The organism is Streptomyces hoynatensis (assembly GCF_003626535.1).
In the GTDB taxonomy this organism is placed as follows: Bacteria; Actinomycetota; Actinomycetes; order Streptomycetales; family Streptomycetaceae; genus Streptomyces; species Streptomyces hoynatensis.
Genome location: NZ_RBAL01000003.1, coordinates 111003 through 167737, shown reverse-complemented (window position 1 = coordinate 167737; position 56735 = coordinate 111003). Strand labels below are relative to the sequence as shown.

The 56735-nt window shown below is 76.5% G+C and carries 49 protein-coding genes (2 of these 49 cut by a window edge); 22 read left to right on the top strand and 27 right to left on the bottom strand.

Going from position 1 to position 56735, the window contains the following annotated elements; all coding sequences use genetic code 11:
- From D7294_RS06600 to D7294_RS06580, 5 genes are all read right to left on the bottom strand, one after another.
- Positions 1 to 2486 carry the 5' portion of a hydantoinase B/oxoprolinase family protein gene (locus D7294_RS06600; protein ID WP_120676533.1) on the bottom strand. 1171 nt of this gene lie to the left of the window's left edge, so only the first 2486 of its 3657 coding nucleotides appear in the window; it begins with the start codon at positions 2484 to 2486; the stop codon falls past the left edge of the window.
- Positions 2422 to 3396 (bottom strand): SGNH/GDSL hydrolase family protein, encoded by a 975-nt coding sequence (locus D7294_RS06595; RefSeq protein ID WP_174248285.1) that lies wholly within the window; start codon positions 3394 to 3396, stop codon positions 2422 to 2424. The genes D7294_RS06600 and D7294_RS06595 overlap by 65 nt, the downstream gene beginning before the upstream one ends.
- On the bottom strand, positions 3393 to 4715 hold the full coding sequence (locus D7294_RS06590; protein WP_120676531.1) for a glycosyltransferase: 1323 nt from the start codon (positions 4713 to 4715) through the stop codon (positions 3393 to 3395). Before D7294_RS06590 ends, D7294_RS06595 begins: the two co-directional genes overlap by 4 nt.
- On the bottom strand, positions 4712 to 5836 hold the full coding sequence (locus D7294_RS06585; RefSeq protein ID WP_120677088.1) for a glycosyltransferase family 4 protein: 1125 nt from the start codon (positions 5834 to 5836) through the stop codon (positions 4712 to 4714). The genes D7294_RS06590 and D7294_RS06585 overlap by 4 nt, the downstream gene beginning before the upstream one ends.
- Positions 5837 to 5968: 132 nt before the next feature.
- Positions 5969 to 7405, bottom strand: coding sequence for a HEAT repeat domain-containing protein (locus tag D7294_RS06580; RefSeq protein WP_120676529.1), 1437 nt, complete (start codon positions 7403 to 7405; stop codon positions 5969 to 5971).
- 257 nt (positions 7406 to 7662) lie between these two features.
- On the opposite strand from D7294_RS06580, the gene D7294_RS06575 reads away from it, so the two are divergent.
- Positions 7663 to 9090 carry a SpoIIE family protein phosphatase gene (locus tag D7294_RS06575; protein ID WP_120676527.1) on the top strand — a complete coding sequence of 476 codons (1428 nt, stop codon included), beginning with the start codon at positions 7663 to 7665 and terminating at the stop codon, positions 9088 to 9090.
- A gap of 174 nt (positions 9091 to 9264) precedes the next feature.
- Here D7294_RS06575 and D7294_RS06570 read toward each other — a convergent pair whose 3' ends face one another.
- Positions 9265 to 10746, bottom strand: coding sequence for a DNA-binding protein NsdB (locus D7294_RS06570; protein WP_120676524.1), 1482 nt, complete (start codon positions 10744 to 10746; stop codon positions 9265 to 9267).
- A gap of 239 nt (positions 10747 to 10985) precedes the next feature.
- On the opposite strand from D7294_RS06570, the gene D7294_RS06565 reads away from it, so the two are divergent.
- On the top strand, positions 10986 to 12074 hold the full coding sequence (locus tag D7294_RS06565) for a phosphotransferase (RefSeq protein ID WP_120676522.1): 1089 nt from the start codon (positions 10986 to 10988) through the stop codon (positions 12072 to 12074).
- Positions 12075 to 12185: 111 nt separating this feature from the next.
- On the opposite strand, the gene D7294_RS06560 is transcribed toward D7294_RS06565, so the two are convergent.
- Both D7294_RS06560 and D7294_RS06555 read right to left on the bottom strand, forming a co-directional pair.
- Positions 12186 to 12683 (bottom strand): hypothetical protein, encoded by a 498-nt coding sequence (locus D7294_RS06560; RefSeq protein ID WP_120676520.1) that lies wholly within the window; start codon positions 12681 to 12683, stop codon positions 12186 to 12188.
- Between the two features lie 25 nt (positions 12684 to 12708).
- Positions 12709 to 14544, bottom strand: coding sequence for a serine/threonine-protein kinase (locus D7294_RS06555; RefSeq protein WP_120676518.1), 1836 nt, complete (start codon positions 14542 to 14544; stop codon positions 12709 to 12711).
- Between the two features lie 231 nt (positions 14545 to 14775).
- Here D7294_RS06555 and D7294_RS06550 point away from each other — a divergent pair, with 231 nt between their 5' ends.
- The gene (locus D7294_RS06550; protein ID WP_206619470.1) at positions 14776 to 15810 is read left to right on the top strand and encodes a LacI family DNA-binding transcriptional regulator; all 1035 of its coding nucleotides are present in this window, start codon (positions 14776 to 14778) and stop codon (positions 15808 to 15810) included.
- A gap of 133 nt (positions 15811 to 15943) precedes the next feature.
- On the opposite strand, the gene dmpI is transcribed toward D7294_RS06550, so the two are convergent.
- The 3 genes from dmpI to D7294_RS06535 form a co-directional block, all read right to left on the bottom strand.
- On the bottom strand, positions 15944 to 16126 hold the full coding sequence (gene dmpI, locus D7294_RS06545) for a 4-oxalocrotonate tautomerase DmpI (protein WP_120676514.1): 183 nt from the start codon (positions 16124 to 16126) through the stop codon (positions 15944 to 15946).
- A 135-nt stretch (positions 16127 to 16261) separates the two neighbouring features.
- Positions 16262 to 17155 carry a LysR family transcriptional regulator gene (locus tag D7294_RS06540; protein WP_120676512.1) on the bottom strand — a complete coding sequence of 298 codons (894 nt, stop codon included), beginning with the start codon at positions 17153 to 17155 and terminating at the stop codon, positions 16262 to 16264.
- Positions 17156 to 17270: 115 nt separating this feature from the next.
- A complete protein-coding gene (locus D7294_RS06535) occupies positions 17271 to 18026 on the bottom strand; it encodes a ThuA domain-containing protein (RefSeq protein ID WP_120676510.1) in 756 nt (251 codons plus the stop codon).
- A gap of 199 nt (positions 18027 to 18225) precedes the next feature.
- On the opposite strand from D7294_RS06535, the gene D7294_RS06530 reads away from it, so the two are divergent.
- On the top strand, positions 18226 to 19107 hold the full coding sequence (locus tag D7294_RS06530) for a hypothetical protein (protein WP_241562157.1): 882 nt from the start codon (positions 18226 to 18228) through the stop codon (positions 19105 to 19107).
- Between the two features lie 154 nt (positions 19108 to 19261).
- Here D7294_RS06530 and D7294_RS06525 read toward each other — a convergent pair whose 3' ends face one another.
- A complete protein-coding gene (locus tag D7294_RS06525; protein ID WP_147450780.1) occupies positions 19262 to 19519 on the bottom strand; it encodes a hypothetical protein in 258 nt (85 codons plus the stop codon).
- Positions 19520 to 19966: 447 nt separating this feature from the next.
- Here D7294_RS06525 and D7294_RS33915 point away from each other — a divergent pair, with 447 nt between their 5' ends.
- From D7294_RS33915 to D7294_RS06475, 11 genes are all read left to right on the top strand, one after another.
- Positions 19967 to 20041 (top strand): putative leader peptide, encoded by a 75-nt coding sequence (locus D7294_RS33915; RefSeq protein WP_422070666.1) that lies wholly within the window; start codon positions 19967 to 19969, stop codon positions 20039 to 20041.
- Positions 20042 to 20408: 367 nt separating this feature from the next.
- On the top strand, positions 20409 to 21275 hold the full coding sequence (locus D7294_RS06520) for an ABC transporter permease (protein WP_120676506.1): 867 nt from the start codon (positions 20409 to 20411) through the stop codon (positions 21273 to 21275).
- A 72-nt stretch (positions 21276 to 21347) separates the two neighbouring features.
- Positions 21348 to 22139: an ABC transporter ATP-binding protein gene (locus D7294_RS06515; RefSeq protein ID WP_120676504.1), complete on the top strand. Its 792-nt coding sequence runs from the start codon at positions 21348 to 21350 to the stop codon at positions 22137 to 22139.
- Positions 22136 to 23764, top strand: a complete 1629-nt coding sequence (locus tag D7294_RS06510; RefSeq protein WP_120676502.1) for an FAD-dependent oxidoreductase — start codon at positions 22136 to 22138, stop codon at positions 23762 to 23764. Before D7294_RS06515 ends, D7294_RS06510 begins: the two co-directional genes overlap by 4 nt.
- The gene (locus D7294_RS06505; RefSeq protein ID WP_120676500.1) at positions 23761 to 24153 is read left to right on the top strand and encodes a 4Fe-4S dicluster domain-containing protein; all 393 of its coding nucleotides are present in this window, start codon (positions 23761 to 23763) and stop codon (positions 24151 to 24153) included. Before D7294_RS06510 ends, D7294_RS06505 begins: the two co-directional genes overlap by 4 nt.
- Positions 24154 to 24429: 276 nt before the next feature.
- Positions 24430 to 25431, top strand: a complete 1002-nt coding sequence (locus D7294_RS06500; protein WP_120676498.1) for an ABC transporter substrate-binding protein — start codon at positions 24430 to 24432, stop codon at positions 25429 to 25431.
- The gene (locus tag D7294_RS06495; protein ID WP_120676496.1) at positions 25428 to 27029 is read left to right on the top strand and encodes an FAD-dependent oxidoreductase; all 1602 of its coding nucleotides are present in this window, start codon (positions 25428 to 25430) and stop codon (positions 27027 to 27029) included. Before D7294_RS06500 ends, D7294_RS06495 begins: the two co-directional genes overlap by 4 nt.
- Entirely contained in the window at positions 27026 to 27529 is a 504-nt protein-coding gene (locus tag D7294_RS06490) for a 4Fe-4S dicluster domain-containing protein (protein ID WP_120676494.1), read from the top strand. Before D7294_RS06495 ends, D7294_RS06490 begins: the two co-directional genes overlap by 4 nt.
- Positions 27530 to 27599: 70 nt before the next feature.
- Positions 27600 to 28586 carry a dihydroxyacetone kinase subunit DhaK gene (gene dhaK / locus D7294_RS06485; RefSeq protein ID WP_174248291.1) on the top strand — a complete coding sequence of 329 codons (987 nt, stop codon included), beginning with the start codon at positions 27600 to 27602 and terminating at the stop codon, positions 28584 to 28586.
- 31 nt (positions 28587 to 28617) lie between these two features.
- Complete coding sequence (gene dhaL, locus D7294_RS06480) at positions 28618 to 29223, top strand: dihydroxyacetone kinase subunit DhaL (RefSeq protein ID WP_241562156.1); 606 nt, start codon at positions 28618 to 28620, stop codon at positions 29221 to 29223.
- Positions 29216 to 29680 carry a PTS-dependent dihydroxyacetone kinase phosphotransferase subunit DhaM gene (locus tag D7294_RS06475; RefSeq protein WP_120676488.1) on the top strand — a complete coding sequence of 155 codons (465 nt, stop codon included), beginning with the start codon at positions 29216 to 29218 and terminating at the stop codon, positions 29678 to 29680. The genes dhaL and D7294_RS06475 overlap by 8 nt, the downstream gene beginning before the upstream one ends.
- A gap of 31 nt (positions 29681 to 29711) precedes the next feature.
- Here the strand turns inward: D7294_RS06475 and D7294_RS06470 are convergent, their stop codons facing one another.
- From D7294_RS06470 to D7294_RS06460, 3 genes are all read right to left on the bottom strand, one after another.
- The gene (locus D7294_RS06470; RefSeq protein WP_120676486.1) at positions 29712 to 30212 is read right to left on the bottom strand and encodes an NUDIX hydrolase; all 501 of its coding nucleotides are present in this window, start codon (positions 30210 to 30212) and stop codon (positions 29712 to 29714) included.
- 98 nt (positions 30213 to 30310) lie between these two features.
- Positions 30311 to 31132 carry an aspartate/glutamate racemase family protein gene (locus D7294_RS06465; protein WP_120676484.1) on the bottom strand — a complete coding sequence of 274 codons (822 nt, stop codon included), beginning with the start codon at positions 31130 to 31132 and terminating at the stop codon, positions 30311 to 30313.
- Between the two features lie 10 nt (positions 31133 to 31142).
- Positions 31143 to 32528: a TerD family protein gene (locus tag D7294_RS06460; RefSeq protein WP_120676482.1), complete on the bottom strand. Its 1386-nt coding sequence runs from the start codon at positions 32526 to 32528 to the stop codon at positions 31143 to 31145.
- Positions 32529 to 32855: 327 nt separating this feature from the next.
- On the opposite strand from D7294_RS06460, the gene D7294_RS06455 reads away from it, so the two are divergent.
- Positions 32856 to 33401 carry a DUF6643 family protein gene (locus tag D7294_RS06455; protein WP_241562155.1) on the top strand — a complete coding sequence of 182 codons (546 nt, stop codon included), beginning with the start codon at positions 32856 to 32858 and terminating at the stop codon, positions 33399 to 33401.
- Positions 33402 to 33429: 28 nt separating this feature from the next.
- Here D7294_RS06455 and D7294_RS06450 read toward each other — a convergent pair whose 3' ends face one another.
- Positions 33430 to 34809, bottom strand: a complete 1380-nt coding sequence (locus D7294_RS06450; protein ID WP_241562154.1) for a family 2B encapsulin nanocompartment shell protein — start codon at positions 34807 to 34809, stop codon at positions 33430 to 33432.
- 373 nt (positions 34810 to 35182) lie between these two features.
- Positions 35183 to 36604, bottom strand: coding sequence for a family 2B encapsulin nanocompartment shell protein (locus tag D7294_RS06445; RefSeq protein WP_120676480.1), 1422 nt, complete (start codon positions 36602 to 36604; stop codon positions 35183 to 35185).
- Positions 36605 to 37026: 422 nt separating this feature from the next.
- Here D7294_RS06445 and D7294_RS06440 point away from each other — a divergent pair, with 422 nt between their 5' ends.
- Positions 37027 to 39444, top strand: a complete 2418-nt coding sequence (locus tag D7294_RS06440) for a right-handed parallel beta-helix repeat-containing protein (protein WP_120676478.1) — start codon at positions 37027 to 37029, stop codon at positions 39442 to 39444.
- Positions 39445 to 39499: 55 nt separating this feature from the next.
- Here the strand turns inward: D7294_RS06440 and D7294_RS31825 are convergent, their stop codons facing one another.
- On the bottom strand, positions 39500 to 41860 hold the full coding sequence (locus D7294_RS31825) for a hypothetical protein (RefSeq protein ID WP_158674575.1): 2361 nt from the start codon (positions 41858 to 41860) through the stop codon (positions 39500 to 39502).
- A 161-nt stretch (positions 41861 to 42021) separates the two neighbouring features.
- On the opposite strand from D7294_RS31825, the gene D7294_RS06430 reads away from it, so the two are divergent.
- Positions 42022 to 42858, top strand: a complete 837-nt coding sequence (locus tag D7294_RS06430; protein ID WP_120676476.1) for a DeoR/GlpR family DNA-binding transcription regulator — start codon at positions 42022 to 42024, stop codon at positions 42856 to 42858.
- Positions 42859 to 43001: 143 nt separating this feature from the next.
- Here D7294_RS06430 and D7294_RS06425 read toward each other — a convergent pair whose 3' ends face one another.
- The gene (locus D7294_RS06425; RefSeq protein ID WP_120677083.1) at positions 43002 to 43259 is read right to left on the bottom strand and encodes an SHOCT domain-containing protein; all 258 of its coding nucleotides are present in this window, start codon (positions 43257 to 43259) and stop codon (positions 43002 to 43004) included.
- Positions 43260 to 43526: 267 nt separating this feature from the next.
- On the opposite strand from D7294_RS06425, the gene D7294_RS06420 reads away from it, so the two are divergent.
- Entirely contained in the window at positions 43527 to 45251 is a 1725-nt protein-coding gene (locus D7294_RS06420) for a bifunctional 3'-5' exonuclease/DNA polymerase (protein WP_120676474.1), read from the top strand.
- Positions 45252 to 45292: 41 nt separating this feature from the next.
- On the opposite strand, the gene D7294_RS06415 is transcribed toward D7294_RS06420, so the two are convergent.
- Entirely contained in the window at positions 45293 to 46087 is a 795-nt protein-coding gene (locus tag D7294_RS06415) for an SDR family NAD(P)-dependent oxidoreductase (RefSeq protein ID WP_120676472.1), read from the bottom strand.
- Positions 46088 to 46257: 170 nt separating this feature from the next.
- Positions 46258 to 47760, bottom strand: coding sequence for a MocR-like transcription factor YczR (yczR, locus tag D7294_RS06410; protein WP_120676469.1), 1503 nt, complete (start codon positions 47758 to 47760; stop codon positions 46258 to 46260).
- Positions 47761 to 47862: 102 nt separating this feature from the next.
- Between yczR and yczE the strand changes: the two genes are divergently transcribed.
- Both yczE and D7294_RS06400 read left to right on the top strand, forming a co-directional pair.
- On the top strand, positions 47863 to 48702 hold the full coding sequence (gene yczE / locus D7294_RS06405) for a membrane protein YczE (RefSeq protein ID WP_241562153.1): 840 nt from the start codon (positions 47863 to 47865) through the stop codon (positions 48700 to 48702).
- A gap of 168 nt (positions 48703 to 48870) precedes the next feature.
- A complete protein-coding gene (locus D7294_RS06400) occupies positions 48871 to 49245 on the top strand; it encodes an RNA polymerase-binding protein RbpA (RefSeq protein WP_120676467.1) in 375 nt (124 codons plus the stop codon).
- Positions 49246 to 49374: 129 nt separating this feature from the next.
- Here the strand turns inward: D7294_RS06400 and fxsA are convergent, their stop codons facing one another.
- The 5 genes from fxsA to D7294_RS06375 form a co-directional block, all read right to left on the bottom strand.
- Positions 49375 to 50019: an FxsA family membrane protein gene (gene fxsA / locus D7294_RS06395; RefSeq protein ID WP_120676465.1), complete on the bottom strand. Its 645-nt coding sequence runs from the start codon at positions 50017 to 50019 to the stop codon at positions 49375 to 49377.
- Between the two features lie 3 nt (positions 50020 to 50022).
- Positions 50023 to 50793, bottom strand: coding sequence for a polyprenol monophosphomannose synthase (locus D7294_RS06390; protein WP_120676463.1), 771 nt, complete (start codon positions 50791 to 50793; stop codon positions 50023 to 50025).
- The gene (gene lnt, locus D7294_RS06385; protein WP_120676461.1) at positions 50786 to 52597 is read right to left on the bottom strand and encodes an apolipoprotein N-acyltransferase; all 1812 of its coding nucleotides are present in this window, start codon (positions 52595 to 52597) and stop codon (positions 50786 to 50788) included. Before lnt ends, D7294_RS06390 begins: the two co-directional genes overlap by 8 nt.
- Before the next feature lie 473 nt (positions 52598 to 53070).
- Positions 53071 to 54720 carry an amidohydrolase gene (locus D7294_RS06380; protein ID WP_120676459.1) on the bottom strand — a complete coding sequence of 550 codons (1650 nt, stop codon included), beginning with the start codon at positions 54718 to 54720 and terminating at the stop codon, positions 53071 to 53073.
- A 66-nt stretch (positions 54721 to 54786) separates the two neighbouring features.
- A complete protein-coding gene (locus D7294_RS06375) occupies positions 54787 to 55227 on the bottom strand; it encodes an Lrp/AsnC family transcriptional regulator (protein WP_174248284.1) in 441 nt (146 codons plus the stop codon).
- 250 nt (positions 55228 to 55477) lie between these two features.
- Between D7294_RS06375 and D7294_RS06370 the strand changes: the two genes are divergently transcribed.
- A complete protein-coding gene (locus D7294_RS06370; protein ID WP_120676457.1) occupies positions 55478 to 55897 on the top strand; it encodes a hypothetical protein in 420 nt (139 codons plus the stop codon).
- Positions 55898 to 55928: 31 nt separating this feature from the next.
- Here the strand turns inward: D7294_RS06370 and D7294_RS06365 are convergent, their stop codons facing one another.
- Positions 55929 to 56735, bottom strand: partial view of an acyl-CoA dehydrogenase family protein gene (locus D7294_RS06365; protein WP_120676455.1) — the 3' portion only. Its footprint extends 441 nt past the window's final position; the window shows 807 of its 1248 coding nt (coding positions 442–1248); its start codon lies beyond the right edge, outside the window; its stop codon occupies positions 55929 to 55931.

The window sequence follows — 56735 nt, the reverse complement described above, 5'->3', positions numbered from 1 at the left end:
CCGCGGGAGGCCACCAGGAAGAGCAGCTCGGGCGGCTCGCCCGCGGGCTCCGGCCGCTCGGCGAAGACGGGGGTGACCACCGTGACGTCGGGCAGGTGGGTGCCGCCGTGGTAGGGGTCGTTGACGGCGTAGACGTCGCCCGGGCGCATGGTGCCGGGGTTGCGGCGCAGCACCTCCTTGATGGTCTCCCCCATCGAGCCCAGGTGCACGGGGATGTGCGGGGCGTTCGCGATGAGGTTGCCCTCGGGGTCGAACAGCGCGCAGGAGAAGTCGAGCCGCTCCTTGATGTTGACGGAGTGGGCGGTGTTCTCCAGGCGGACGCCCATCTGCTCGGCGATGGCCATGAAGAGGTTGTTGAAGACCTCGAGCTTGACCGGGTCGGCGTCGGTGCCCAGGGCGGTGGCGGCCGGGCGGGGCGCGACGCGGGTGAGCAGCAGGTGGCCGCGTTCGCCCACGGCGGCCTGCCAGCCGGGGTCGACCACGGTGGTCGCGTCCGCCTCGGCGACGAGGGCGGGCCCGGCGACCGCGTCGCCGGGGCGCAGGCCCTCGCGCGCGTAGAGGGGGGTGTCGCGCCAGCGGCCCCCGGTGTACGTCCTGACCCGGGCGAGGGGCCGCAACGCGCCCTCGCGGGGCGGCAGTTGCGAGGCGTGGTCCCGGTGGGGGCCGGCCGCGCCGGTGGACTCGGCCACCACGGTGGCGGCCACCAGCGGCTTGTTCATGGTGAAGCCGTAGCGGGCGCGGTGCAGGGCGTGGAACTCGGCGGACATCTCCGCGGCTCCGGCCAGCGCCACGGGCAGCACGGCGTCGGTGCCCGCGTAGCGCAGGTGGACGCGGGCGCGGGTGCGGATGGCCGCGTCGGCGAGGCCGTCGGCGCGCAGCTCGGCGCGGGTGCGCTCGCCGAGTTCCGCGGCCAGGGCGCGCAGTCCCGGCAGGCTTTCCGCGGTGAGCTCCCTCTCGGCGGACTGCTCGCGCAGGGCCGTCGCCTCGGCCACGCCGATGCCGTACGCGGAGAGCACCCCGGCCAGCGGCGGCACGACGACGGTGCCGATGCCGAGGGCGTCGGCCACGGCGCAGGCGTGCTGGCCGCCCGCGCCGCCGAAGCTGGCCAGGGCGTAGCGGGTGACGTCGTGGCCGCGCTGGACGGAGATCTTCTTGACGGCGTTCGCCATGTTCAGCACGGCGATCTCCAGGAATCCGGCGGCCACCTCCTCGGGTCCGCGCGCGTCCCCCGTGGCCCGCGTGATCTCCTCCGCGAGGCGGGTGAAGCCCTCCCGGACCACGTCCGCGTCCAGCATCAGGTCGCCGCCGGGGCCGAACACGCGGGGGAAGTGGGCGGGTTGCACCCGGCCGAGCATCACGTTGGCGTCGGTGACGGTGAGCGGCCCGCCGCGGCGGTAGCAGGCAGGTCCCGGCACGGCCCCGGCCGAGTCGGGGCCGACGCGGTAGCGGGCTCCGTCGAAGCGGAGGATCGAGCCGCCGCCGGCGGCGACGGTGTGGATGTCCATCATGGGGGCGCGCATTCTGACGCCCGCGACCTCGGTGCCGAAGACCCGCTCGAACTCGCCCGCGTAGTGCGAGACATCGGTCGAGGTGCCGCCCATGTCGAAGCCGATGACGCGGTGGTGGCCGGCCTCGGCGCAGGCCCTGGCCATGCCGACGACCCCGCCCGCGGGGCCGGAGAGCACCGCGTCCTTGCCGCGGAAGTGGCCCGCCTCCCGCAGCCCGCCGTTGGACTGCATGAACATCAGCCGCACGCCGCGCAGTTCCCCGGCGACCTGGTCGACGTAGCGGCGCAGCACCGGGGAGAGGTAGGCGTCGACGACGGTGGTGTCGCCGCGGGAGACCAGCCTGATCAGCGGGCTGACCTCGTGGGAGCAGCTGACCTGGGTGAAGCCTGCCTCGCGGGCGAGGGCGGCGATCTCGCGTTCGTGGGCGGGGTGGCGGTAGCCGTGCATCAGGACGACGGCCGCGCTGCGGAAGCCGTCGCGGTGCGCCCGGCGCAAGGCGGCGGCGACGGGCCCGCGTTCCGGCGGGCGCACGACGGCGCCGTCGGCCCCGACGCGCTCCGGTACCTCGACGACGCGCTCGTACAGCGCCTCGGGCAGCAGGATGCGCCGGTCGAACAGGCGGGGGCGGTTCTGGTAGGCGATGCGCAGCGCGTCCCTGAACCCCTCGGTGATCACCAGGACGGTGGGCTCGCCGCGCCGTTCGAGCAGCGCGTTGGTGGCGACCGTGGTGCCCATCTTGACGATGGCGATCCGGTCGGCGGGCACCGGCTCGTCCGGGGCGGTGCCCAGCATGCGGCGGATGCCGGCGACGGCCGCGTCGCGGTAGCGCCCGGGGTCGTGGGAGAGCAGCTTCGCGGTCTGCAGGCGGCCGTCCGGCCTGCGGCCGATCACGTCGGTGAAGGTGCCGCCGCGGTCAATCCAGAACTCCCAGCGTCCGTTCGCCTCGCCGTGGCCCCTCGTGCCCTCGCTGCCGCTCATCCGGCCATCGTGCCAGCTCCCCGCGCACGGGGGCAGCCCCCGGCAGCCCGCGCAGCGCCGCCCGGGCGGCCTCGTGCGCGGCCCGTTCCAGGGCCTCCTCCCGGCCGAGCAGCCGGTGCCCGGCCTCGGTGAGGGCAAGCCGCAGCAGCCCGGGCAGCAGGTCGGTCGACCTGGCGAGCACCCAGCGGGTGCCGCGGGTCGCCAGCCATCCGGCGCGGGCGAGCCTGGTGGGCGGCGGCCGGTCGGCGCGGGCCGCGGGCGGGGGCCCGGCGGCCAGGCCGGCGCGGGCCAGCCGGGCGTGGAACTCGCGGGCGAGCAGGCGGTGCCCGAGTTCGCTGGGGTGCAGCCGGTCCACGCTCCAGGCGGCGGGCTCGGCCGCCATCGGGTGCCGGGCCAGGTGCACGTGAACGGTGCCGGCGCCGTGGCGGCGCGAGACGTGGTGCACGACCTCGTTGAGCGCGTGCATGCGCCGGGCCAGCGGGGCGGTGAGGAGGCGCGGCAGGCGCAGCAGGCCGCCGGGGTCCGGCAGGCAGGCGGTGAGCACGAGGGCGCCCTCGGCGGCCAGGGTGCCGACGGCCGCGTCCAGGTCGCGGGCGGCGCGGCCGAGGTCGAAGGCGGAGCGCAGGGTGTCGTTGCCGCCGACGATCACGGCCGCCAGGTGGGGCCGCAGCCGCCGGGCGGCGGCCAGCTGACCGCCCGCGGCGTCGGCCGTTCTGGCCCCGCTGCGGGCCAGGTTGGTGACCAGGACCGCGCCGCCCGGGGCGGGCAGCGAGGCGGCGAGCAGCGGCACCCAGCCGCGCCAGCCGCCGCCGGGAAGCGGGTCGCCGAGGCCCTCGGTGAGCGAGTCGCCCAGGGCGACGAAGCGCAGCGGCGCCCCGTCGCCCCGCGGCGCCGCCTGCGCGGCGGTCACCGCCCGCCGCCCTGGCGCGGCACGCGCGCGGGCGCGCCCTCGCCCCGCGGGGCGCTCGCGCCGCGGGGAGCGCTCGCGCCGCGGGTCACGCCCTCGTCGTGGGGCGAAACCTCGTCGTGGGGAGCGACCTCGTCGTGGGGAGCAGCCGCGCCGTGCGGAACGTTTCCGCCGCGTGGGGTGCCCTCGCCGCGGGCGGTGCGCGGCACCTGGAGGGCGTCGAGGAAGGCGTCCACCGCCGTCTGCCAGGGGAACCGCTCGGCGCGCGCCCTGGCCGCGGCGCGGCGGGCGGCCTCCGGCCTGGCCAGGAGGCGCCGCACCCCCGCGGCGAAGGAGGCGCCGTCCCCCGCGGCGCTGGTGCCCGCCCGGCCCAGCAGGGCGGGGACGGCGGAGGCGGCGCTGGCCACCACGGGGGTGCCGCAGGCCAGGGCCTCCATGGCGGCCAGGCCGAAGGTCTCGGCGGGGCCCGGGGCGAGGACGACGTCCGCGGTGGCCTGGAGCACGGCGAGGTCGGCGGGGTCGCCGATGTGCCCGGTGAAGACCACGGGCAGCCGTTGGCTCGCGGCCCGCTCCCCGAGGCGGGCGCGCAGCGGCCCGTCCCCGGCGACCACGAGCCTGGCGTCGAGGCCCTGGCGGCGCAGTTCGGCCAGGGCGTCGAGGGCGAGTCCCGGGCGCTTCTCCGGCGAGAGCCGGGAACACAGGGCGAGCAGCACGGCGGCGCCCCCCGCCAGGCTCTCGCGCAGCGCCGGGTCGCGCAGGGCCGGGCGGCAGCGTTCCAGGTCCACGCCGAGCGGGGCGCGCACGACGTTGCGCGCCCCGACCCGGCGGAACTCGCGCTCCGCCCACTCCGTGGTGCACACGATCCGCGTATAGGCGTGCGCCGTACGGCGGTTGAGCCGGTCGGCGGCGCCGCGGCACCACGAGCCCGGCAGGCCCCAGGTGGCGAGCACCCCGTCGACGCTCTCGTGGGAGACCATGACGGCCGGGACGCGGTGCCGCCTGGCCCACTCGCCGGTCCAGCGCAGCGTGGTGCGGTCGGAGACCTCCAGCCGGTCGGGGGCCAGCGCGGCGAGCAGCCGGGCCAGGCGCCGCCGGTCGGTGAGCACCCGGTAGCCCCCCGTGCCGGGCAGCAGCCGCCCGGGCAGGGTGATCACGCGCCCCTGCGCCGTGGTGGCCTCGGCGGCCTCGGGGCCCGGCACGATCAGCACCGGCTCGTGGCCCGCCGCCAGGTAGCCGGCGCCGAGCTCGCGCAGCGCGGTGCGCAGGCCGCCCGAGGCGGGGGCGACGAAGTTGGCCAGGCGCACGATGCGCAGTCCGCTCATCGCAGGGCCGCCTCCCTGGCGTGCAGCACCCGCTCGTAGTGCCCGAGCAGCTGGTCGCCCACCGCCTCCCAGGTGCGTCCCGCCACGGCCGCCCGGCCGCCCTCGGCCAGCCGCCGGCGCAGGCCCGGGTCGTCGCGCAGCGCCGCCACCGCGTCCCGGATCGCCTCCGCGTCGCCCGGGGGGACCAGCAGCCCGGTCCTGCCGTGCTCGACCAGATCGAGCGGGCCGCCGGCGGCCGGGGCGGTCACCGCGACGCCGCTGGCCTGCGCCTCCTGCACGGTCTGGCAGAACGTCTCGAAGGGGCCGGTGTGCACGAAGGCGTCCAGGGTGGCGTAGATCCCGGCGAGTTCCTCGCCGGTGCGCCGGCCGAGGAAGGCGGCGCCCGGCAGGGCGGCGCGCAGGGCGGGCAGGCTGGGGCCCTCGCCGACCACCACGAGCCTGACCCCGGGCAGGGCGGCGGCCCTGGCCAGCAGGTCGACGCGCTTCTCCGGGGCGAGCCTGCCGACGTAGCCGACGAGCAGCTCGCCGGCCGGGGCGAGTTCGCGGTGCAGCCGCGCGTCGCGCAGCTGGGGGCGGAAGCGGGCGGTGTCCACGCCCCGCCGCCACAGCCGCAGCCTGGGCACCCCGCGCGCCTCCAGGGCCTTGAGCGAGGCGGTGGAGGGGACGAGGTTCAGGTCGGCGGCGCCGTGCACCGCCCTGATGCGCCGCCAGGCGGCCTGCTCGCCCGCGCCCAGATAGGTGCGGGCGTAGCCGGCGAGGTCGGTCTGGTACACGGCGACCGAGGGCAGGCCGAGCCGGGTGGCGAGCGAGGCGCCGCGGGCGCCCAGGACGAAGGGGCCGGCGAGGTGGACCAGGTCGGGCCGGTGGCCGGCCATGGCGGCGGCGAGCTTCCGGCTCGGGAGCGCGATGCGCACCTGGGGGTAGCCGGGAAGGGGGAGGGAGGGGACGTGCACGACGGGAGCGGGGCCGTCGGGCACCCCCCTGACGCCCGGGGGCGGCGCGGGGGCGACCACCAGCGGCTCGTGCCCGCGGGCGGCGAGGTGGGCCGCGGTCCTGAGCGTGCAGTGGGCCACGCCGTTGACGTCGGGGGGATAGGACTCGGTGACCAGGAGGACTCGCATCGGGGAGGTGCGCATACGTGCGTTGTCGCCGACCCCGGTGTTCGCCCGCCCACATCCGCATATCCGTTCGGGAAACGTCCCATGAGGATTCCGCCCGGGGCGGGCCCGGGCGGCGGCCGGCCGGCGCGGGCCTCAGCCGCCGGCGCGCCCGGCGAGCCGGCCGCGGACCACGGTCTGCACCCCGGCCTGCTCGGCCGGATCGCAGGCCAGGCGGCGCAGGCGCTCGACGACCCGGTGGTCCACGGTGGTGGCGTACCGCGCGGCGAGTTCGCGGGTGTCCTCCTCGCAGTCCCACAGGCACTCGACGGCGAAGCCGGTGGGGAAGCCGGGATCGGTGCGGGCCAGCGCGCCCGCGGTGTGGCCGCGCAGTTCGGAGGAGGCCGTCTCGCGGTACACGTAGCGCAGCACGGGCGCGGCGGCCGAGATGCCGAAGCGGCCCGCGCCCTCCACCAGGGGCCGCAGCTCACGGGCGTTGGGGCCGCGGGTGCGCACCGCCCGCAGCAGCGCCGCCAGCACGGTGGGCGCGTCCCCGGCCTGTCCGCGGCTGGCGAGCATGGCCGCCGCGCAGGAGCCGAGTTCGTCCTGCCGCTCCGCCCAGCGGCGCGCCTGGCCCAGGGCGGCGGGGCCGCTCATCCGGGAGAACGCCGCCACCGCCGCGCGGGCCACGTCCCGGTCGGCGCAGGCGGCGGCCGCCGCGATCAGCCCGAACGCCTCGGGCGCGCCGCGCTCCGCGAGATGGCGCAGGGCGGTGGCCCGCGCCGCGGGCGGCCCGTCCGCCGCCGTCGCCACCAGCTCGGCGCGGTCCTCGGGCCCGGCCACGGCGCCCAGGCAGCGCGCGGCGGCGGACACCCGCCACTGCCGCGGGAAACGCTCGTAGCCCTCCTGGGCCCAGTCGAGGACGGCCCGCACGCTCCAGCCGGGCTGGGGCCCCGAGGGCCGCAACTGCCGCCGCCAGCGGTCGAAGGCGCCCTCCTCCAGGGCGCGCGCCAGCCGGGCCCGCTGCCTGGGCCGGTCCGGGTCGTCGGCCCACAGCTGCCAGGGGCGCCGCTCGAAGGAGTCGCGCACCGCGGCGGTGAGCGCGGCCTCGCCCTCCTCGGTGAGCGGGAAGCGGGCCAGGATCTCGGGGCCGAGGGCGCGCAGGCCCGCGTCCTCGTCCCGCACCGCCAGCTCGTCGAGCGCCCAGCGCCAGTTGCTGCCCTGGACCGCGTAGCCGCGCAGCAGCGCGAGGGCCTCGCGGTTGCCGTAGGAGGTGAGGTGGCCCAGGACGGACAGGGCGAGGCCGGTGCGCTCCTCGTCGGTGCGCTGCGCGTCCTTGGGGTGGGCCAGGTGCGCGGCGATGCCGTCGAGAGGGGCGCCGAGCTCGGCGTACAGCCGCGCGTAGTACAGGGAACGGTGCTCCAGCCGCCAGTCCGGGCGTGGGTCGTGCAGCACGCAGCGCTCCAGGGCGGCGACGGCCTCCGCCCGGGGGGCCGCGAGGGCGTGCAGCCACCCGTCGCCGCGCCCTCGCTGGAGGAGCCCGAGGAGGGTCCCGCTGGGCGCTATGTCTGTTTCGATGGCACTGGCGAACATATGAGTCAGCATCCGGGGCGGTCGGTCCGGTGGCAACGGGATTTCTCCCCCGCCCCGGCCCTGCGGCCGGGAGGGTGCCTTCAGGCGCTCCTTGCCGGTGAGAAGCCGTTCTACACCTTCCGGGCGCCCTCCCCGTCACCGCGGGCGTCCGCGGCGGCTGAATCTGTCACGGAGCGGGGAAGTCTGTGCCACAGTCTGAAGTCGTCCCACCGACCGCTTGGGCCCAGGGCCCGACCGCGCCGTATCGGGGTTCGCACATGCGCTACTCACCTCAGCACCCGGAAACGCCCGCGAACGGCCTCGCCCCGGGCGCCGCGCTCGACGAGCTGATCGGGCGCGCCCGGCGGCTGCGCGAGGACGTGGCCGCGCTGCGCCGGGGCGAGCGGGACGAGGGTCCTGGGCACCGGCTGCGGGACGCGGTGTGGGAGCTGGCGGCCGAGGGGCTCTCCGCGGTCGCGGAGGAGCTCTCCCGGCTGCGGCCCGGGCCGCAGGGCGAGGGCCTGGCCAGGCTCGGCGAGCGGGTCGGCAACGCCGAGTGGAACCTGCTCACCGACGGCGTCGTGTGGTCGGACGAGCTGTACTCGATCTTCGGCAGGCCCGTGGAGGAGGGGCCGCTGACGCTCGACCAGCTGCCCTCCTGCCTGCCGCCCGAGGACCAGCCGGCGCTGACCGGGGCCGTCACCGGCTGCCTGGTGGACGGGCGGCCGGTGGACTGCGAGTTCCGCGTCGTACGCCCGGACGGGACGCTGCGGACCGTGCAGATGGTGGGCGAGCCGGTCTTCGACGAGGAGGGCGGCACGGTCGCCATGTGGGCCATGATCCGCGACCTCAGCGAGATCAGGCGCAGCGCGGCGGACGCGGCACGGGAGGAGGGCCGGGGCGCGCCGGCGGGGGGCCCCGCGGAGGAGCTGCGGCGGCAGCGCCGCGCCGCCCGGGCGGGGCACGGCCTGGCCATCGAGCTCCAGGACCAGGCGCCCGCCCCGTGGCTGGCCCCGCCGCCGCCCTCCCGGGCGGACGGCCCGCCGGGGACGCTGGACCTGGCGGTGCGCTACCTGCCTGCGGCACCCGGGGTGCCGTCGAGCGGCAAGTGGTACGACACGCTGCGCCTGCCGGACGGCGGCTTCGTGCTCAGCATGGGCGACCTGTCCGGCCGGGGCCCGGCCGCGGCGGTCGGCACCGCGGCGGCGCTGGGCGCCGTCCGCGGCATCGCGCTCACCGGCGCCGAGCCCGGCGAACTCCTCGCCCACCTGAACCAGTTGCTCGACCGCGAGGCGCACCCGGTGCTGGCCAGCGCGCTGTGCTGCCGCTACGAGCCGGGCGGGCGGGTGCTCACCTGGGCGCAGGCCGGTCATCCCGCGCCGATGCTGTGCCGGGCGGGCGCGGGCTGGCCGCTGCCGCGCCCGGCGGGGACGCTGCTCGGCGCCGTGACGGACGCGGTCTACGCTCAGCGCACCGATCTGCTGGAGCCGGGCGACGTGCTGGTACTCCATACTGACGGTCTGTTTTCGGCCATCCCGCAGGGGACGCCCACCGGGCACGGCGGGGATCTGCGGCTGATCAGTCTGGCCAGGCGGCTGTCCGCGGCCGGCAGCGCGGGCGAGGGCCTTGGCGTGATCGCGGCAGAGTGCGGCGAGGCGGGCCGCGAGGACGACGCCTGCGTGCTGGTCGCCCGCGTGCGGCCCTGACCGCCCGGCCCGCGCCCGCCCCCCGACGCCACCGTCGCCCTCGCAGGTTCCGCCCCCGCTGCCCCGCCCGCCGGCCCCCGCCCGCCGGGCGGATGCCGGGCGGGCGCGGGCCGGGGGCGCGAAGGGGCGGCGGGCGAGGCGGGGCAGGCGCGGGCCGGCGGCCGCGGCCGGCCCTCAGACCAGGCGGGTGCTCAGCGCCGCGCCCGCGGCGGGGCGCGGCGGCATGGCCTGTTCGAGCTCCTCGCGCAGCGCCTCGATCCGCGCGTAACCGGCGTAGTAGCCGGTCAGCCGGTACATCTCGCGCAGCCGGTCCCAGGTGCGGTGCGAGGAGTTCTCGGAGATGCTCGCGAGCGCGAGCCTGGCGTACCTGTCGGCCTGCTCGGGGTCGTCGCCGAGGAAGCAGGCGGAGGCGAGGGAGATCTGGTCGAGGATGCGCGACCTGTGCCGTTCCGTGCCCTCCCGCAGGGCGAGCGCCCGCCTGGCGTGCTGCGCCGCCGGGCGGGCCGCCGCCGGGTCGTGCTCGGCCAGCGTCCGGTAGGCGAGGGCCTGCATGCCGTGCAGGTCGGCCTCGTCGAACAGCTGCATCCAGCTGGGCGGGGGCACGTCCCCGCGGTCGGAGACGAACAGGTCCTCGGCCTGGCCGAGGATGCGGCGCATGGCCTGGCCGTGCCCCATCGCCGCCTGCGCCCAGGCCTCGATGGTGCACAGCATCGCCCGGGTCCGCGGCAGGGCCTCCTCGCCCATGCCGGAACGCGCCAGGTGCATGAGGTCGAGGGCGTCGTCGGGGCGCCCGAGGTGCACCATCTGGCGCGCGGCCCGGGAGAGCGCCTCCCCGGCGCGCGGGCGGTCGCCGCCCTCGCGCGCGGCGTGCGCGGCGATCACGAAGTACTTCTGCGCGGTGGGCTCCATGCCGACGTCGTGGGACATCCAGCCCGCCAGCACCGCGAGGTTGGCCGCCACCCCCCACAACCTCCGCTGGAGGTGGTCGGGATGGCGGTAGGCGAGCATGCCGCCGACCTCGTTGAGCTGGCCGACGACGGCCTTGCGCTGGAGGCCGCCGCCGCGGGCGGCGTCCCAGGCGCGGAAGATGTCCACCGAGTGTTCCAGCGCCTCGACCTCCTCGGAGCCGACCGGAGCCGCCTCGTAGCGATCGAGCCCGGCCGGGTCGGCGTCGGACAGCGGGTCGTGAGGACGTGTGCCGGCGCGGGCCGGTGCGGCCCGCAGCCAGTCGTGCATGGCATCGCTGAGTGCTGATCCTGCGGCGAGCGCGGCGCCCGCACCCACCATGCCGCGTCGGTTGAGCATGAGGTCCATTCCCGTGAATTCGGTGAGGACCGCGGCTGTCCGCCGGGGCGTCCACGGCAGTCCGTGCACGGAAGGCCGCGCCCCCGCCTGTCCTGGCCGGCGCAACCCGAGGTCCTCGATGGTCACGACACGGCCGAGTCGCTCGGTGAACAGCATCGCCAGCACCTCGGGCACCGGATCGCGCGGGATCTCCCCCACGTCCATCCAGCGCCGCACTCGCGAGGTGTCGGTTGCCAGCTGAGGGCAGCCCTGGACCGCCGCCTGCCGGTTGACCAGCCTGGCCAGCTCCCCCTTGGACCACCCGGTCAGCCGGAACAGGTCCGCGAGCCGTGTGTTGGGTCTTCTGCTCACGTCAAGCCCCCAGGATCTCGGCTAAGTTGACAGTAACCGCGGCGCAACGTCCCCATGACGATTCGCCATGGTTCGCCAGGGCCCGCCAGGTGGTGTGCCACCCGTAAGAGGGAGTGGTGTGGACCTCGCGCTCCCCGGGTTTGGCCGGCCGCGGGCATTTCCCCAGGGTGCCGAGACGGCTCGTGCCAGGTCCGGGAGCGCCGTGAACCTTCCGGCACACGAAGGGACCATGTCCGCCTATGTACCCCGCACCCTCTCCCGCGGTTGTCCGTCCGCGGCCCGGCCGCCGGCTCGCCGACGCGCCGGGTGCCGAGCTCGTGTGCGAACGCCCCCCCAGGCAACGCCGGCCCGTGGCCCCGGCCGCGGGGACCCGGCTCGACTTCTCGGGCGCGCGAGGGGAACGGCTGCGCGCCGCGCTGTCCGGTGTGCACGAGATCTGCCCGGAGTTCAGCCCGGTGCAGGTGCTGCGGGACGGCGGGTCCGTCGTCCTGCTCGGCATGGCCGGCCGCCGCGCGGCGGTGGCCAAGTGCCTGCCGGCCCCCGCGGGGGCCAGGGCCGAGCGGCTGCGGCAGGAGATAATCGCCCACCGTTCCTTCGTGCGGCTGCGCCCGCCGGTGCGGGTGCCGCGGCTGATCGCGGACGACCCGCACGGCTGCACCCTGGTGACCGAGTTCGTGCCGGGCCGGGTGGCGGGCGCCAGGCGGCACGCCGCGCCCCTGCCCTCGGCCGCCGATCTGCGGGCGGCGCTGGCCGCCTTCGGCCGGCTCAACGCCTGGCGGCCGCCGCGGGGCCTGTTCCCCGAGGCCGTCAACTACCCGGCGCAGCTGGCGCGTTACCACAACCTCGGGCTGCTCACCGACCGGGACGTGAGCGACCTGCACACCCTGCTGCACGGGCTGTGCCCGCGCGGGCAGGAGCTGCCGCGGCAGTTCTGTCACGGCGGCGCGACGCTGGGCAACGTCCTGCTCTCCCCGACCGGTCCCGTGCTGATCGGCTGGGAGGCGGCCGGCTGGTACCTGCCCGGCTACGACCTGGCGACGCTGTGGACGATGCTGGCGAGCGTGCCGCAGGCCAGGCGGCTCATCACGCAGACCGCGCACGCGGGCGGGCAGCCGGTCCGCGACGCCTTCCTGGTGAACCTGATGCTGGTGCTCACCCGCGAGATCAGGCTGTGCGAGGAGGCCGTGCAGCGGGCGATGCACCAGCCGGTGGCCACGCCCGTCGGCGGCCTGGCCCAGGGCGAGGAACGGCGGCTGCTCCTGCGGCGGCTGCACGAGGACTGGGCGCTGGCCAGGCGGGCGGTGCGCACCGCGGTGGGCACCCGCTGAGCCCGCCGCCGCGGGGGCGCGGCCGGCCGGCGGGCGGGCGCGGGTCCGCCGCGCGGGCAGCCGCGCCGGGCCCGCCCGTCCACGCGGCGGCCCACCGGGGGAAGCCGGGGCTCAGCGCTGGAACATCTCCGCGGGCAGCGGCTTCAGCAGCTGGTAGAGCTCGTCGGTGATCGGCCGCTCCCAGCTCGCGATGGTCACGAGCACGCCGTCGCTGCGGTCGAACTGGACGCAGGAGATGCGGCCCTCGGTCAGCGTGATCCGCCGCACCACCAGCAGGCTGCCCTCGTGCATGACGGGAACCTCCTCGGTCCCCAGGGCCCGCACCTCCTCGTCCAGGTCGAGCGCGGCGAGCAACTGGTGGACCTCGAAGGGCACCTCGCCCTCGGCCACCTCCCTGGCGGGAGAGCCCTCGGGCAGGTTGCCGATCACCATCGCCGGGCCGCGGCCGCCGAACAGGTCGTAGCGCAGCACCACCCCCTGGCAGCTGCCGTCGGGCGCCGGCAGCAGCCCCGCGCCGAGCACCCCGGGCCAGTCCCCCGGGTCCATCGCCAGGACGTCGAAGTCGGGACCTGCGGGGGAGGCGGCGCCGCGGCGGCGGAGAAAGGACATGCGGCCCATGGTACGTGGGGGCCACTCACTCCTCGCCCGGGCCGGTTTCCCCGGGCTCGCGGGGGATCGCCACCTGCCGGTACAACTCCGCGGCCTCCGCCGCGCGGCCCAGTTGCTCCAGGCACAGCGCCTCGTCGTTGCGGCTCGCCAGGGCCTCGGGGTGGCCCGGGCCCAGCACCCGCTCCCTGGCCTGCCGCACCTCGCGGTACTCGTCCAGGGCCTCCTCCCAGCGGTCGAGCCAGCCGAGCCCGACGGCGATCTCCCGGCGGCTGACCAGGGTGTCGGGATGGTCGGGCCCCAGGACCTCGGCCCGCACCGACCACACCTCGCGGGCCTCGGCCAGGGCCTCCTCCCAGCGGCCCAGGCGCCCCAGGCTGATGCCGAGGCCGTGCCGGGCGCGCAGCGTCTCGGGGTGGCGCTCGCCCTGGCTGCGGGTCCTGGCGGCGATCAGCTCCCGGTACAGGCTCAGCGCCTCGGCGGGGCGGCCGAGGCGGCCGAGGCTGATGCCCGTCTCGTAGCGGGCGTCGAGGGTGTCGGGGTGGTCGGGGCCCAGCAGCCTGGCGCGGGCCTCGGCGACCTGCCGGTAGCGGGTGAGCGCCTCCTCCCAGCGGCCGAGGCGGCCGAGCGCGTACGCCGCCTCGTAGCTGCTGTCCAGGGTGTCGGGGTGCTCGGGCCCCAGGGCGCGTTCCCGTTCGGCCGCGACGGCCCGGTGCACGTCGCAGGACTCCTCCCAGCGGCCCAGGCGCCCCAGGCTGAGCCCGGCGCGGTGCCTGCTGGAGAGGACGGCGAGGTACTCCGGGGAGGGCCCGCGGCGTTCGCCCTCGGGGCGCACGAGGGTCGCGTGGGCCAGTCCCGTCCACTGGCCGGTGAGTCCGGCGGAGCGGTCGGGCGGGGCCAGCCGCAGCGACCAGGAGCCGCTGGCCCGCGAGCCGGCGCGCATGCCGCGGGTCCACGCCGGCAGCCGCTCGGCCTGCCTGGGCTGCGGCAGCCGCCCGGGGGCGGTCCGCCGGCCCAGCACGCCCAGGGCGACGCGGCGGGCGAGGGCGGCCGCGTCCTGCGGGCGCTCCGCGGGGTCCTTGGCCAGCAGCCGGAGGATGAGGTCCTCCAGCTCGGCGGGGAGGTCGGGGCGGTGCGCGCGGGGCGGCTCGGGCGGGGTGTCGCGATGGCCGAGGAGGACGGACCAGGGGTCGCCGAGGTCGAAGGGCGGTGCGCCGGTGGCGATCTCGTACAGGACGCAGCCGAAGGAGTACAGGTCGCTGCGGTGGTCGACCTCGATGCCCGCGATCTGCTCGGGCGACATGTAGTGCGGGGTGCCCATGGCCATCCCGACGCTGGTGAGCTTGGCGGTCATGCCGATGTCGTGGGCGAGCCTGGCGATGCCGAAGTCGCAGATCTTCACCGTGCCGTCCCGCAGCCGCATCACGTTGGCCGGCTTGAGGTCGCGGTGGACGATGCCCTGGGCATGGGTGTAGGCGAGGGCGGTGGCGACCTGGTCGGCGATGTCGCAGACCTCCTCGACGGGCAGCGGCTGCGGGCGGTGCTCGGCGAGCAGTTCGCTCAGGTTGCGGCCGTCGAGCAGCTCCATGACGAGGTAGAGCATGCCCTCCCACTCGCCGAAGTCGTGGACGACGGTGACCCCGCGGTGCTGGAGGGCGGCGGCCACCCGCGCCTCGCGCCTGAACCGCTCCCTGAGGGTGCGCAGGAACGACTCCTCCTGGCGATTGCCCAGCGGCTTCAGGTACTTGACCGCCACCCGGCGGTCGAGCGCCTCGTCCCTGGCGCGCCAGACCTCCCCCATGCCGCCGCGCCCGATGAGCTCAAGTAGCTGGTACCGGCCGTGGATCAGCGTTCCCTTCGCCATCGCGCGTGCCTCGCCCCCCACCGGTTCGAGTCTCTTCTCCCCCTTGTACCCAGTATGGCCTCCGGCACGGAGGCTGCCCATCCCGTCACCGCCGAAACGGCGGGGCGTCCCCGCGGCGGCGCGTCCCTCCCGCCGGTCACGCGGAGTTCACCCGGAGGCACACCACTGGCTCAATCCTTACCCCCTGCATCGGTAGGCTTACGCTCCAAACGAGGGGATGGTGTTGCGTTCGTGTCCGGTCAGACGGTGCGACGCGCCGGAATCAGGCAGGTGGCCGCGGCGGCCGGCGTGTCGATGTCCACGGTCAGCAACGTGCTGAACAACCCTCAGGTGGTGGCCGATTCGACCCGGCTCCGGGTCGAGGCCGCGATGGACCGGGTCGGTTACGTACGCAACGGGGCGGCCAGGCAGCTGCGCGGGGCGCCGAGCGCCGTCGTGGGCTGCGTGCTCCTCGACACCGCCAACGCCTACTACTCGGCGGTGGCCCGCGGCGTGGAGGACCGGCTGGCCGAGGCGGACTGCGTGCTGGTCCAGTGCAGCACGGACGTGCAGCCGGAGCGGGAGGAACGGTTCCTGCGGCTGCTGGAGGAGCAGAGCGTGCGCGGCATCCTGGTGACGCCGATCGGCTCCCACCTCGACCGGCTCACCCGGCTCCACGCCCGCGGCACCCCGGTGGTGCTGCTCGACCACCCGCGCGACGGCACCGGCCTGTGCGCGGCCACCGTGGACAACGTGGCGGGCGGCGAGCTCGCGGCGGCGCACCTGCTCGAACTGGGCCACCGCAGGATCGCGTTCGTCCGCTCGGAGACGGCCGTCAGGACGATCAGCGACCGCACCAGGGGCATCCGCAGGGCGCTGCGGAAGGCCGGTCTCGACCCGGTGCGCTCGCTGGCGGAGATCCGGGTGGGCCAGGGCCCGATCGAGACCGTGGCCACCCAGGCGGCCGGGTCCCTGCTCGCCCTCGCCCCGCGGCCGACCGGCGTGATCTGCTTCAACGACGCCACCGCGCTCGCCATGCTGCGCGGCCTGCGGCTGCGCGGCGTGCGGGTGCCGGACGAACTGTCGGTCGTCGGCTACGACGACGTGGCCTTCGCGGCCGAACTCTCCCCCGGGCTCACCACCGTGCGGCAGCCGACCTATCACGTGGGGTACGCCGCGGCCGAGTTGCTGCTCGGCGAGACCGAGCCGGGGCACCGGCACCAGGAGGTGCTCTTCCACCCCCGGCTGGTGGTCCGCGACTCCACGGCCGCCCCGCACCCCGGCTGAACTCCCCCGCGGGGCGCGGGGCGTGCCCGGGCGCACGGCGTCACGGCGCCGGGGCCGCGGCCGCCCCCGCCGCGCCGGGCGGGGGCTGCGGGGCGGCGCGGGGCGGAAGGCGGGAGCCCCCGGCCCCCGCAGGTCAGGCGTCGCTCTGCAGCCTGCCCGCGGCGCCCCAGCTGTCGGCGGGCACCTCGTGAATCCACACCTGCACCGTCTCCGCCGGAATCCGGTACGCCTCCACGAAGGCGCTGGTGATCCCCTCCACGAGCCGCCGCTTGAGCTCGACGTCGCGGGGTCCCTGCTGTACGGTCACGATCGGCATGACGCTCTTCCTCCACTCGCCGGGAACCCGGCCCTTCCGGGTTCCGCCGGCCAGGCAAGTCCAGCCCGCCGGGGCCGCGCCGCCAAGGCCCAAGCCGGACTGGCAGCGATCACGCCTGCCGATCACGCCCGCCGCTCACTCGTGCCGGTCGCCCGCCGCGGCGCATGCGGCGCGCAGCAGCGGCAGGAACGGGGTGGGCGCCTCGGCGCGCACGCACAGCGCCGTGGTGAGCGCCAGCGTGCGCCCGCGCGGCGGGCGGAAGGCGACGCGGGCGGGCCGCAGTTGCCCGGCCTGCGAGGCGTACACCACGGTCCAGGTGGGCGGCCCGGCCCCGATCGCGGCCAGGGTGTCGTGCAGCGAGCCCGCCGGCGGTCCCGGCAGCGGCGCGAATCCGGCCTCCCGGCAGGCCCCGGCGACCAGATCGGCCAGGGCGGGGTTGCGGTGCCGCGGCACCAGGCGCAGCGGCAGCGGGGCGAGGTCGGCCAGGGCCACGTCCCGGCCGCGGCTCAGCCGGTGGCGGGCCGGAAGGGCGATCACCAGCGGCTCCTCCCACAGCGGGAGGAAGCGCAGGGCCCCGCCGCCGCGCGCCCCGCGCACGAAGGTGGCGTCCAGCGAACCGGCGGCCACCCGGTCGAGACGCTCCCCGGTGGGCGCCGCCACCAGCTCCACGGCGAGGTGCGGGGCCCGCCTGGCGAGGGCGTCGAGGACGTCGTCCAGGCGGCTGCCGAGTCCCGCGCTCGTGCCCAGCCGCAGCGTCCCCGCGTACTCCTGGGCGAAGGCGGCCGCCACGGCCAGCGCCCTGCTCTCGGCGGCCAGGACGGCGCGCGCCTCGGGCAGGAAGCGCTCGCCCGCCGGCGTGAGCCGGACGTGCCGGGGCGAACGGTCGAACAGGTCGGCGCCGAGCTCCCTCTCCAGGCGGCGGATCTGCTGGCTGACCGCGGGCTGCCCGATGTGCAGCCGCTCGGCGGCGCGGCCGAAGTGCCGCTCCTCGGCCACGGTGACGAAGTACCTCAGCTGCCGCAGCTCCACGGCGTGCCTCCCTCGGCGGCGGAACCGGGCCAGGGTAACCGCGCCGCCCCGGCGGGCGGTTCGGGCCGGCGCGACGGCAGGCGGTTCGGGCCGGCGCGCCGCGCCGCCCGGCGGCTCAGCGCGCGTACCAGCCGGGGGCGCGGCGCAGCGAGGGCCAGGGCGCGGGCGCCTCCGCGGACGCCCCCTGGCGCTCCCCCGCCGCCCACCTCGCGGCGTTGGCGAGGACGGTGCGGATGTCCTCGCGGTGGTAGACGGGGCAGGACTCGTGGCCGGGGCTGAAGTAGAACAGCCTGCCCAGGCCGCGCCGGTAGGCGAGGCCGCTGCGGAACACCTCGCCGCCCGCGAACCCGGAGACGAAGACCAGCTCGTCCGGCGTGGGGACGTCGAAGGGCTCGCAGTACATCTCGTGTTCGCGCAGCAGGATCGGCTGCGGCACCCCCGCGGCGATCGGATGCGTGGGGTCCACCGTCCACACCGCCTCCCGGTCGCCGTGCCGCCAGCCGCCGATCCGGCCGCTGGTGCCCAGCAGGGCACGGAAGATCTTGGACTCCATGGCCGAGTGCAGCAGCACGAGCCCCATGCCGGACAGCACCCGGTCCCTGACCCTGGCCACCGCCGCGTCGCTCACCTCCTCGTGGCGCGCGTGCGCCCACCAGAACAGCACGTCGGTCCCGGCGAGCAGTTCCCCGCCCAGCCCCTGCTCCGGCTCGCCGGGACCCGACGTCCTCGCGGCGAGTCCCCGCTCGGTCAGCCCGTCCGCGATGGCGGTGTGCAGGCCCGCGGGGTAGGCCGCCTGCACGGCCGGGTCCCGCGGCAGGTCCTCCGCCCAGACGGTCGCCCTGATCGCTCTCGCGGCGTTCACGTGCGTCACGGGGACTCCTCGTCGGACGGGGGGGTGCGGGCGGCATCCTTACACCTTTGTTGCAACGTCACAACCGTGCCCGGCCGGTCCCGCAGGCCGGGCGCAGGCGCGCGCCCGTGCCTGGCGCGCGGGCGGCCGGCTGGCTAGGGTGCCACCTCATGGGAGCGCTCCCAAAACCGTGAACGGCCCCGCTACGTACGGAGATTTCATGAGACGAACCCGCACGCCCTCCGTCCCGTCTCCCCGCCCGCCCGCCGGCCCGTCCGCCGCCCGGCGCGTCCGGCGGGCCCTGCTCGGCGCGTTGCTCCTCGCCACCTTCGCCACCGGCGCCGCCACGGCCGCCCCCGGCGGGACGGCCGCCCACGGGAGGGGGCACGGCGCCTGCTCCCGCGACGCCTCGCTGCTGTTCTGCGAGGACTTCGAGTCCCTGCCGCGCGGCGGTGCCACCAGCCTCGACTGGGGCGTGGACACCGAACGCGGCACGCTGACCGTCGAGCGCGAGCGGGGCCGCGGCCACCGGCAGGGGCAGGTGCTGCACGTCCACACCGAGGACAACGGCCACGCCTTCCTTGAGGCCGACGGGTTCTCCGCCCCGGGCAACAGCTTCTTCGGCAGGATGTGGCTGCGTGTCGCCGCCTTTCCCACCGCCCCGGACTGGGCGCACTTCACGCTCGTCGAGGCGACGGGCGAGGGCGACGGCAGCGTGGTGCGGCCGATCGGCGGCCAGTACGTGCCCGAGGTGGACGGCGGCACGGCGCTGTGGGGCGTGGGCTCAGACGGCGGCCCGACGGGCGACTGGACGAACTGGCGCGCCTCCGCGCCCGCCGCGGCCGGGGAGTGGACCTGCGTGGAGTGGGAGCAGGACGCGAGCGACAACCGGATCTCGGTGTGGCTCGACGGCCGGGCGCAGCCCGACCTGACCGTGACCACCACGGAACACGGCGGCAACCCGGTCGACTTCGTCTTCCCGCGGTTCGACACGGTGCGGATCGGCTGGCAGTTGTACCAGGCCGGCTCGGCGCCCGGCTCCTACGACGTGCTGCTCGACGACGTGGCCCTGGCGACCCACCGCCTCGGCTGCGGCTCCTGACCGGCGCCCCGGGGCCCGCGGGCGAGCGGGCCCCGGGCGGCGGTCCCGCGCCCGCCGGCCAGGGCCGCCTCCGTCCGGCGCGGGCCGCCTCGGGCCCGGCTTCGGCCCGGCCCCCACGCGGCGCGGCCCCCACCCGGCGCGGCCGGGGGCCGGTTCAGTCGGGCTCCGCGTCCAGGTCCTGGTCGGGGTCCGCGCTCCGGTCCTCGTCCCGGCCGAGGTCGAGAGTGGGGTCGCGGGTGGCGTCGTACCGCCCGGTGCCCCGGCAGTTGCGGCAGGAGCCGGATCTGACCAGCGTCTCGACGTGCCGGAAGGAGAAGGGATCGGCGCCGGGCACGTAGGCCCAGGAGTAGTACCTCATCCCGTCGCCATCGCAGAAGTTGCACGGGGCGGGTTCCCGCTGGGAAGCGGTCATGTAGCCCTGCACCGCAACTGGTCCTCCGTCTCCGAGAGCGCCGGCGGCCACCGGCCCGCTCCGCCGCCCGCCCGGCCCGCGCCGGTCCCTGGCGCGGCCACGGCGGCCCGATGGCGGGCGGCCCGTTTCCCTGAAGTTCCCGACGTCTTGCGACGTCTCCTGACGGTATATGCCCGCGGCGGGTGAGGTAGCCACTAAAGGTGATGGCGCTCACGTACCGGAATCCGGCCGCGTAGGGCCGGCAAAAGCCGTTGAGGCCCGGCGCCGGAAAGGCCGTCACGAGAATTCGCACGCTGTTCACGGCGCCCCGCGGTCCCCGCCCGGCCTGCGCAGACGGGCGGTGCGTGCGTGACGGCGGATGAAGCCGCGTTACGGGCACATGACCCGAGATGAACGGACTTGGGCGGACCCTACCCATTCGTCCACCTGTTCGCTACAGTCTCGGCCATGCGGATCATTGCCCGGTTCACCCGGCGGCGCGCCGTCGACCTCAAGCGGGTCGCGACCGCGATGTGTCGCTGACGCGCACCCCGCCTCCTCCCCGAACGTCCCCCGTTTCCCAGGCCGTTCGGCAGGGCCGTGCCGCAGGGCCGTCTGCGCCGCGCGCCGCCCGCCCGGCCTTCCCCGGACCTTCACCCGGACCCTCCACCGGCCGTGCCCCGGCGCCGCCGGCCCTCCGCCGCGGGCAGCGCCGCCCGCCGGGGGCGCGCCGCGTGCCCCCTCCTCCGCCCGCCCCGCCCGCTCCGCCGGGGCACACGCCTCCCCGTCACGCCTCCCCCGCCCGCTCGCCGCCTCCCGCCCGGGCCGCCCGGCCCTCCCCTCGCCGGCCGCCACGCCCGGCCGCCGCCCGGGGGCGGGCGCGGCGCGCCGCCGAAAGGACCGCACGACCATGCCCGAAAACCAGGCCCCCGTCCTCACCGCACCCGCGCCCGCGGCCCCGCCTCCCGAGCCCGGGCCCGCCGCCCCCCGGACGCGGGCGCGCGGGCGGCGGCCCCGCGGCGCGGCCGTCGCGCTGCGGCGGGTCAGCGGACTGGCGGCCGTGCTGCTGCTGTGGTGGCTCGGCACCCGCCAGGGCTGGTTCGGCTCGACGACCCCCTCGCCAGGCAGCGTCCGGGAGGCGGCCGTGGAGTTGCTCGAATCGGGCGACTTCGGGCACCACCTGCTCGTCTCCCTGGGACGGGTCGGGCGCGGGCTCGCCCTCGGCATCCCGCTCGGCCTCGTGCTCGGGCTCGCGGCCGGGCTGACGCGGTGGGTGGAGGACGTCCTCGACCCGCCGATCCAGGCGCTGCGGATGCTGCCGCACCTGGCCCTGGCTCCGGTCTTCATCATCTGGTTCGGCATCGGCGAGACCTCCAAGACGATGCTGATCCTCATCGGCCCGGTGTTCCCGCTCTACATCAACGTGCTGCACGGCATCCGCGGCGTGGACAACAGGCTGGTCGAGGCCGCCCGTTCCTGCGGGCTCGGCCGGTGGGGGCTGACCCGCAGGGTGATCCTGCCGGGCGCGCTGCCGCAGATCTTCGTCGGCCTGCGCCAGGCGCTCGGCATCGGCTGGCTCACCCTCGTCGTGGCCGAACAGACCGCCACCACCTCGGGGATCGGCTACCTGATGACCGACGCCCGCGAATTCCTGCGCACGGACGTGATGTTCGTCGTCCTCGTCACCTACGCCCTGCTCGGCGTCCTGTCCGACCTGCTCGTCCGGCTGCTGGAACGCCGCGCCCTGGCCTGGCGCCGCGGCTTCGCCGGGGTCTGAGCCGTGCGGGGACACGAGCGGCCGGGCACGGCCGCAAGGCCGGCGCCCGGCCAGGAGAAAGGAACCGTCCCGTTGTCCAGTCAGACCGATCAGGCCGGCCCCGCGAGCCGGTCCCCCGAGACCGGCCGGCCGCCCGGGCGCGCCGCCGCGCCCCCGGATTCCGCCGGGGTGCGGGTGCGCGGGCTGCGGCGCTCCTTCGGCACCCGGCGCGTCCTCGACGACCTCGAACTCGACATCGCGCCCGGCGAGTTCGTCGCCCTCCTCGGGCCAAGCGGCTCGGGCAAGAGCACGCTGCTGCGGGCGATCGGCGGCCTCGACCCCGAGGTGGAGGGGCACATCGACGTGCCGGAGCGCACCGCGGTGGTGTTCCAGGAGCACCGGCTGCTGCCCTGGGAGCGCGTCTGGCGCAACGTCACGCTGGGCCTGCGCGGCGGTGACCTGCGGGCCAGGGCGGTCGCCGCGCTCGACGAGGTGGGCCTGGCCGAACGCGCCGACGCCTGGCCCGCCACCCTCTCCGGCGGCGAGTCGCAGCGCGTGGCGCTGGCCCGCGCCCTGGTGCGCACCCCGCGGCTGCTGCTGCTCGACGAGCCCTTCGGCGCGCTCGACGCGCTGACCAGGCTCAGGGCGCAGCGCCTGGTCGAGCGGCTGTGGGAAGAGCACCGGCCCTCGGTGCTGCTGGTGACCCACGACGTGGAGGAGGCCCTCCTGCTCGCCGACCGCGCGCTGCTGCTCGGCGAGGGCGCCATCGCCAGGGAGTTCGCCGTGGACATCCCGCGGCCCCGTCCCCTCGACCACCCGCGCCTGCTGAGGCTGCGCGGCCGGCTTCTGGCCGGACTCGGCGTGACCGGAGGTGAACCCTCGTGAAGGAGACCACCAGGGAGGAGTTGCGGCTCACCGCCGACGTCCTCGTGGCCGGCGGCGGACCCGCCGGCGCCTGGGCCGCGGTGAAGGCCGCCGAGGCGGGGGCCTCGGTGGTGCTCGCGGACAAGGGCTACTGCGGCAGCTCCGGGGCGACCGCCGCCGCGGGCACCGGCGTGTGGTACGTCCCGCCGCGCGAGGACCTCAGGGAGGAGGCGATGGCCGCGCGCGAGGGTCTGGGCGGCCACCTGGCCGACCGCGGCTGGATGGCCAGGGTCCTCGACCAGACCTGGGAGAACATGCACGAGGTCGCCGCGATCAGCCGCTACCCCTTCCCCGTGGACGCGTCGGGCGAGCAGGTGCGGCGCGGCCTCCAGGGCCCGGAGTACATGCGGCGGATGCGGGTGCGGGCGAAGCGGGCCGGGGTGCTGGTGCTGGACCACTCGCCGGTGCTCGAACTGCTGGTCACCGGCGACGGGACGGTCGCGGGCGCGGCCGGCCACCGCCGGCAGGAGGGGCGCCCCTTCCGGGTGCGGGCGGGCGCCGTGGTGCTGGCCACGGGCGGCTGCGCCTTCCTCTCCCGGGCCCTGGGCTGCGACGTGGACACCGGGGACGGCTACCTGATGGCGGCCGAGGCGGGGGCGGCGATGTCGGGCATGGAGTTCTCCAACGCCTATGCCATCGCCCCGGCGTTCACCTCCGTCACCAAGACCGCCTACTACAGCTTCGCGACGTTCTACCACGCGGACGGCACCGTGCTCGAGGGCGCGGGCAGCCGGCGCGGCCGCTCGGTGATCGGCAGGACCCTGCTCGCCGAGGGCACCGTGCTGTGCCGCCTTGACCGGGCGGGCGAGGAGCAGCGGCGTGCGATGCGGCTGGGGCAGCCGAACTTCTTCCTGCCCTTCGACCGGCTCGGCATCGACCCGTTCACCGAGATGTTCCCGGTGACGCTGCTCGCCGAGGGCACCGTGCGCGGCACCGGCGGCATCCGGCTGACCGGCGCGGACTGCGCGACCGGGGTTCCCGGCCTCTACGCGGCGGGCGACGCCGCGACCAGGGAGCTGATCTGCGGCGGCTTCACCGGGGGCGGCAGCCACAACGCGGCCTGGGCGATGTCCTCGGGCACCTGGGCCGGGCGCGGCGCCGCCGCGTTCGCCCGCTCCCTGGGCGCCGCCGCCCACGCGCGCCCGGCCCGTCCCGTGGGCGGCGCGGGGCTGCGGCCCACCGGACGGACCTGGGCCCCCGGCGGGCACCGCGAGGTGGTGGCCGCCGTGCAGGCCGAGGTGCTGCCCTACGACAAGAACCAGCTGCGCGACGGGGCGGTGCTCGCCCCCGCGCTGGACTCGCTGCACGGCACCTGGCGGCGGCTGCGGGAGGCCCTGTCCGGGGCGGGCGGCGAGGCGGTGCGCGCCCGCGAGGCGGCGGCCATGGCGGCCACCGCGCGCTGGATGTACACCGCGGCGCTGGCCAGGCAGGAGACCAGGGGCATGCACAAGCGGCTCGACCACCCGCGCCAGGTGGACCCGGCCTGGCGCCGGCGCCTGGTGACCGGCGGCCTCGACGAGACCTGGTCCGTTCCCGAGCCGGGTCCCGCCACCTCGGCGCGGACGCCCCTGGAGGTGACGGCGTGATCGAGATCGTCTCGGCCGAGCGCTGCGTGGCCTGCGACAAGTGCGTGCTCGCCTGCCCGACCAACGTGTTCGACCGCGGCCCGGGCGGGGTGCCCGTGGTGGCCAGGCAGGAGGACTGCCAGACCTGCTACATGTGCGAGGCGTACTGCCCCGTGGACGCCCTCTTCGTGGCGCCGCACACCCATCCGCTCCCGGCCGGCTCGCCGCTGCGCGAGGAGCCGGAGGTGGCGGGGGCGGGGCTGCTGGGCAGCTACCGGGAGCGCATCGGCTGGGGCCGGGGCCGGGTCCCCGGCGCCCGGCTTGCGGTGGGCCCCGACCTGGACCGGGCGGGCCCGGCCCCGGCGGCGGGCCGGGCCCCCGCGGGGCCCGCGCGCGGCGCCCGCGACTGACTTCGGCGCGCGGGCGCCACGCCCGCACGCCACCGCCCGGGCGCGCGCCCCGGCGCCCGCCCAGGGCCGCGCCCGTCCGGCGCCGCGCACGCCCCCCGGGGCCCGCGGCGTACCCGCTCCCCCGGCCACCCCGGCCACCCCGCCCCACGGCACCCGCCCACCCGCCGTCCCGGCACCGCGGGACGACGTTCCCCGCGGCACCCCCCGTCCACCCCCTGCGCGCCCCGGCGCACCGACAGGCACGTTTCCCTCCACCCCCTGCGAAAGGCACCACCCATGTTCGGCACCAGAGCCAGAAGGCTGCTCTCGACGGCGGCCCCCCTCGCCGCCCTCGCCATGCTGGCGGCCGGCTGCTCCGACGCGGCGAGCGGCTCGGACGGCGGCTCCTCCGGCCACACCCTGCGGGTCGGCGTCATCGGCTCCAAGGCCGAGCTCAGCGGGCCCATCGGCTTCCTCGACTCCCTGGGGGAGCTCCAGCCGCGCCTGGCCGACCTCGGGTTCACCAAGGTCGAGGTCTACCCGTTCCCCAACGGCCCCGACCTCAACCAGGCGCTGGTGGGCGGGAGTCTGGACGTCGCCACCTACGGCGACACCCCCGCCCTGGTCGCCCGCGGCTCCGGCCTGGAGACCCGGCTGATCGCCCAGGCCTCCGTCGGCTCCGACGCCTCGATCGTCGTCAAGGCGGGCGGCCCGCGCACGCTGGCGGACCTCCAGGGCGCGCGGATCGCGGTGCAGACCGGTTCCTACATGCACCGCTATCTCCTCGGGGCGCTGCGCGAGGCCGGGGTGGAGCCGGGCGAGATCGTGCACGTCTACACGGCCGACACCGAGGCGCCGCTGGAGCGCGGCGACATCGACGCCGCGGCCCTGCCCCAGGCCAACGCCGCGGTCTTCGAGTCCCGGGGCTACGAGGTCATCGACCACCTGGCCGAGGACCACCCCGACCTGGCCGGGACCAGCGCCACCGTCTCCACCGACGGCTTCCTCGACGCCCACCCGGACTTCGCCGCCACCTGGCAGGACCTGCAGCAGCAGGGCGTGAACGAGGCCAGGGCCGACTTCGGCGCCTACCAGGACTTCGCGGTCTCGCTCTCGGACTTCCCCGCCGAGCTGGTGCGGCCCACCATCCGGGAGGACCAGCTGCCCGAGGGGCCGTTCCCCGAGGACGGGCTGCGGCTGCTGGAGGGCACCAAGGAGTTCCTGGTCGACGAGGGGTTCATCGACGAGGACTTCGACCTCGGCGACTGGCTCGTGGACGACGCGGGGTCGGGGGCATGAGGCTCGACGCCGACGTCCTCGTCCTCGGCGGCGGCCCCGCGGGCGCCTGGGCGGCGCTGGGGGCGGCCGAGGCCGGGGCGTCCGTCGTGCTGGCGGACAAGGGCTACCTGGGCACCAGCGGCGCCGCGGCCGGCGGCGGCAACAACCTGTGGTACCTGCCGCCCGACCCCGGGCTGCGCGCCGCCGCGATCGCCGGGCGGCAGCGGCTCGGCGGCCTGCTCACCGACGTGGACTGGATGGCCCGGGTGCAGGAGGAGACCTTCCGGCAGGTGAACCGGCTCGCCTCCTGGGGCTACCCCTTCCCCCGGGACGCGAGCGGGCAGGAGCGCCGCAGCAGCCTGCAGGGCCCGGAGTACATGCGGCGGATGCGGCGCCGGGTGCACCGCGGCGGGGTGCGGATACTCGACCACCACCCGGCCCTCGAACTCCTCGCCGACGAGGCGGGCGTGGTCACCGGGGCGGCCGGGCTGCGGCGCCAGGAGGGCTTCGCGCGCTGGGAGGTGCGCGCCGGGGCGGTGGTGCTGGCCACCGGCGGCTGCGCGTTCCTCTCCCGGGCCTTCGGGCTGAACGTGGACACCGGGGACGGCCACCTGATGGCGGCCGAACTCGGGGCCGAGCTGTCCGGCATGGAGTTCTCCGCCGTGTACGGGGCCTCCCCCGAGTTCGGCAACCACACCAAGGGCCTGATGATGCAGTACGCCACCTACTACGACGAGCGCGGCCGCCCGCTCGGCACCGCGGGGCCCGCCGGCCGCGACCTGCTCGCCCGGCGGCTCGCGGCCGGCGAGCGGGTCTTCGCGCGGCTCGACCGGGCGCCCGCCGCGCTGCGCGAGGCGATGCGCCGCTCGCAGCCGAACTACTTCCTGCCGATGGAGAAGGCGGGCATCGACGTGTTCACCCAGCCCTATCCGCTGCGTCTCGTCCTGGAGGGGACCGTGCGCGGCACCGGCGGCCTGCGGCTGTCGGGCGAGGACTGCGCCACCACCGTGCCCGGCCTGTACGCGGCCGGCGACGTGGCCACCAGGGAGCTGGTCACCGGCGCGGCCAGCGGCGGCGGCAGCCTGAACGGGGCCTGGGCGATCTCCTCGGGGACCTGGGCCGGGGCGGGCGCCGCCCGCTTCGCCGGGACACGCGGCCCGCTGCCCCCGCCCGGCGCGCTGCGCCCGGCGGGCCGGGCCGGGATGCGGCCCGGCGGCCCCGGGGTGGGCAGGGCGGAGGTGGACGCCTTCGTGGCCGCCGTCCAGGAGCGGGTGCTGCCGCTGCGGCACAACTACTTCCGCACCGCGGAAGGGCTCACCGAGAGCCTGCGCCTGCTCGACCCGCTGTGGGAGCAGGCCCGCGACCGGCTGGGCGCCGCGCCGGGGGACGGCAGGACCGCGCTCCGCGCCAGGGAGGCCGCGGCGCTGGCGGCGCACGCGCGCTGGATGTACCGGTCCGCCCTGGCCAGGGCCGAGTCCCGCGGGGTGCACCGGCGCGAGGACCGGCCCGCGGCCGGCCCCGGCCTCGCGCACCGGCTGCTGGTGTCGGGGCTCGACCGGGTGGCGGTGCGCCGGGACCCGGTGGCGCCGCGCCTGCTGACCGGGGCGGGTGTGCCGTGATCGAGGTGGTCAGCCGCGGCCGGTGCGTCGGCTGCGACCTGTGCATCCGCGTCTGCCCCACGGACGTCTTCGACCGGGGCGAGGACGGGATACCTGTCATCGCCCGGCAGGGCGACTGCCAGACGTGTTTCTCCTGCGAGCTCTACTGCCCGGTGGACGCCCTGTACGTGGCGCCGCTCGCCGGGCCCGCGCCCGAGGGCTCCCCGCACCGCGACGAGGCTGCGCTCGCCGCCTCGGGCGCGCTGGGCGCCTACCGGGCCACCGTCGGCTGGGGCGGCGGGCGGCGGCCCGGCAGCCGCCTGGACCACAACCACGTGTTCACCGCGGGCATGAACGGCCAGCCGGGCGAGCGTCCGGCCCCGCTGCCCGAGCCGGCCCTGCCGCCGCCGGCCGGCCCCGCCCTGCCGCCGCCCACGGCGGCGGGCCGCCGGGGCGCCCGGCCGGCCGAGGGCGCCGCCGATCGCGTCCGGGGTGCTGCCGATCGGGGAGGTGCTCCGTAGGCTGGTCCCGCGAAGACGCCCAGGCCCGGCCCGGGCGGCCGGCCGAGCCTGGGAGGACAGCCCGGTGAAGATGCTGATCAACGGCGCGGAGCGGGTCGTCGCCGACGCCCTGCGCGGGATGGCGGAGGCCCACCCCGGCCTCGCCGTGGACGTGGACAACCGGGTGATCACGCGCAGCGACGCCCCGGTCGCGGACAAGGTCGCCCTGGTGTCGGGCGGCGGCTCGGGACACGAGCCGCTGCACGGCGGGTTCGTGGGCCCCGGCATGCTGGACGCGGCCTGCCCGGGGGAGGTCTTCACCTCCCCCGTGCCCGACCAGATCCTGCGGGCCGCGACCTCGGTGCACGGCGGGCGGGGCGTGCTCTTCGTGGTGAAGAACTACACCGGCGACGTGCTGAACTTCGACATGGCCGCCGAGCTGGCCGAGGACGAGGGCATCGAGGTGGCCAAGGTCCTGGTGCAGGACGACGTCGCCGTCACCGACAGCCTCTACACCGCGGGCCGCCGCGGGACCGGTGGCACGCTGTTCGTCGAGAAGCTCGCCGGGGCCGCGGCGGAGGAGGGCGCGCCGCTGGACCGCGTCGCCGGCCTCGCCCGCCGGGTGGCGGACTCCTCCCGCAGCTTCGGCGTGGCGCTCGGCGCGCCCTCCACCCCCGCCAAGGGCGGCCCCACCTTCGACCTGCCGGCCGGGGAGCTGGAGTTCGGCATCGGCATCCACGGCGAGCCCGGGCGCGAACGGCGGGCGATGACCGGCGCCGCGGAGATCGCCGACGTCTCGGTGGCCGCCGTGCTCGACGACCTGAAGCCGACCGGCCCGCTGCTGGTGCTCGTCAACGGGATGGGCGGCACCCCCCTGCTCGAACTGTACGGATTCCACGCGGAGGTGCGGCGGGCGCTGCGCGAGCGCGGCGCGGAGGTGGCGCGTACGCTCGTCGGCAACTATGTGACGTCGCTCGACATGGCGGGCTGCTCGGTGACCGTCTGCCAGGTCGACGAGGAACTGCTGCGGCTGTGGGACGCGCCGGTGAGCACCCCGGCCCTGCGCTGGGGCCGTTGACCGGCCGGGCGGCCGTCGAGAGGAGTACCAGGTGGCTCAGGTGGACGCCGCGTTCCTGCGGCGCTGGCTCGGCAGGGTGAGCGAGGCCGTCGGGCGCGAGGCCGGGCGGCTGACGGAGCTGGACTCCGCGATCGGCGACGCGGACCACGGCCACAACCTGCGGCGCGGCTTCGACGCGGTCGCCGCCGGGCTGGAGAACGAGCCGCCCGCCACGCCGGGCGCGGTGCTGGCCTTCGCCGGGCGGACGCTGATCTCCACGGTCGGCGGGGCCGCGGGCCCGCTGTACGGCACGCTGCTGCGCCGCGCGGGCAAGGCCCTGGGCGAGGAGCGCGAGGTGCCGGACGAGCGGCTGGGGGAGGCCCTGCGGACGGGGGTGGACGCGGTGGGACAGCTCGGCGGGGCCAAGGCGGGCGACAAGACGATGCTCGACGCGCTGCTGCCGGCCGTGGCCGCGCTGCCCGACTACGCCGCCGCCGCGCAGGCGGCGCGGGAGGGGGCGGAGGCCACGGTGGCCTTGCGCGCCCGCAAGGGCAGGGCGAGCTATCTGGGCGAGCGCAGCGAGGGGCACATGGACCCGGGCGCGGCCTCCTCCGCGCTGCTGTTCGCCGCGCTCGCGGAGGTGGCCGCAGGTGAGTGACACGCCGCTGGTGGGCCTCGTGCTCGTCTCGCACAGCAGGGAGGTCGCCGAGTCCGTGGCCCGGCTGGCCAGGGGCCTGGCGGGCGGCGGGGTCCTCGCCCCCGTCGAGCCCGCGGGCGGCACCCCGGACGGCGGCCTCGGCACCAGCTCGGAGGCGATCGTGGCCGCCGCACGGCGGGCCGACGGCGGCGCCGGGGTCGCCGTCATCGCCGACCTGGGGAGCGCGGTGCTGACCGTGCAGGCGCTGCTGGCCGAGCACGCCGAAAATGCCGAGAACTCCGAGCACGCCGAGAACTCCGAGCACGCCGAGAATGCCGAACTCCCGCGGGACACGCGGCTGGTGGACGCGCCCTTCCTGGAGGGGGCGGTGGCCGCCCTGGTCACCGCCTCCACCGGGGCCGGCCTCGACGCCGTCGCGGCGGCCGCCGGCGAGGCGTACGCCTTCAGAAAGGCCTGACCCGCCGGGCGCGCCGCCGCCCGGCCCGGGTTCAGCGCACCGTGCCGGGGGCGGGGGCGAAGGCGGCGGGCGCGAACCAGGCGGGCCCCTCCTCGGCGGCCCGTTCGATCCTGGTCAGCGCGAACTGCCGCAGCGGCGGCAGCGCGTCCCGCGCGAACCAGGCGACCTCCAGGGACTCCTCGTCGTTGACCCGGGCCGTGCCGCCGACGGCCCGGCAGCGCAGGGTGATGTCGACGAACTGGCACTCGTCGCCGTTCGGGTACCGGGTGGGCGGCAGCGTCTCCACCAGCACCACCCGCTCGGCGACGCAGTGCACCGCCGTCTCCTCGTGGACCTCGCGCACCGCCGCGTCGGCCGGCTGCTCCCCCGGCTCCGGGATGCCGCCGATGATGGACCAGCCGCCGTCGTCGGCGCGGCGGCCGAGCAGCACCCGCCCCTCCTCGTCGAAGACCACCGCGCTCACGCCCGGCAGGAACAGCAGTCGGTGGCCGATGTCGGCGCGCAGGTCGCGGATGAAACCGGGAGTCGTCATGCCCCGAGCCTAGGAGATCGCCCCGTCCCCCGATCGGGCCCCGCCGCCGCGGGAGGGCGCCCGCCGCGGCCGGGGGCGGCCGGGCGGGCCGGTGCCGGTCAGCGGCCGCCGCGCGGGGAGGCGGCCGGCGCCGGGTGGCGGGCGGCGGCCCCGGTGAGGAACGCGCCCTCCGGGTAGGCGAGCAGCGCGGGGGGCACCTCGGCGGGACGGCCGCCGGCGTAGACGGTCAGCCGCGCCTGCCCGGCCGGGGCCTGGGGGCGGGCGGGCTCGCCGATGCGCCGCAGGGCCTGCGCGGCGACGGCCGCCGCCGAGCCGTGCAGGACCAGGGGGGCGCCGGTCAGCTCGGTGACGCGGGCCCGGATGGCGGCCGACACCAGCTCGTAGTGCGTGCAGCCGAGCACCACGGCCCCGACGTCCCGCGGGGTCAGCGCGGCGGCGGCGCGGACGGCGGCGTCCACGGCCGCGGGGTCGGCGCGTTCGACGGCGTCGGCCAGGCCGTGGCAGGGCACCTCGGTGACGGGCAGGCCGCCGGCGAAGTCGGCGATCAGCCGCCGCTGGTAGGGGCTGCCCGTGGTGGCGGGGGTGGCCCAGACGGCGAAGGGCGCCCCCGCCGCGGCGGCGGGCTTGACGGCGGGCACGGTCCCGATCACCGGCACCTCGGGCTCCAGCTCGGCCCGCAGCGCGGGCAGGCCGTGCACGGAGGCGGTGTTGCAGGCGACGATCAGGGCGTCGGGCCGCTCCGCGGCGGCGGCCCTGGCGCAGCGCAGCGCGCGGGCGGCGATGTCCGCGGGGTGGCGCGGCCCCCAGGGCATGCCCTCCGGGTCGCCGGACAGGACGAGGTCGGCGTCGGGCCGCAGCCTGCGCACGGCCGCGGCGGCGGCGAGCAGGCCGAGCCCGGAGTCGACGAGCGCGATCTTCACGGAACGAGGGTCACTTCCTGCCGGGGGTCCACTGCATGCCGAAGCCGTAGGCGTAGTCGACCGTACGCTGCGGGCTGACCCCGCGCTCGGGGACCAGGTACCGCACCTCGCGCTGCACGACCAGCTCGCCGCCCTCGTTCGTCAGCACCGCCAGGACGCAGACCGGGGAGGGCACGGTGCACTCGTCCAGCGTGAAGTCGACGGGCGCGCCCCGCTCCGGGGTGAGGGTGACGGTCGCGCTGATGTCCTGGAAGCTGCGGGCGCCGGAGTAGATCGTCACGAAGATGACCACCCGCCGCAGGTCCTTGGCGTGGTCCAGGTTGATGCTGAGGTTCTCGCCCTGGGTGAAGGCGCCGGTGCGGTCGTCGCCGTCCAGGTGCATGTAGGGCGGCTGGTGCAGGGAGCCGAAGGCGTTGCCGAGCGCCTGGATGACGCCCTTGCGGCCGTCCGCCAGCTCGAAGAGGGCGCACAGGTCGAGGTCGAGGCCGCCCGACATGGCCTTGTTGAGCCGCTGCCGCCACCCGCCGCCACCGCCGCCCTGGGCCTGGCGCTGCTCCCAGTTGAGGTTGATCACCATGCGGCCCGAGGCGCCCTGCTTGGCGAGGGAGATCTTCGGCGCGGCCTTGGTGAGCGTCACCTTGCTCAGGTTCACCGCGCCGGGCGCCGCGGCCTGCGGCGGCGGGGCCGGTACGCCGGCGCCCGCGGGCGGCGGGGCGGGGACGGCGGGTCCCGAGGGCGGCGCGGCGGGAGGGGGGAAGGAGGCGGCCTGGGGCGGGGGCGGCGGCCAGTTCTGCCCGGCGGGGCCCGGCTGGGCCGCCGGGGGCGCAGGCGGCGCCTGCGGGGGCGCGGCCGGCGGCTGCGGGGCCGCGGCGGGCGGCTCCTCGTCGACGCTGATGCCGAAGTCGGTGGCGAGCCCGGCCAGGCCGCTGTCGTAGCCCTGGCCGACCGCGCGGAACTTCCAGCCGCCCTGGCGCCGGTAGAGCTCGCCCAGGACGAAGGCGGTCTCCGTGGTGGCGTCCTGGCTGTCGAACCTGGCGAGCTCGGCGCCCGAGTCCGCGTCCAGGAGCCGGATGTGGAGCCCGGGCACCCGGCCGAACGTCCCGCCGTCGGCGGAGGCGGCCAGGGTGACGGTCTCGATCGCCGGCTCGACCTGGGCGAGATCGACGGCCAGCCGGTCGGTGACGGCGCCGGCCGCGGGCTGCTTCCCCTCGTGGCGCACGGCGCCCGAGGCGTGCCGCGGCTGGTTGTAGAAGACGAAGTCGTCGTCGGACCGGACCCGGCCGCCGGTCAGCAGAAGAGCCGAGGCGTCCACGTCCGGCACTCCGGGTCCCGCCGTCCAGCCGATCTCCACACGGACCGACCTGGCCGCCACCGGGACATTCGCACCTTTGAGCATCGCGGGATTTCCTCCGTCGGGCAGGCGTCGTCGGGCCACCTGCGGGGCTCGCTCCACTATGCCATCCCGCGTCCCGCGGCCCCGGGGGAGACCCCGCGCGCGCCCCTGTGGTTTCCTTCGTGTTCCGGGCGGGTTGCGGGCGGGCGCCGGGCGGCTTCCGGCGGCCTTCCGGCCTCTCCGGGACGCCGTAGCTCCCGAATTCGCCCGAATTTTTCTGTATTCTTCCTCGCTTGCTTTGAATTGAGGGTCCGAGCCCCGCCCAACCACGCGAAACGACCTGCTGATCGGTCTCCCCAACGGCCTCGTGGTGGGCTTAACTTATGGGGTATGACCTCCCCGCGTCCCTACGGCGGATACTCCTCCCCGTCGTTTCCCGACACCCCCATCTACGACAGGCTGGTGGCCGAGCGCGGAACTCCGCAGATCGCGCCCATCCGAGTCCCGTCGGCCTATGAGCCCCTGGGGTACCAGCACTCCCCCTCTCCGGCTCTGCCCGCCCTGCCCGCGCTGCCGGCGGGTCCCTCCCACGCGCCGGCCTCCCCGATGCCCGGCCACCCGCAGCCGCATCCGCAGCCCACCGGCGGCTACCCCGGGTACCAGGCGACGCCCGTCCGGCAGCAGCTGCCGGCCGCGCCCACGCCGCAGCCGCCCGCGCCCTACTTCCCGCAGCAGGCGACGGCGCCGCGGCCCTACCCCGCGCCGCAGGCCCCGCAGGCGCCCCTGCCGCAGCAGATGCGCCCGGCGGCGCCCCGCCCGGCCCCGCCGCGCCCGATGCCCGGCACCTTCCAGCAGCCGGGGCAGGGCGCGTACCAGACGCAGCAGCACCCCTATCCCGCCCCCGGCTACTGGTCGGAGCAGGGAGGCGGCCAGTAGCCGAACGGGGAGGCGGGGCGGTCCGTCCTCAGATCTCCACGTCCTCGAGAATTCCGAGGGCGTCGGGGACGAGAACCGCCGCGGAGAAGTAGGTGCTGACCAGGTAGGAGATCACGGCCTGGTCGTTGATTCCCATGAATCGGACGTTGAGGCCGGGCTCGTATTCCTCGGGAATGCCGGTCTGACGCAGGCCGACCACGCCCTGGTCGGCCTCCCCGGTGCGCAGCGCGAGAACGGCGCTGGTGCCGAGGGGGGTGACGGGGATCTTGTCGCACGGCAGCAGGGGAATGCCGCGCCAGGTCTGCACGGTCGCGCCGTCGATCTCGGTGTGCCCGGGGAGGACGCCGCGGGCGTTGCACTCGCGCCCGAAGGCGGCGATCGCCCTGGGGTGGGCCAGCAGGCAGCGCGTCTTGCGGCGGCGGGAGACCAGGGCGTCGAGGTCGTCGGGGGTGGGCGGGCCCGAGCGGGTGTGCAGGCGCTGCCGCAGGTCGGCGTTGTGCAGCAGGCCGAACTCCCGGTTGTTGACCAGCTCGTGCTCCTGCCGCTCCCGCAACGCCTCGATCGTCAGCCGCACCTGCTCCTCGACCTGATTCATCGGCTCGTTGTACAGGTCCGCCACCCGCGAGTGCACCCGCAGCACCGTCTGCGCCACACTCAACTCGTACTCCCGCGGCTCCAGCTCGTAATCCACGAACGTCCCCGGCAGCACCGGCTCCCCCACATGCCCCGACGCCAGCTCGATCGCCGCCTCGCCGCGGGAGTTCCGGCGCGGCGCGGGCCGGTGGGCGACCCGCTCCAGGTGGGTGCGCAGCGCGGGGGAGGCGCCGGCCGCGGCGGCGACGGCGGAAAGCGGGAGCGCCAGCACGGTGCAGCGGGTGAGGGCGCGCAGGGTCTGCGGCCAGGCGCCCGGCTCCCGGGCGCCGAGGGCGTCCGCGCCGAAGCTGTCGCCGCCGGCCAGGAGGCCCAGGCCCACCTCGTGGTCCCAGGCGCCGGGGGCGTAGCGGCCCGCCTTGCCGTGGGCGAGCAGCAGGACCTCGGCCACCTCCTCGCCCGCGGCGGCGATGACCTCGCCCGCGGCGTACTCGCGCGGGACGCAGGCCGCGGCGAGCTCGCGCAGGGCCCCCTGGTCCGCGAGGCCGCGCAGCGCGGGCAGTTCGGTGAGCGAGGCGGGCACGGCAAGGATCCGGCCGGCCTCGGCGGTGAAGGCGACGCGCCCGGTGCCGAGCGGGTGGGTGAGGCGGCGGTTGACCCGGTAGGTGCCGGCCCGGACCTCCACCCAGGGCAGGACCCGCAGCAGCCACCTCGGGGAGCGTGCCTGCATCTGCGGCGGGGTCTTGGTGGTGCTCGACAGGTTGCTCGCGGCTGCGGTGCCGAGGCTCAGCCGCTCGGGCTGCGCGGGGGAGTTCACGTGCGTGAGCCTTCCGAGGTGGGGGCGCCCGGGGGGCGCGCGATGCGGATGCCGGACCGGAACGCGCGGCGGGAAACGACGGCAGCGGTCTGCGGGAACGAACCCGCGGGCCGCACCGCGAAAACGGCCTGCGGACACGGTCCGCGGACTGGAATGGGGCAGGGGGGGAGCAGAGGAGAGCAGGGAAGTGCCGGTAGGGGCCGCAGGGCGACGGGAAAGGAGCGGCACATGACGGGGAAACGTGGGCCGTGGCCGGGGAGAGCGCCGGGGCAGGAGACGAAAGGGCCGGGAAAGCGCCGGGAAAGGGCCGGGAATCGGAAGGCCGGGCATGCCGGGGACAGACGGCCTTCCGATTCCCGGCCCGGCCCCTTTCTCAGTGGCCGATCTCGACGTCCTCCAGAATGCCGAGGGCGTCGGGCACCAGCACCGCGGCCGAATAGTAGGCGCTGACGAGGTAGGAGATGACGGCCTGCTCGTTGATTCCCATGAAGCGGACGGAGAGGCTCGGCTGGTATTCGTCGGGGATTCCGGTGCGGTGCAGGCCGACCACGCCCTGGTTCTTCTCGCCGGTGCGCATCGCCAGGATCGAGGTGGTGCCCGAGGCGCTGACCGGCAGCTTGTTGCACGGCAGGACGGGCACGCCGCGCCAGGAGGGGACCGCGTGCCCCTGGAAGGAGACGGAGTCGGGGTAGAGCCCGCGTGCGTTGCACTCGCGCCCGAAGGCGGCGATGGCCTTGGGGTGGGCGAGGATGACGCTCGGCTCCTTCCAGACGGCGGCGAGGAGTTCGTCGAGGTCGTCGGGGGTGGGCGGGCCCGAGCGGGTGTGCAGGCGCTGGCGCAGGTCGGCGTTGTGCAGCAGGCCGAACTCCCGGTTGTTGACCAGCTCGTGCTCCTGCCGCTCCCGCAACGCCTCGATCGTCAGCCGCAACTGCTCCTCGACCTGATTCATCGGCTCGTTGTACAGGTCCGCCACCCGCGAGTGCACCCGCAGCACCGTCTGCGCCACACTCAACTCGTACTCCCGCGGCTCCAGCTCGTAATCCACGAACGTCCCCGGCAGCACCGGCTCCCCCACATGCCCGGAAGCCAACTCGATCGCCGCCTCCCCCTCGGCGTTGCTCCGGGCGGCCCCGGCGGCGCGGGCCCTGGCCACGTGCTCGGCCAGGCCGGGGGCCTCGGCGGCGATCCGCAGGAAGGCGGCGCGGTCGAGGGTGAGGACGGTGCCGCCGGTCAGCGCCACGAGGCTGTGCTCCCAGGTCCCCGGGTCCTCCTCGCCGAGCACCGCCTCGCCGTGGTAATCGCCGTCGGCGAGCCGTCCGTGCTCGGTCTCCGTGTCGTACGCGCCCGCGCCGCGCCTGCTCAGCTTGCCGTGCGCGACGAGCAGGACCCGGTCGGCGGGGGCACCCGCCTCGAGGAGCACCTCGCCCGCGGTGAAGTCCCGCTGCTCGAAGGCGTCGGCGAGCCGGCGCAGGACTCCGGCGTCCTCGTAGCCGGCCAGGGAGGGCAGTTCGCCCAGCTCGGCCGGAATGACCCGCACCTCGGCGCCGGTGGTGACGAATTCCACCCGGCCGTTTCCGAGGGTGTGGGTGAGGCGGCGGTTCACCCGGAAGGTGCCGCCGGAAACCTGGACCCACGGCAGGACTTTCAGCAGCCACCTGGAGCTGATTTCCTGCATCTGCGGCGGGGTCTTGGTGGTGGTGGCGAGATTCCGCGCCGCTGCGGTGTCGAGGCTCAGCCGGGGGTGCCCCGACGCGCTTTCCGGGGTCGGCTCCGTGGTCTCGCTTGCTGTGGTCATGCCTTACACCGCCATTCTAGGGAAGCAAGGGGCCATTCGGATGACCCGGGGAAGAAACCTAATCGCAGCGCCAGATGACAGGCAATCACCCGAAAGTGGGTCCCCGTTGGGGATTCTCCCGCCGAATCGCGGGGTAACGCCGCGGCGCTTTCCGGCCCTTCGACCGGGGCGCCCGACTACCCCTCACTCCCCGTCGCCGCTCCGTCACCCGGAGTCGGCGCGCCCGGGAGCGGCGCACTCGCGGAGCGCGGGTGCATGCAGGGCGCACGGCCGCGGCGCCAACTCCCCCTGGAGACAGGCCCGCACGGGCCGCCCGGCACCGGCTCCGGTCATTCCGCAGGCCCGGGGCGCGCTACGGTGGAGCGGCCACACACGCGTGGCCGCACGCACAGTCATCGCACGAGGTTGGGGCACATCTGTCCATGACTAAGGGCTCGGTCCAGGTGACCCACACCGGAACAGCACGCTGGCGGCGCAGGACCGCCGTCTACGGCACGGTCACCGAGGCGCTGGCCGCCGCCGCGGACGGCGACGTCCTCGTCCTCGGCCCCGGCACCTACCGCGAGAACCTCGTGATCGAGCAGTCCGTCACCGTGCGCGGCCCGGGCGGGGACGGGGACGGGCCCGCGCGGATCGCCCCCGAGGAGGGCGTGCCGCTGACGGTGCGCGGCTCGGCCGTCATCTCGCAGCTGCGGATCGAGGGACAGGACACCGCGGCCCCCGCGGTGCTGATCGAGAACAGCACCCCCGAGCTCACCGGGCTGACCGTGCACACCTCCTCGGCCTCGGGCCTCGAGGTGCGCGGCGGCGCGCGGCCCACCGTCAGGCAGTGCTCGATCAGCAACCCGACCGGGGCCGGCGTCAGCGTGGCCGACGGGGCGGGCGGGCTCTTCGAGGACTGCGAGGTCGTGGAGTCGGGCCGCCCGGGCATCACGGTGCACGGGCAGGCCCACCTGCGCCTGGAGCGCTGCCGGGTCAGGCAGGCGGGGGGCGCGGGCCTCACCGTCTCGGGCGAGGGCGCGGCCGTGGACGCCGTCCGCTGCGCCCTGACCGGCGTCAAGGGCACCGGGGTGCGCCTCGCGGACCGGGCCACCGTCCATCTCACCGAGTGCCACGTCGGCGCCACCACGGGGGACGGCATCACGCTGGAGACCGACGCGGTACTGACGCTGACGGACAGCGAGTTGACGGACATCCCGGAGAACGCCCTCGACCTCAGGTCGCGTTCGGTGCTGACCCTGGTGCGCACCACGGTCAGCCGCTTCGGCCGCAACGGGGTCTCCGTGTGGGACCCGGGCACGCACGCCGACGCCCACGACTGCGAGATCCACGCCAGCACCGGCGACTATCCCGCGGTGTGGGTGAGCGACGGGGCGACCGCCGTGCTGGAGACCTGCCGGGTGCACGACGTGCCCGACGCGCTGTTCGTCCTCGACCCGGGCTCGCGGGCGGACGTGGTGGACAGCGAGATAGCCGACGTCCGCGGCTCCGCGGTCTCCGTCAGCGACGGGGCGACGGCCCGCCTCGACGCCTGCCGGATACAACGGGTCGGCACCGGGGCCTGGTTCCGCGACCAGGGCAGCGGCGGCTCGGTGACCGGCTGCACCGTCCACGAGGCGCGCACCGGCATCATCGTCACCAAGGGGGCCGACCCCGAGGTCGAGGACAGCACGCTGAGCGCTCCCTCGGAGGCCGGCGTGTACGTCTCGGCCGGCGGCAAGGGCCGCTTCTCGCGCTGCCGGATCACCGGCTCGCAGGGCTACGGCTTCCACATCATCGACGGCTGCCGCAGCGAGCTGTCCCACTGCCGCACCGAGCGCTGCGCCAGGGGCGGCTACGTCTTCGCCGAGAACAGCCCGGTGCTGACCGAGTGCCACAGCGACGAGACCTCGGCGCCCGGCGCCGACGTGCGGCTGAAGACCGCGCCGGCCACCGAGACCGCCGCCCCGCGCCCGGCCGCCCCACCGGCCGCCCCCGCGCCGGCCGGGGCGCCCGCCGAGGCGCCGGCGGAGCCGGAGCGGGGCGCGAGCCGTCCCGCGGAGGAGGTGCTGGCCGAACTCGAGGCGCTGGTGGGCCTGCGCACCGTGAAGCGGGAGGTGCGGGCGCTGATCGACATGATCGAGGTGGGCAGGCGCCGGATGCGGGCCGGCCTCAAGGCGGCCTCGGTGCGCCGCCACCTGGTGTTCACCGGCTCCCCCGGCACCGGGAAGACCACGGTGGCCAGGCTGTACGGGGAGATCCTCGCGGCGCTCGGCGTGCTGGAGCGCGGGCACCTGGTCGAGGTCTCCCGCGTCGACCTCGTCGGCGAGCACATCGGCTCCACCGCCATCAGGACCCAGGAGGCCTTCGAACGGGCGCGCGGCGGCGTGCTGTTCATCGACGAGGCCTACGCGCTCTCCCCCGAGGACGCCGGGCGCGACTTCGGCCGTGAGGCGATCGACACGCTGGTGAAGCTGATGGAGGACCACCGGGACGCGGTGGTGGTGATCGTGGCCGGCTACACCGCCGAGATGGAACGCTTCCTCGCGGTCAACCCCGGCGTGGCCTCCCGCTTCTCCCGCACCATCACCTTCGGCGACTACTCGCCCGAGGAGCTGCTGAGCATCGTCGGGCAGCAGGCCAGGGAGCAGGAGTACGAGTTCGGCGAGGGCACGAGCGAGGCGCTGCTGAAGTACTTCACCGCGCTGGACCGCGGGCCCTCGTTCGGCAACGGCAGGACGGCCAGGCAGACCTTCGAGTCGATGGTCGAGCGGCACGCCGGCCGGGTGGCGCGGCTGGCCGATCCCTCGACCGAGGAGCTGACCCTGCTGTACCCGGCGGATCTGCCGCCGCTCGCCTGAGGCCGCCCGTGCCCTTCCCCCGGGCTCTCCCCGGCCCGGGTTCCGGCCGCCCGGTTCACGGCCCGCCGTGCCCGGGCGGCGGGATGACCACCCGCGCCTCGGTGGCCGCCGGGGCCGGGGCCCGCAGCAGGGCGCGGTACAGCTCGGCGCGCTCCGCGGCGAAGGCCGGGTCGGCCGGGTAGTCGCCGTGCCCGAGGATCGGTTCGGGCAGCGGGCGGCTCGGGGTGCGGCCGTAGTGCAGCGGGTCGGCCAGCGGCCCCGCGTCCACCGGGGGCGCCGCCGTGCCGCGCACCCCGACGGGGCCGCCGATCGGGTCGGTCTCCCGCCACAGGTTCCGCCAGCAGGGCGCGTCCTGGTGCAGGGAGCGCAGCGTGGCGCGGCCGAAGAAGAGCGGGAACCAGCGGCCGTAGAGCCGCTCCAGGGGGGAGCCGTAGGTGAGCAGGGCGACCCGGCCGCGGGTGGCGGCGTCGAGCTGCCACACCGCCGCCGCGGCCAGGACGCTGCCCTGCGAGTGGCCGGAGAGGACCACGCGCCCGCCGGTGGTCTCCACCCAGGTGCTCACCCGCCAGGACAGGTCGGGCACGGCCCGCTCCGCGTAGCAGGGCGGGGCGAAGGGGTGGGCGGCGCGCGGCCAGAAGGTGCCGACGTCCCACAGGATGCCGACGGTGCGGCGGGTGCCGGCGTCCCGGTAGGCGCGCCGGCCCATGGCCACGAGCAGCACCACGCCTGCGCCCATCAGCCAGGAGCCGAGCGCCTCGGACAGCTCGGCGCAGCCGGAGACGAAGGCGGGGGCCGAGGCGGCGGCCTCGGAGGGCGGGTCGCCGGTCAGCGAGCCGGCGAGCGCGCCCAGGGCGAGGACCAGGCTGGCGCCGGAGAGCCAGCCGACGAGCACGGGGGCGGCGTCGGTGAGTTCGGCCCGCGCGATGGCCGAGGCGATCTCCCGGCTGCGCTCGGGGACCGGCTCGCCGTCCTCCCCGGGGTAGCGCGCGCGGACGCCGGGCCGCAGCCGGCCGGTGCGGCGCGAGACGCGCACCACCGCGGCCAGGGCGAGGACGAGGAGCACCAGCAGCAGGGCGGGCACCGTCGCGGCGGCCCAGCTGAGCAGCTGCGGCGGCCCGGGGATCTCCGCGCCGGGCTCGCCCGGGTCCGCGGTCGGGTCCAGCCAGTCGCCGGCCCGCTGGGCGACGCCGCCGGTGAGCAGCACCCCGAGCCCGCAGGCGAGGAGGGCGACGGCGGCGCCGCCGAGCCCGGCGAGCGCCCCGCGCTGGGTGCGCGGGGTGCTTCGGTGCAGCCGGTGGGCGGCCACCGCGATGCCGAGCGAGAGCGCGCACTGCGCGACCACCAGGGCCGGGAAGGAGGTCGTCGCCAGGGGTAACCGGCCGCTCGCGTCCCAGTCCGGGCGGCTCCAGGCGGTGTGCACGGCCACGGCAAGCACCAGGAGGGCCGCGCCCCAGGGCAGGGCCGAGGACAGGGGCGGCTCGGGGGACAGGTCCGGCTCGTCCTCGGTGCGGCCGTGCCGGACGAGCCGCACGGCGACGGCGGCCCAGCCCGCGGCGGTCAGGGCGGCCAGGGCCCAGCCGGCGGCGGCGAGGGCGGCCCGGCCGTGCGGCCCGCGGTCGTAGGGGCCGGTCGCGGCGAGCAGCACCGCGGCGAGGGTGAGCAGCCCCGCGGTGGTGTGGGTGGCCCGGAGCCTGGCGACCAGGGCCCGGCCATACCAGAAGCCGGGCAGGGCCAGGGGCGGGTGCCGCTCGGCGTCCAGCCGCGGGCGCGCCGGCGGGGAGGCGGACTCGTAGGCGCTCCAGGTGCGGTGGGAGAGCCACCACAGCAGCAGGACCAGGGCGAGCGGCACGGCGGAGCCGAGGGCGAGGCGCCGCCCCGGCTGCGCCCACCAGCCCTCGCCCGAGAAGGGGCCGAGCCAGGAGACGTGCCGGGCGCACTCGGCCGAGCCGGCGCACTGCCAGGCCACGAGGTCGAGCACGACGACGCAGGCGCCCGCGGTGAGCAGCACGGTGAGCGAGAGGGCGGTGATCCGCACCAGCAGGTCGTAGGCGAACCTGAGGCGCCGGGTGCCGCGGGCCGCGGGCCGCATCCAGTGGGCCAGGTTCACGATCATGAAGGGCAGCAGGAGCAGCCACAGCGCCCTGGCCCCGTTGCCCGAGGTGAGCCCCGACCAGCAGTACGCCTCGCGCAGCGGCTCTGCCTCGTCCCAGGGCCGGTCCGCCAGGTCGGCGGTGCGGCGGTGGACGCTGGCGGTGGCGTCGCCGGTGACGCGGGTGGTGCGCGGGTCCTCCAGCATCTCCTGCGGCGTGTGGCCGCCGACGCCGTGGACGAGGAGTTCCAGGGCGGGCGGCGGTGGTGCGGTCCCCGGGCCCGGCTCATCGCCGGGCGCGGCTCGTGTCAGCTCGTCGGCCGTCATCCTGGGCCCCCGTCCCGCTCTCGTACTCCGTGCTCTTTGTCTTCCCGGTGAACGAGGGCGAACCGTCCCCGCCAGGTGGATGTTTGGTCGTGCGAGGATGACTCTTCAGCGAACGCGGCGCGCGGGGGCGCGTGGCGCGCCGGGGCGACGGAGGAGAGTGTGTGAGCGACAACCAGAACCTGCTGGCCGGGCAGCGGCGCGCGCTCATTCTGGACGAGGTGCGCCGCCGGGGCGGGATCAGGGTGAGCGAGCTGACCCGGATGCTGCGGGTGTCGGACATGACGGTGCGCCGGGACCTGGACGTCCTGGCGCGGCAGGGTGCCCTGGAGAAGGTGCACGGCGGGGCGGTGCCGGTGGCCGAGCGGCGCACGCACGAGCCCGGCTTCGAGGCCAAGTCCTCCCTGGAGCTGTCGGCGAAGAGCGAGATCGCCAGGGCGGCGGCGGCGCTGGCCGGCCCGGGCGGGGCGGTGGCGCTCTCCGGGGGCACGACCACGTTCGCGCTCGCGCACGAGCTGCTGCAGGTGCCCGACCTGACGGTGGTCACCAACTCGGTGCGGGTGGCGGACGTGTTCCACCACGCCCAGCAGGCGGGTGAGGGCGGGCGCGAGCCGGGGGGCGCGGCCGCGGTGGTGCTGACCGGCGGGGTGCGCACCCCCTCGGACGCGCTGGTGGGCCCGGTGGCGGACGCGGCGATCGCCTCGCTGCACTTCGACGTGCTGTTCCTGGGCGTGCACGGGATCTCGGTGGAGGCCGGCCTGTCCACGCCGAACCTGGCGGAGGCCGAGACCAACCGGCACTTCATCCGTTCCGCGCGGCGGGTGGTCGTGGTCGCCGACCACACCAAGTGGGGGACCACCGGCCTGAGTTCCTTCGCCTCGCTGGACGAGGTGGACACGCTGGTGACGGACGCGGGGCTGCCGCGGGCCGACCGGGAGGAGATCGCCGCGCACCTGGCCGAGCTGATCATCGCCGGCGAGCCGGAGGCCCCCTCCCGCTGACCCGGGCGCCCGGCCGGGGCAGGTCCGCCCCGCCGGGCACCGTGTTTCCCCCCGCCTCTCCCGGCCCCTCTTCTCCCGCCCCCCTCCAGCCCCTTCGCTCTGCTCCGGCCGCTCTGCTCCGGCCGCCGGCGGGAGGGCCGCGGTCAGTCGCGGGGCCGCGGGTCCTCGCTCAGGACGGCCCGCCGCTCCCGGTACTCCTCGGCGTCGATCTCGCCCGCGGCGTACCTGCGGCCGAGCACCGCGAGGGGGCTGCCGGGGTGCCGGTGCCCGCCGGGGCCGAAGCCGCGCCGCCAGGCGGTCCGCCGCAGGAGCCAGACGGCGCAGAAGGCGACGGCCGCCCAGATCACGGGGAACAGCAGGACCCAGGGGCCGGGGCCTCCGTCGTGGTCGAAGTGGGCCAGGCCGGCCGTCCGGCCTGGGTCGTTGAGGTCGTTCAGGGCGTTCAGGATGTGCACCGTGCTCACGGCGGAAGCTCCTCGGCGTCGCGGTGGTGTGTGCTGACGTGTCGAGCCTGCCGCCCGGCGGGGCCCGCGTCGTCGTACCGGCAGCGGCTCCCGCGCTGCTCCCAGGGGAGTAGGCGGCGAGGCGGCGCGACGGGCCGGCTGTCAGTGCCTCCTGCCAGACTCGGACGGGTGAGCGAGGAGCGGGGGCCCGGGGGACGGTGGGCCATGGCGGAGTGCGCCGACGGCCGGGTCCTGGTGTGCCCGCTGGGCGAGGAGGGCCGGCGGGCGGGCCCGGTGAGCGCCGAGCCTGGCCCCGCCGAGGCGGTGCGGGCCAGGCCGTTCGTCTCGCGCTGGGTGTGGCGCTCGACGGCGGCCGTCTACCCCAGGCTGCTGGACGCCGGGGTGCGGGTGGAGCGCGCCTACGACGTGGCGGCCGCCGAGGCGCTGCTGCTGGGGTACGAGGGCGAGTACGGCGGGCCGCGCTCGCTGGCCGCGGCCTACGCGCGGCTGCACGGCCTCCCGGTTCCGCCCGACCCGCCCGCGGGCGTCCCCGGCTCGGGGCAGCCCTCGCTCTTCGAGGCCGCCCCGGCGCCGCTGCCCGGGGACGCGGACCCGCTGGGCGCGCTGGTCGAGGTGTACGCGGCGCAGGTGGCCCGCACCGAGAGGGTGGCCCGGCCCGAGCGGATGCGGCTGCTGCTCGCGGCCGAGTCGGCGGGGACGCTGGTGGCGGCCGAGATGGGCCGGGTGGGGCTGCCGTGGCGCGCGGACATCCACCGGCGGATGCTGGACGAGCTGCTCGGCGAGCGGTACGCGGGGGGCCGGCCGCGGCGGCTGGCGGAGCTGGCGGAGCAGATCTCGGCGGCCTTCGGGACGCGGGTGCGGCCCGAGCTGCCGGCGGAGGTGGTGCGGGCCTTCGCCGGGGCAGGCATCAGGATCTCCTCGACCAGGGCCTGGGAGCTGCGCCGGATCGACCACCCGGCGGTGGCGCCGCTGCTGGAGTACAAGCGGCTCTACCGGATCCACACCGCGCACGGCTGGTCCTGGCTGCGGACCTGGGTGCGCGAGGGCAGGTTCAGGACGGAGTACGTGCCGGGCGGCACGCCCTCGGGCCGGTGGACCACGCACGGCGGCGGCGCCCTGCAGATCCCCCGGGTGGTGCGCCGCGCGGTGGTGGCCGACCCGGGCTGGTGCCTGGTGGTGGCCGACGCCGACCAGCTGGAGCCGCGGGTGCTGGCCGCGATCTCCGGCGACCGGGGGCTCGGGGCCGCCGCGGCCCGGCCGGGCGACCTGTACGCGCAGCTGGCGCACCGTGGCTTCTGCGGCGACCGGGCGGCGGCGAAGCTCGCGCTGCTCGGCGCGATCTACGGGCAGACCTCGGGGGACGGCCTGCGGCAGCTGGCCGACCTGCGCCGCAGGTTCCCCGCGGCGGTGGCCTGCGTGGACGAGGCGGCCAGGGCGGGCGAGCAGGGGCGGCTGGTGCGCACCTGGCTGGGCCGCACCTGCCCGCCGGCCCACGGCCCCGCAGGCGGTCCCGGCGAGCCGGGGGCGCCGGCGGAGGACCCGGAGGGAGAGGCGCCGGAGGCCGCCGCGCCGGGCGGCGGCGCCCAGGCCAGGGCCCGCGGCAGGTTCACGAGGAACTTCGTGGTGCAGGGCAGCGCCGCCGAGTGGGCGCTGGTGATGCTGGCCGCCCTGCGCAGGTCGCTGCGCGGCAGCCGCGCCGAGCTGGTGTTCTTCCAGCACGACGAGGTGCTGGTGCACTGCCCGGAGGAGGAGGCCGCGGCGGTCCGCGAGGCGATCGTGGCGGCGGGCGAGGAGGCGGGGCGCGTCACCTTCGGCCCCACCCCGGTGCGCTTCCCCTTCACCGTCTCCGTCGTCCGCTGCTACGCCGACGCCAAGCCGCCCGCCGGGCCCGGGGGCGCCGGGCCCGAGGCTCCCGGGGGCGGCGCCTAAGCGGCCGGGGAGCCGGTTCCCGGGACGGCTCGGGGGGCGGCTCAGGGGAGGATCGAGTCCACGTAGCCGCCGTCGACGCGGAGCGCGCCGCCGGTGGTCGCCGAGGCCTGTTCGGAGCTGAGGTAGACGACCATGTGCGCGATCTCCTCCGGCTCGATGAGGCGCTGGAGCAGCGACTGCGGCCGGTGCTCGCGCATGAACCTGCGCTGGGCCTCCTCCCAGGGCAGCTCGCGGCCGACCAGCTGGTACACGAAGTCCTCCACGCCGCCGGTGTGCGTGGGCCCGGCGATGACGGAGTTCACGGTGACGCCCGTGCCGGCCGCCTCCTTGGCGAAGCCCCGGCCGACCGCGAGCAGGGCCGACTTGGTCATCCCGTAGTGGATCATCTCGGCCGGGATCGCCACGGCGGAGTCGCTGGCGATGAACTGCACGCGGCCCCAGCCGCGTTCGGTCATGCCGGGCAGGAGGGCCCGGGTGAGCCGCACGGCCGCCAGCACGTTGACCTCGAAGTAGCGCCGCCACTCCTCGTCGGTGATCTCCAGCGCGGGCCGGGGGCCGTAGACGCCGAGGTTGTTGACGAGGATGTCCACCGCTCCCAGGGCCCCGCCCGCCCGCTCGGCGCCCTCGGGCGTCGTCACGTCGGCGGCGACCGGCACGAAGGCGCCGTCCGGCACCTCCTCGCGCAGCCTCGCGACCGCGGCCTCGACGCCGCCGGGGCGGCGGCCGTTGACGCCGACCCTGGCCCCGGAGCGGGCGAGCCCGGCGGCGATCGCCGCGCCGATGCCCTGGGTCGAGCCGGTGACCAGGGCGGTCCTTCCGCTGAGATCCACCTGCATGCGCGTACTCCCGCCTCGGGCGACACGGCGGGAGGGCCGTCGGGGCCGCTTCCGCCTCGGGAACTCCGGCAGCGGATCGTACCCGCGCCGCGCCCCTTCCCGGCGCGGCACACGCGCCGGGCGCGACAGGCCACCGCCCCGCGGCGGGAGGCGGCGGGCGGCCGCGCCCGTCAGGCGAGGTAGCCGGCCGGCGTCTCCATCGCGGGCACCGGCCCCTGGGCCACCATCCGCGCGGCGGCGGCCAGCCGGTCCGCGGCCTCGGTGGCGACGGGCCCGCTGACCGTGAACGGGATGCGCAGGTAGCCCTCGAACGCCCCGTCCACGCCGAAGCGCGGCCCCGAGGGCACCCGCACGCCGAGCCGCTCCCCCGCCGCCGCGATCCGCGAGCCGGAGAGGCCGCCGGCCCGCACCCACAGGGTGAGGCCCCCGCGCGGCACGCTGAACTCCCAGTCGGGCAGCCGGGCGCGCAGCGCCTGGACCACGGCGGCCCTGGTCTCCCGCAGCTCGGCCCTGCGCTGCTCCAGGGCCTGGCCCCAGCCGCCCGTGGTGAGCAGCCAGCCGACGGCGAGCTGTTCCATCACCGGGCTGCCGAGGTCGGCCCAGGCCCTGGCGGACGCGAGGCTGCGGATCACCTCGGGGGCGGCCCGCACCCAGCCGATGCGCAGGCCCGCCCAGAAGGACTTGCTGGCCGAGCCGATCGTCACCACGGTCGACCCGCCGTGGTCGAACGCGGCGACCGGCCGCGGCGGCCGCTCCCCCGGCCCCAGGTCGAGGGCGAGTTCCGCCATCGTCTCGTCGACCACCAGCACGGTGCCCGCCTCGCGGGCGGCGGCCACCAGCTCGCGGCGCTGGTCCTCGCCGGCGAGCGCGCCGGTGGGGTTGTGGAAGTCGGCGACGACGTAGGCCAGGCGCGGCGAGGTCTCCTTCAGGGCGCGGCGCCAGGCGGGCAGTTCCCAGCCGCCGAGGCCCTCGGCCATGGGGACGGGCACGAGCCTGACCCCGGCCTCGCGCATCAGCTGCAGCACGTTGGCGTACGAGGGGTGCTCCACGGCCACCCGCTCGCCGCCGCCGACGAAGAGCCGGCAGATGGCGCCCACGGCCCCCATCGCGCCGGTGGTGATCATGATCTGCTCGGGCATGGTGGGCACGCCCTTGGCGGTGTAGTGGTCGGCGAGCGCCTGGCGCAGGGCGGGCAGCCCGGCCGGGAAGTCCCCGTGGGTGCGGGCGGCGGGCGGCAGCGCCTCGAGCGAGGCGGCGAAGGCGCGGCTGAGCCAGGGCTCCGGGGCCGGGAGGGCGGCGCAGGCCAGGTCGATGGTGTCGCCGCCCGTCTCGGGCGGGAGCGGTTCCAGGCCGCGGGCGGGCAGCGGGCGCCCCGGGGGCACCGCGGTCCAGCTCCCGGAGCCGCGCCGGGACTTGAGGAACCCGTCCCCGCGCAGGGTCTCGAAGGCGGTGGCGACGGTGGTGCGGCTGAGGGAGAGGGCGGCGGCCAGCTCGCGTTCCGCCGGGAGCCTGGCGGCCACCGGCACCCGGCCCTCCAGGACGAGCAGCCTGATGCCGTCGGCGAGCTCCCGGTAGGCGGGCTGCCTGCGGGCCGCCGGGCCCTCGCAGGCCCCCTGGGAACCGAGCAGCCGCGCGAGCTGCGCCGCGCCCACCGTTGAGGTCCACTGGGTCATGACACTCGGGCCACCTTTCGGGAATTGGCCATGGCCGCACCATACGACCAGGCCACAGGGTGTCACGTGCCAGTCCACTTTTGCCAGAGGGGAGAGCCGGGGATGGCAATCACCCCGCAACGGGACCAGGAAGGGCCCGGGGAAGGGCCGGAGAGCGCCCGGGGGAACGACCGCGGGCAGAAGCCCCCGGCCGAGGGGCCCGGGCGGAAGGCGGAGGCCGGCCCGGAGGACGGGGCGCAGGGGCGGCCGGCGGGCAGGCGGCTGGGGCGCCGGCTGGTCCAGCTGTACGCGGGCCTCGGCCTGTACGGGATCAGCATGGCGCTGATGCTCCGCGCCGGGCTCGGCCTCGACCCCTGGGACGCGTTCCACCAGGGGCTTTCCGAGCACACCGGGATCTCCATCGGGATGGTGGTGAACCTGACGGGTCTCGTGGTGCTGCTGCTGTGGCTGCCGCTGCGGCAGCGCCCTGGCCTGGGGACCGTCTCGAACGTGCTGCTGATCGGCTCGGCGATGGACGCCACCCTGCTGGTGCTGCCCCGGGGCGACGGCCTGGTCTGGCAGCTCCCGATGATGGCGGGGGCCGTGCTGCTGAACGGGGTGGCCACCGGCATGTACATAGCGGCGGGGCTCGGCCCCGGGCCGCGGGACGGGGTGATGACGGCGCTGCACCGGGTCACCGGCCGCTCCATACGGCTGATGCGCACCTGCGTGGAGTTGACGGTGCTCGCGGTGGGGGTGGCCCTCGGCGGTTCCGCGGGACTCGGCACCGTGGTGTACGCCCTGGCCATCGGGCCCCTGGCCCAGTTCTTCCTGCGCGTGTTCGCGATCGGGAGCACGGATTCCGGAATGGATTTCGAGGAGCGGCGGCGGCCGGGTAACCTACGCCTTTGGTCCCGCCGGATGCGCCGTTACCCCGAGCCATCCTGTGCGGACGCCGGGTGACATCTCAGACCAGATGTGACAAACCGGACGCCGGTGGGTACGAGAAGTGAGGCACGACGGGCGGGGCATGACCCGCAACGGGAATCTTCACCGCCGACCGGACGTTGACCAGAGTGATGACGACAGCGACACCTGTCCTGTGGGCGACCAGCCCGGGAGGCACGATTCATGAGTGAGCGAGCTCTTCGCGGCACGCGGCTCGTGGTGACCAGCTACGAGACGGACCGCGGCATCGACCTGGCGCCGCGTCAGGCGGTGGAGTACGCATGCCGGAACGGACATCGGTTCGAGATGCCGTTCTCGGTGGAGGCCGAGATCCCTCCGGAGTGGGAGTGCAAGGTATGCGGCTCCCAGGCTCTGCTGGTGGACGGCGAGGGGCCGGAGGAGAAGAAGAGCAAGCCGGCGCGCACGCACTGGGACATGCTCATGGAGCGAAGGACCCGCGAGGAGCTGGAGGAGGTGCTGGCCGAGCGGCTGGCCGTCCTGCGCTCCGGCGCCATGAACATCGCGGTGCATCCGCGCGACAGCCGCAAGACGGCTTAGCGCCGGCACCTCGCGGGCATCCCGCGGACATCACAGGGCTCGGGTCACCAGGGTGACCCGGCCCTTTTGTCTTTCCCGCCCGCGCTCCCCCGATCCCCCGCCCCGGCACGGGACGCGCGCGGGCGCGCCTCAGTCCTGCTCCCGGTCCTCGCGGTCCCCGGGCTCTCCGCGGTCCCCGCGCTCCCGCTCCTCCCCGGTCCCCGCGGCCCGGTCCTCGTCGCGCACCACCTGTCCCCGCACGACCTTCCCGTCGGGCCGGTGCATGCGCATCCGGTCCCTGGCGCTCACGCCCTCCCGGTAGGCGGCGCCCAGCGGCCCGCCGCCCCGGGACAGCAGCCGCCCGGCCGAGCGGCGCAGCAGCTCCGCGGTGGGCGGGAAGATGCACAGCAGGCCCACCGCGTCGGAGATCAGCCCGGGCAGCATCAGCAGCAGGCCGCCCAGCATCGTCAGCCCGTTCCCGCCCCGGCGCGGCTCGGGGGCGCCCGCGCGCTCCTCCCGGCCGGCGGGCGGCCGCAGGCTCTCGGTCAGCCGCTGCCAGGCCCGCCGCCCCGCGATCTTGATGACGACGGCGCCCAGCACGAAGCCGGCCAGCAGGATCACGAAGACGATCAGCCCGTTGGTGGCATTGCCGATCACGGTGAGCAGCCAGAACTCGAGGACCGCCCACACCGCGACGCCCAGCGGCAGCAGCCGCCTGGCCCGGCTCCTCCTGCGCAGGCCGCGGCTGCTGGCGCCGCCGCCGGTTCGGTACGGGTTCGGGGTGCCGCTCGTCATGACTCAAGTGTGCCTTCGCCCGGCCGCTCTGCCGAAACGGGCCGCCAGGCCCCAGGCCGTGACGCGCCACAGCGCCTCGACCACGATGTCGCGGCTCATCTTGCTGTCGCCGTACTCGCGCTCCACGAAGGTGATGGGCACCTCGGCCACCCGGTGCCCTGCCCGCACCGCCCGGTGGGCCAGGTCCACCTGGAAGCAGTAGCCCTGGGAGGCGACGTCGCTGAGGAAGCCGCCCTCCAGCACGTGCCTGCGGAACGCCCGGAAGCCGCCCGTCACGTCCCGGACCGGCAGGCCGAGCAGCAGCCGCGCGTAGCCGCTGCCGCCGCGGGAGAGCAGCTCCCGGTACCGGGGCCAGTGCACGATCCTCCCGCCGGGGACCCAGCGGGAGCCGAGGACCACGTCGGCCCCGTTGCGCACCGCGGTCAGCAGCCTGGGCAGCTCCTCCGGCTGGTGCGAGCCGTCCCCGTCCATCTCGACCAGGACGTCGTAGCCGCGTTCCAGGCCCCAGGCGAAGCCCGCCAGGTAGGCGGCGCCCAGGCCCTCCTTGCCCCGCCGGTGCAGCACGTGCACGCCCGGGTCCCTGGAGGCGGCCTCGTCGGCGAGCTTCCCGGTGCCGTCCGGGCTGTTGTCGTCGGCCACCAGCACCTCGCAGCTCGGCCGCACCGCGCGCACCCTGGTCAGCAGCCCGGGGAGGTTGTCCGCCTCGTTGTAGGTGGGGATGATCACCAGGACCCGGCCCAGCGGGTCCGCCGGGCGCCGCGCCTCGTCAGTCACCCGCCGCCCCCTCCGCCGCGGTCCCCCCGGCCCGCGCGGGCGGGGCCGCCTGCGCCAAGTCCGCGGCCGGCGCCGCGCGGCGCGCCCTGCGCCCGCGGACCACCACCAGCGCCCAGGCGCCCAGGCCCACCGCGGTCAGGGCCCACTCCGGGGCCGCCCCCAGCCGGTCGGCGACGGTCTTCCCGTCGCGCAGCGGCAGCCGGGCGGTCAGCACGTCCTGGGTGAACTCCTCGGTCCGCTGCTCGATGCTGCCGTCGGGGGCGACGATCGCGCTGATGCCGCTGGTCGCCACGGTGACGACCGCGCGGCCGTGCTCCACCGCCCGCAGCTGCGACATCGCCAGCTGCTGCTCGGGCTGCCCGGTGCGGCCGTAGGTCGCGTTGTTGGTCTGGACGACCAGCGCCCGCGCCCCGTCGTTCACCGTGTCCCTGACGATGCCGTCGTAGGCCACCTCGAAGCAGATGACGTCGCCGAGCCTGGCCGGGCCGACGTCGAGCACCCCGGTGTGGTCGCCGGGGTAGAAGTCGCGGGGGACCCGCTGGAGGCGGGTGATGACGGTGCTGAGCTGGTCGCGGAAGGGCACGTACTCGCCGAAGGGCACGGGGTGCTGCTTGGTGTAGGAGGCGCCGGGGCCGGTGACCGGGTCCCAGACGATGCCCTGGTTGAGGACGTACCCCTCCTTGGTGGGGTGGTCGACCAGCGCGCCGACCAGGATGGGCACGCCCACCGCCCTGACCGCCTCCTCGATGGCGGCGCGCGCCTCCGCGTCGCGGTACGGGTCGAGGTCGGAGGCGTTTTCCGGCCAGAGCACCAGATCGGGCCGCTCCACCCGCCCGGCCTCGATGTCCTCGGCCAGGCGGAGGGTGGCGTCCACGTGGTTGTCGAGGATCTGCATCGGGCGGCCCAGGAAGTCCATGCCGGGACGCTGGACGTTGCCCTGGACCACGGCTATGGAGACGGTGTCCTCCGCGTCGGTGGGCACCGGGACGGCGTACCCGGCCACCGCCGCCCCGGCGGCCAGGGCGGTGGCGCCGAGCGCGGGCAGGGCCACCGTGCGCCGGCGCACGGCCCGCCAGGAGGGGCGCCCGGTGCCGTGGGCGCGCGCCAGGCGCAGGGCCGCCCAGGCGAGCAGGGTGCCGCACAGGGCCACCGCGAAGCTGACCAGGGGGGCGCCGCCGAGCGCGGCGAGCGGGGTGAACGGGCTGCTGGTGTTGGCGAAGGCGAGCCTGCCCCAGGGGAAGCCGCCGAGCGGCAGGCGGTCCCTGGCGCACTCCTCGGCCACCCACAGGCAGGCCCCCCACAGCGGCCACAGGCGCAGCGTTGAGGTCCGCGCGAGCCCGGCGCCCAGGGCGAGGAAGAACGCCGCCTCGGCGAGCGCCAGGCCGAAGGTCACGTCCCAGCCGATGACGTGCAGCCAGCGCAGCAGCCAGAAGAAGAAGGGCAGGGCGAGCGCGAAGCCGAGCCAGGCGCCCTGCCGCCAGGTCCTGCCGTGGGTCAGGACGGAGAGCGCCGCCACCGCGAGGAAGGACAGCGGCCACACGCCGTAGGGCGGGAAGGCCAGCGCGAGGAGCACTCCGGTGGCGGCGGCCACCAGGCTGACCCGCCAGTGCCGCCGCGCCGCGGCGGCCAGCCTGCGGCGCCGCGTGGGCCTCCGGCCCGCCGGGGCGGAAGGGGCGGCGGGGGCGTCGGGAGGCACTGCGCCGCCGGGCGGCGGCGCGCCTGGCGGCCCGGCGGGCGGCTCCGCGGCGTCCTCGCGGAAGTCCTCGGCATCGCCGGCCGTGGTCGTCTCGGGGCCCGATGGCACGGTCGTGGCCTCTCTGCAGAGCGAGCGGTGGAGAACGACCGTACCTCGGACGGCGGAAGTCGTGCGGATCGGGACCCGGCGCCCTTCGGTCCGGCCCGGGACCCGCTGGCTGCGGGTCGACCGAAAGCCGTTGTCTACTGAGCGTCCGGGTCCCGCCCGGGTCGCACCAGCCGTCCGGGCGTCATCTGCCGCCCCCGTGCCGCAGGCAGACTGGACCTGGTTCCCGCTGGCGGGGCGCCGTCCGGCGGCCCGCCCTCTGGCCCAGCAGCGTTCGACGACTGCGCGGAGCCGCGCCCGGCCGGACGTCCCGTGGTGGACCCGGCCGAACCTACCGTTGCCCGGCGGTCGGCTGTCAACAGCCGTCTGACCTGGAGGTTTCCCTCAAAGATCCAGGTCAGTGCGGAGGGCGGCCACGAGTGCGACAGGCACAGGGCACGTCGTTCGGCGGTACGCCGCCCGCGCGGATCACTCGTTCAGCCGGTCAGCAGGTCGTGCAGGACCCGGCCGCCGGCGACGGTGCGCAGGCACTCGGGCAGCGGGGCGCCCGGGCTCAGGTCGGGGAGCCCGGGGGTGCCCGACCTGGGGTCGGTGGACCAGCGGGCGATCCGGTCGTCCGGCGCCTGGACGAGCAGTTCCCCGGTGCGCCACACGGCGTAGTCCGCGGGCGCTCCCGGGGCCAGCACGCCCGCGTCGTCGCGGCCGAGGGCCCGCCAGCCGCCCCTGGTGTGCGCGGTGAAGGCGGCGCGCACCGAGACGCGGTGCGCGGGCGTGCGGTGGAAGGCGGCGGCCCGCACGGTGCCCCACGGGTCGAGCGGGGTGACCGGGGCGTCCGAGCCGAAGGCGAGCGGCACGCCCGCCCGCAGCAGCGCCGCGAAGGGATTGAGCGCACGGGCGCGTTCGGCACCCAGGCGGCGCGCGTACATGCCGTCCGCGCCGCCCCACGCGGCGTCGAAGGCGGGCTGCACGGAGGCGGTGAGCGCCAGGTCGGCGAAGGCCGCGATGGTCTCCTCGGTGAGGAGTTCCGCGTGCTCGACCCGGTGCCGCGCGGCGCGCACCCGGCCGGTGCCCAGCCGGGCGGCGGCGGCCCGGAATCCGGCCACCACGGCGTCGAGCGCGGCGTCGCCGATGGCGTGGAAGCCGGCCTGGAGCCCGGCCTCGGTGCAGGCGGTGACGTGCGCCTCGACCTCCGCGGCGGTCAGGTGTGCGGTGCCGTGGTGCGGGGCGTCGGCGTAGGGCTCGCGCAGGTGCGCGGTGTGCGAGCCGAGCGAGCCGTCGGCGAAGAGGTCGCCCGCCGCGCCGACGGCGCCGCGTTCGCGGACGCGTTCCGCTTCCTTCGCGTCCGTGACGAGTCCGCCCCAGTAGCCGAAGACGCGCGGGAGCGGTTCCGCCGCGGCGAGGGCGAGCAGCGCGGCGAGGTCCTCCTCGCTGGAGATCTCGGGTCCCGCGCACTCGTGCACGGCGCCGATGCCGAGCGCCGCGGCCCTGGTGAGCGCGGCCCGCTGGGCGGCGGCGCGCTGCCGCGGCGTGATCCCGGCGTCGGCCGCGCGCCGCACGGCGTGGTGCGCGTCCCCGGTGAGCGGGCCGTCCTCGCGCCAGCCCTCGCGCCTGGTCAGCCCGGGCACCCGGTCCATCAGCGCGGTACTGGCGAGGGCCGAGTGGGCGTCCACGCGGCTGAGGTAGAGCGGGCGTCCCCCGGCCGCGGCGTCGAGTTCCGCCCGGGTGGGCGGGCGTTGCTCGGGCCAGCGGGTGGTGTCCCAGCCCTGGCCGAGGAGCACCTCGCCCGCGGGGCGGGCGGCGGCGTGCTCCCGGATCAGCGCGAGCGCCTCGCCGAGGCCGGCGGCGCCCGCGAGGTCGAGGCCGGTCAGCGCGAGCCCGGCGGAGGTGGTGTGCACGTGTGCGTCGGTGAACGCCGGGGTGACGAGCGCCCCGTCCAGGTCGATCACCTCGTCGGCGGTGGGGGCGAGCGAGTCGGCCGCGGCCTCGGAGCCGACCCAGGCGATGCGGTCCCCCTCGACCGCCATGGCGGTGGCGAAGGGATCGGCGGGGCTGTGGATCTCGCCGCGGCGCAGCAGGACGGTGCGTCCGGGGCCCGGGCGCTCGCCGGGGGTGGTGCGTTCAGTCATGCCCCAAGTCTTCCGGCTGAGCGCCGCCCGCACCCGGCCGCCCCCGCCCGGCCGCCGGCCGTGGCCTCAGATGCGCGGCGGGCGGGACTCGTAGGGCGTGGAGAGCACGACGGTGGTGCGGGTGGAGACGCCGGCCAGGGTGCGGATGCGGGCGAGGACGTGCTCCAGTTCCGCGGGGGTGGCGACGCGCACCTTGAGGATGTAGTTCTCGTCGCCCGCGACGCTGTGGCAGGCCTCGATCTCGGGCAGGCCGGCGAGCCGGTCGGCGATGTCGTCGGGCGCGCTCGGGTCGAAGGGCTTCACGGAGACGAACGCGGTGAGCGGCAGGCCGACGGCCTCGGGAGCCACGATGGCCGCGTAGCCGCGGATGATGCCGCGCTGTTCGAGCCGGCGCACCCGCTGGTGGACCGCCGAGGTGGACAGGCCCGTGGCCTTGCCCAGATCGGTGTAGCTCATACGCCCGTCGCTGACGAGCAGTTCCACGATGCGCCGGTCCAGTTCCTCCACGGCTCCGTAACCTATCGGACCCCCGCCGGGCCCCCGCGGTCGCGGCGGCGCGCCGGGCGGGGGCCGGCGGGCCGGAGGGGGCGGCCTGACGCATGGGTCCCCCGGGGAAAGGGGCACGTTTTCGCAACACTTGTGTGACGAACAACACAAACGGCCTGCGGTACGCCGTTCTGCTGCGCGATTATTCGCCGAACCCCGCGGGAAATGCTTGCTGTGGCCAACGCCATAGCGCCATCCAAGGGGGATGCACATGCGCGCTTCGAAGCCGCCTCGCCGTTCCGAACCGGCCGCTCCGCCATCGGAGTTCGCCGAGGAGCGGGAAGACTTCGAGTTCCTCGACGACGAGTTCGACGACGAGCAGGCGGGCGAGGTGATCCGGGTCGTCTGCCCCGGCTGCGCCCGTCCGATCGCCCTCGCCAGGGCCGGGGACTCCCTCCCGCAGCACGCCCTGTGCCCCACGCCCTGGGACCCGTTCGGCCTCCAGGTCTGCCCGGGTTCCGGCCGTGCCGTCGCGGAGGGCGGCGCGGTGGAGACGCCCGTGGTGCCGCTGGTCGACACCGCCGTGCTCGCCGCCCTGCCCGAGGGGCTCGACTGGCGGCTGCAGCCCTTCTCCCACGTCGCGGCGCCCGGGCCCGCCGCGAGGATGCCCGCGCTGCGCCAGGCGGCGTAGCCGGGCCGGTCCCCGCGGCGGTGCGGCCCCGCTAGGAGGCGCGGGGCCCGGGGACGGCCTCGGGGACGGCGCCCGCCGGCACCCGCGGCTGCGCGGGCCGCTCCGCGCTCTGTTCCCGGCCCAGCAGGTGCCTGGCGATGACCGAGCGCTGGATCTGGTTCGTCCCCTCGACGATCTGCAGCACCTTCGCCTCGCGCAGGTACCGTTCCGCGGGCAGCGAGGCGTCCCAGCCCTCCTGGCCCATCAGCTGCACCGCGTCGCCGGTCACCCGCATCACGGCGTCGGTGCAGAACAGCTTGGCCATCGCGGCCTCGCGCGAGAAGGGCAGCCCCGCATCCCGCAGCCTGGCGGCGGCGAGGTAGAGGGTGCGCCCGGCCTCGATCCTGGTGGCCATGTCGGCGAGCATGAAACGCAGCCCCTGCTGGTCCGCGAGGCGTTCGCCGCCCGCGTCCGGCCTGGTCGTGTGGGCCACCGCCACGTCGAGGGCCGCCTGGGCCACGCCGATCGCGCAGGCGGCGATGCCCAGGCGCCCCGCGTCGAGGGCGGCCATGGCGATGCGGAAGCCGCCGTTCTCCTCGCCGAGGCGCCGTTCGTCGGGGACCCGGACGCCCTCGAAGTGCAGTTGCGCGGTCGGCGAGCCGTTCATGCCCATCTTCCGCTCCGGCGCGGCGACGCTGAGCCCCGGCGCGTCGGCGGGCACCAGGAAGGCGCTGATGCCGCGGGGCCCCGCGGCGCCGGTGCGGGCGAAGACGGTGAGGAAGTCGGCGACGGGGCCGTGGGTGATCCACGCCTTGGTGCCGGTGAGCACCCAGTGGCCGCCCTCCCGGGTGGCGCGGGT

Excerpts from the sequence above, each read along its gene's own strand:
- dmpI (WP_120676514.1), bottom strand. The coding sequence starts at position 16,126 with ATGCCGATCGTGACCGTACAGCAGGGACCCCGCGACGTCGAGCTCAAG.
- D7294_RS06560 (WP_120676520.1), bottom strand. The coding sequence starts at position 12,683 with ATGTCCTTTCTCCGCCGCCGCGGCGCCGCCTCCCCCGCAGGTCCCGAC.
- D7294_RS06585 (WP_120677088.1), bottom strand. The coding sequence starts at position 5,836 with ATGCGAGTCCTCCTGGTCACCGAGTCCTATCCCCCCGACGTCAACGGC.
- D7294_RS06520 (WP_120676506.1), top strand. The coding sequence starts at position 20,409 with ATGCCCGAAAACCAGGCCCCCGTCCTCACCGCACCCGCGCCCGCGGCC.
- D7294_RS06455 (WP_241562155.1), top strand. The coding sequence starts at position 32,856 with ATGACCTCCCCGCGTCCCTACGGCGGATACTCCTCCCCGTCGTTTCCC.
- D7294_RS06555 (WP_120676518.1), bottom strand. The coding sequence starts at position 14,544 with ATGGCGAAGGGAACGCTGATCCACGGCCGGTACCAGCTACTTGAGCTC.
- D7294_RS31825 (WP_158674575.1), bottom strand. The coding sequence starts at position 41,860 with ATGACGGCCGACGAGCTGACACGAGCCGCGCCCGGCGATGAGCCGGGC.
- D7294_RS06530 (WP_241562157.1), top strand. The coding sequence starts at position 18,226 with ATGAGACGAACCCGCACGCCCTCCGTCCCGTCTCCCCGCCCGCCCGCC.
- D7294_RS06495 (WP_120676496.1), top strand. The coding sequence starts at position 25,428 with ATGAGGCTCGACGCCGACGTCCTCGTCCTCGGCGGCGGCCCCGCGGGC.
- yczR (WP_120676469.1), bottom strand. The coding sequence starts at position 47,760 with ATGACCCAGTGGACCTCAACGGTGGGCGCGGCGCAGCTCGCGCGGCTG.
- yczE (WP_241562153.1), top strand. The coding sequence starts at position 47,863 with ATGGCAATCACCCCGCAACGGGACCAGGAAGGGCCCGGGGAAGGGCCG.
- D7294_RS06400 (WP_120676467.1), top strand. The coding sequence starts at position 48,871 with ATGAGTGAGCGAGCTCTTCGCGGCACGCGGCTCGTGGTGACCAGCTAC.
- D7294_RS06445 (WP_120676480.1), bottom strand. The coding sequence starts at position 36,604 with ATGACCACAGCAAGCGAGACCACGGAGCCGACCCCGGAAAGCGCGTCG.
- D7294_RS06590 (WP_120676531.1), bottom strand. The coding sequence starts at position 4,715 with ATGAGCGGACTGCGCATCGTGCGCCTGGCCAACTTCGTCGCCCCCGCC.
- D7294_RS06420 (WP_120676474.1), top strand. The coding sequence starts at position 43,527 with ATGGCGGAGTGCGCCGACGGCCGGGTCCTGGTGTGCCCGCTGGGCGAG.
- D7294_RS06440 (WP_120676478.1), top strand. The coding sequence starts at position 37,027 with ATGACTAAGGGCTCGGTCCAGGTGACCCACACCGGAACAGCACGCTGG.
- D7294_RS06460 (WP_120676482.1), bottom strand. The coding sequence starts at position 32,528 with ATGCTCAAAGGTGCGAATGTCCCGGTGGCGGCCAGGTCGGTCCGTGTG.
- D7294_RS06565 (WP_120676522.1), top strand. The coding sequence starts at position 10,986 with ATGTACCCCGCACCCTCTCCCGCGGTTGTCCGTCCGCGGCCCGGCCGC.
- D7294_RS06415 (WP_120676472.1), bottom strand. The coding sequence starts at position 46,087 with ATGCAGGTGGATCTCAGCGGAAGGACCGCCCTGGTCACCGGCTCGACC.
- D7294_RS06370 (WP_120676457.1), top strand. The coding sequence starts at position 55,478 with ATGCGCGCTTCGAAGCCGCCTCGCCGTTCCGAACCGGCCGCTCCGCCA.
- D7294_RS06380 (WP_120676459.1), bottom strand. The coding sequence starts at position 54,720 with ATGACTGAACGCACCACCCCCGGCGAGCGCCCGGGCCCCGGACGCACC.
- D7294_RS06580 (WP_120676529.1), bottom strand. The coding sequence starts at position 7,405 with ATGTTCGCCAGTGCCATCGAAACAGACATAGCGCCCAGCGGGACCCTC.
- dhaK (WP_174248291.1), top strand. The coding sequence starts at position 27,600 with ATGCTGATCAACGGCGCGGAGCGGGTCGTCGCCGACGCCCTGCGCGGG.
- D7294_RS06525 (WP_147450780.1), bottom strand. The coding sequence starts at position 19,519 with ATGACCGCTTCCCAGCGGGAACCCGCCCCGTGCAACTTCTGCGATGGC.
- D7294_RS06575 (WP_120676527.1), top strand. The coding sequence starts at position 7,663 with ATGCGCTACTCACCTCAGCACCCGGAAACGCCCGCGAACGGCCTCGCC.
- fxsA (WP_120676465.1), bottom strand. The coding sequence starts at position 50,019 with ATGACGAGCGGCACCCCGAACCCGTACCGAACCGGCGGCGGCGCCAGC.
- D7294_RS06470 (WP_120676486.1), bottom strand. The coding sequence starts at position 30,212 with ATGACGACTCCCGGTTTCATCCGCGACCTGCGCGCCGACATCGGCCAC.
- D7294_RS06500 (WP_120676498.1), top strand. The coding sequence starts at position 24,430 with ATGTTCGGCACCAGAGCCAGAAGGCTGCTCTCGACGGCGGCCCCCCTC.